Consider the following 57,671-nt stretch of genomic DNA (forward strand, 5'->3'; position numbering starts at 1 on the left):
ATCGCCGCCAGATAGACCCAGCCTTCGAAGGTCCACAGCGCCGTGATATCGGCCACCCAGACTTCGTTGGGCCTCTCGGCCCGGAACTGGCGCCGCAGGACGTTCGGGGCCACCGGCAGGCGGTGCTGACTGTCCGTCGTCGAGATCCACCGCCGACGGCGCTGCTGACACTCGATACCAGCTTCCCGCATCAGGCTGCGGGCCCGGTGTCGTCCCACGGCAAAGTCCCGTTGGCGCAGCTCATATGCCATCCGACGGCTCCCCGCCCGGTGGCGTAAGTGCTGGTCCACCGAACGCACATGCCACAGCAGCTCGGCCTGTACCGGATCGGCCGCGTCCCCGCGCTGGCGCCATTGGTAGAACCCACTCCGGGAGACCCGCAGCGTCCGACACAGCAGGGTCACCGCATGGTTCGCCTTCTCCGCCTCGATGAACCGATATCTCAGCCCGACTCGTTGGCGAAGAAGGCCGCCGCCTTTTTTAGGATGGCGCGCTCTTCCCGAAGCCGCCGATTCTCCTCGCGCAGCCGCCGCAGCTCCTGTTCCTGACCGTTCGAGGCCGGCTCAGTAACGGCTTCGCCGGCCGCCTTGCGCCGCGCCTCACGCTGCCAGCGGGACAGCATGCTCCGGTTGATCCCGAGCCGCCGGGCCGCCTCCGTACAGCCATAGTCCTGGCTCTCGACCATCGCAATCGCGTTGGCCTTGAACTCCCGGCTGTATCGCGCTCGTCTCTGCTTGCTCACATTCACCTCCAGTTACCCATCTAGTGTGGCTTAACTGGGGTGTCCGCTGTCATTGGACCACTTCACACCGGGGCCGCACGGCATTCAACATTGCGTCTGGCAAAGCCTTGTCATTCGTTGCGCACGGAAAGCACGCCATACTGCTGCGCGGAACGCCGGAAGACCGTGTTGCCAGTGGCGCGCTCGTATACCGTAAGCGTGAGCAGCAGGCTGGGGCTGCTGTTTTGCGCCTGAATACGAAACGTCTCGCGCAAGGGGATATTCAGCCCGGCACGGCCTTCTCTTCCCGCCCGATTCAATTCATGAACGGCATACATCCGGTAATCGTCACCATTCTCGAGCTCGAGCGTGGTCGTGGACGCCATCCGCCCTCCGTTGAAACATGCCGCAATCGCCGTGTGCGCCCCCTGCAACCCACATGACAAAACGGCATAGAACGGATACTCGCGTTGCAGTCGCGTCTGCGCCGCCTCCCTTCGGCGGGCCTCCTGCTCCGCTCGGCGTTGCGCTTCCAGGCGCCGCTGTTCTCGCGCCTGTAACACCGTGACCCCCTGGTCCCGAGCTTCGTCGCGATCCTTGAGGTACTGGATCGCGCCCGCCACCGACAGGTCCGCCTCCGTCAAATAGCCGGATTGGAGGATTTCTTCCCGCAGCTGCGAGTAGGCGGGTTCTCGGTTGTACCCGCGATCTCGCAAAATCGCCAGCTGCCCATGCGAGATCTCCTCGGGCCAGTCCAGGACGAACTCGAGCTCCGCATAGGATTCGTAGCCTGACCGGGTCGCATACCGCTCCCACAGTTCCTCCACTTCGACCAGCTGCCCCAAGTGGACTTCTGGCCGGGGGATCTCACGATAGTGACCACGCTGTTCCAGCGCCGTCTGGAGTTTCACGATATCGGCTGAAAAGCCCACAAAGATGTTGCAGGACCCCTCGCTCCGCCAGCCCCTCTCGCGGAGTGCCGCGAGTTGCGCATCCGCGTCCTTGTAAAGGTCATCCAGCGAGTCATACACCCTCTCGAACCCCATGATGTCTTCTGGCTCAAGCAGCAGATGCGCAGGCGAATACCGCTCCCACTCAGAAAATTCGCTCGCCAGGGCTTCGCTGAGCATATCCTCGCCCAGGCTGCGATAGCCCCGGACCGCCATTGCATCATGCCCGCTCGTGGACAGCGCGCACACGTTCTGGCGATAGAAGCCATCGCCGGTCCGACGCCGATCATCCGCGGCGAAGCTCTTGTGCCGCTGGTTCCAGGAGAAGAACAGCGAACCTACGGTCTCGCGGGCATTTTCCGCAGCCAGCAGGGTGTAACGCGCCGAGCGGGCCTCAGCCCGAGCGACACGATCCGCGCGGCGCTCGTCGATGGCCATCGAGGCATCGCGCAGCCTCGAGAAGGACCAGGAGGCCAGAATTTCGTATCGCGCCGATCTCTTGTACGCGGGGAGTTCCAGAATCGGTTCGTACAGATAGCGGGGAGCCACCATCAATTCGGATTGGGTGCCACTGCAATCATGTCGCAGCCGGACCTCCCGATCTTTCGGATTCAAAAAATCGTCCAGGGCCTCAAAGACGGCGCTATCAAGATGGTTGACCCCATTGGCCCGATAGACCGAACGAACGGCCAGTGGGGGATGCGTACGACCCCATTGGTCGAATACTTCATGAAGTACGTATGGATCGGCGCCACCGGAACGCGAAACATGCGCAGGAAGATCCGTTAGATCATGCAGATACAAATCACAGTATTCGAGCCATTCCTCTCCGTCCCGGGGAGTGTTCCTCACCAGGTTGCCCTCGATATCCCGACGAAACGGGGCGGGCCTCTGCCTGCTGTAATCGATGTCGCGGGTGGTTCGGGCGAGGATCATGATGTCCAGGGCTCGCCAATCTTCTTCCGCCAAGATCAGCGAATCGGATCGCTCCGCGGAGGCCGATTCCCCGGGCTGGTGGTCCGTCGTTGCCAGGCAGCCACTCAGCATTACCAGCGGTAGCAAAAGCGCTAGGTAAACACGGAACCGATTCGCAGTCATCATCAGCCACACTTGAACACTACCCCGCCGTGCTCATAGAAAAAACGGATCCTGATCAGCAGCGAGCGTGAGCCGTGCTCAAGGCCGTGCGGGCCCGGGGCGCCAGCCTCCCGCGGCTCCGTCATCCCGGAAACTGCGCAACGGTTATCCGGGATCTCCACGGTATGGAGCACCCGTGCGTTGGGGCTGGACCAGCGTGTGGCGAACCCGGCTCTTCGCTGCGCTACAGCCGGGATGACGCTCGTTGCTAATCGGGAAACGGACCCAGACCCATACATGCGTCCATACACGCGCTCGTACCCCGTGTTTCGCCAAACCCGACGCGACATGCAGCGGCTCGAGGTCCTGATCGCTCGATTCCGAAGGATTCGGAGTGTGGCAACACGACCGTCCGCCTGGGCAGACCGGCGTCTCGCCCTTCCATACCGGGGTACCCGGACCATGACGAGCATGACGAGCCGGTCGCTCGAAATCGGCTAGCCAGCCACCCGGGCAGCAGCCTGCTGCGAATGCTGAGCGTGTGCCTCAAGCAAAACCACGCGGTACAGTTCACGCGTGAACGCATAACGCGTCACACCCAGGCGCACGGTCTCGCGCACAATCCCCATCTCCATCAGCCGCGCGAGGTGCGCCAGGACTCCCTCGACACCGGCTTGGTCGCAATCCGCCTGCTCGCGAAGCTCGTCCAGGGTCGCGAAGCCCTCAATCTGCGCTAACACAACGGCCGTCGAAAACGCGTCCCCTACGCCATCGACGTGTTCGGCCAGCAAGTCATGTACGCCAGGCGGAATGGTCAAGCGCGTCGACAACTCCCCGGGGGGATTCGACAAGGCCAGCTGTTCAAGAATCAACGGGCTCCCGCCGGCCAGATCCAGGCAACGCCGGACATTACGGCCCGGGTCGCCCCACTCCTCGGCGATCCAGGGCAGGATGTCTTCCATCTGGCCAAGGGTGAGCTCGGGCAACTGAAGTGGGTGACAGGACGCCAGAAGCTCCGGATCGATGTCTTCCTTGCGCGCGGTCGTCAGGATCAGGCGCGGCGGTTGCCCTCGCAGTCGGGAGGCCAGCCGTGCCAACCACTGCATCGTCTGCGCGTCCACTCGCTCGACATCCTCCACGACGATCACCCCGCCGCGATACAGAAACAGGTCCAGCAAGGTTTTCGCGGCATGCTCGAGGCGTTCCCTGGGCGACAGGTTCCGGGGCAGATTGTCGCTGGGCTCCCCGGATGGTTCGAACAGATCAGCGACTAGCGCCAGATCCGAATTTGGCACGTACACCTTGGCCCCCATTTGCCGCCGTAGCCAGATCCGCAGTCGCCCTAGCACCTCCGACCAGTCGGCATCCTCGTCGATCGCCGCCTGCTGCCGTATCGCCGTCACAAACGGGTGGAAGGGCAGATTGCCGGCACCCGGCTCACCGCGAAGCTCGAACCAGTCGCCGGCATGCCCGTCCATCTGGTTCCAGAGCTCCGTCAACAAGCGCGTCTTGCCGGCACCGCGAGGCCCTTCTACCAGCATGGCACCTCCGAGGGGCTCGACGCCTCGCGCATAGCCCCGCAGTTGTCGGAACTCGCGTTCCCGACCCACCAGGGGGTATATCGCCGCATGAGCCACCAACCCCCGCCGGGGCGCGCCAAGCCGCGTGAGGCGCGCACCCGGAACCGAAGACACCCCGACCGCGGGCTCGACCTCCACCAGCGTCATCTCAAAGGCGCGAAACTGATCCCCCGCGACACGCGGCCCCACCAACACCTCGCCTGGACCCGCCTCGTGCGCCAGACCACGCGCGACCATGGCCGCCAGCCCCTCGACCTCCGTTGCCGCGAACGACTGAAGCGTCACTTGCCCGTGTTCCACCCCGATACCGGAGTGCGGCAGCCAGTCATCCAACTCACGGGCTGCATGCAAGGCCTCTCCCAGCGCCTCGGCGTTAGCCCTCGGATACCCGAACAACAAGGTCGCCGAGGACGCCCGTTCACCGATCACCGGATAGGCGCCGTACCGGTCACCAAGCACCCCAATCATCTCTCGCCGCGACTGCTCGTCGAAGGAATGCGATGTCGTGTCGCTGAGGTCGACGTGTACCACGGTAACCGGCCATCGACTAGACCAACCGCCGGCCTTCCCGAAGGCAGCTCCATCAACCGCGGCCATGCCTTCGGCGGCGATTGCGTCTCCTTCGTTTCGATCCGACGCCTTTGCGGCATCGCAGCCAGAGCAGAGACTCAACAGACGCCGGACGGCCGCGCTCGCCGAACCTCCCGGTCGCGCCTGCATCCGCTCCGAGTATTTCGAGGCATCCAGCAAGGCCAACGCCTCTTCCGAGCGGGCGAGGCGCACTTTTATAAGGCGCCGCCACGCCGACTCGGCATCGGGATCAATCTCGGTCGCGCGCTGCGCAAGCTCCAGCGCGCGCGCCAGCGCCCCTTCTGCTTCCAGGACCCGGCTCGCACGCAAGGCCATCTGGAGCGCCTGTTCCCGGTATCGATCACGCAAGCGCACCAGTCCATCGCGCAATTCCGGCTCGCGGGGTGCGGGCAGGTCGCTGAGGAACGGGCCGCGATAAAGGGATACCGCCTCGCACAGAGCTTCCGCATCCGGGTTACCCGAACAAACAAAACGCGCGAATCGATCGACATCGACTTGGACGTACCGGTCACGCCGAAGCCGGATATGCTCGGATCCAACCTCGAAGGCGGCATCCGTTAGCACTCGCTTGAGTAACGTGAGCGACTGGCCCAGCGAGGACAGCGCATGATTCCGCCCGGCACGCGGCCACAGACTTACTGCCAGATCGTCGCGAGGCAAACCCTCGCGCGGCGCGGTGCAGATCCAGCCAAGCAGAAGCCGTGTCTTGACCGGACCGATTTCCTGCGCCAAGTCCACGCCGTCGACACGAACCGCAAGCTCACCCAGAAGCTGGAATTCAAGCTGCACCGTCATCGTATTTCAGATCCGTTACGCGCTGGCGCCATATCTCGCCTAGTCATCGCACGGCACGCCCCGACGTCGTTCCACGCATGGGACGCAGAAAAACAACATGACCGCGCTCCAGAACGGCCCTTGGGTTGCTTGGCATGATCCCGACCGAACGTCTCCGGAGTGAACGAACCGCAATCCGGGATGGACGGTACCTCGCCACGGGTCACTCAGCTCTTGCTGCGCTGGCGCTCGGCGCTTTGCTTCAATTGCGTGACGTTATCCGGCGTGCGCCGCTTGCTGTCGCCCTCGAACGTGCCACCGTTCTCGATCACCAGCGTGTCCGCGATGACCGTACCGGTGAATACGCCCGACGATCCGACCGTGAAACGCCCACACTCCACGGTTCCGTCGCAGCGACCTTCGATCCGGATCTCGGATGCCACCAATTCGCCCTCCGCCCGACCAGATGCCTCGATCGTCAGCAGCGAATCGCAACGGATGTTGCCCTCCACCACGCCACAAACGAACAGCTCGCCGGTAACCTCCTGGATCCCGCGAAAAACGGTACCCTCCCCGACCACCGTACAATTGCGGGGGAGCTGCTGGCGGGCAAGCGCCTCGCCGTCCGCGGTCAGCGCGGGAACCCCGCCACTCACCTGACTCATTGCCAGAAATTCATCGTCCTGATCGGCGCTCACGTCACGATCACCATTCGACCAAAAACCTCGTTTGAACATCTGCGAAACCTCCCCAGCGCAAGAGGTCTCAATCTCACACTCACTCGCCTTGCGGTCCAGCGAAAGTGGAACCGTATCGGAAACAATTCTTTTCATAATGGCCTGGTTTCGCGTTGCTGAGGTTTCCGCTTCACGACTCCGATCCAAATCGAACACACTCGTAGAACTTCTCTTACGCAGACGCGTATTTAAGGAGACGCTGATTGAATCGCGCGTCCGCGTTGGTGCCCCCCGGTTCTTCGAGACAAAGCGTTCCGAGACAAGGCGCGTCGTGCAGCGGGTAGTGGTTCTACCCGCAAGCGGCGCAACGCAGGATCGGGGAACAGGGGGCACCAGCCCCACAAGCTATTGAAAGCGGGTGCTCGGCCGCCCGTTGTTGATCAAAAACGGGCGCGCGCTCGGCATTGCAGTTCCCTTGTGCAGAGTGACTGCACGGCAGTCACCGCGCATTAAACGGACGCAAAAGCGACTCGAGCGCGGACGCACGATTAAATCAGCGTCTCCCTAGGTGTTAGGTAACGGATGATTCAATATCGCACGAGCAGGTTCCCCTGTTTCGTGCCCGGGAGTAGCTGAATACCGTGTACGGTGGCCCCACGCAGGACGAATAGCATGGCGAGTACGATCCATTCGAACGCGTGCACCACACCCCAGATCCAGCGAGCGCTGCAGAAGCGCGGCCGAGCGTGAACGATCCCGAACTGGCCCGGGGCTACGGGATTACCCGCATAACCGAGCGTAAGCGGCGCTACCGCCGGGACGTGGAAGCCGGTCCCATTGCCCGAAGCGACTGCATACCACTCTGATGATCCGGCCCAAACGGCCCCAGACCAACGGTATGGCCGAACGCTCCAACGGGCGCACCGCCGACCTGCTGCGCACCCGCCACTATCGACTTCGGTCTGCACCTGGACGACCCCCTGCGGCACTACCAGAGGCTGTACAACCATCACATCGGGTAGAAGGCGCTTGGGCATCGGACACCGGTGGAAACCCTCAAGGCCTGGCAGCATGAACGTCCCGGTTTATTTCCAATAACGAGTATATGACCACGCGAGACCTGAAACTTACTCCTCCCCAACAGCAAATTGCACTCCGAAAATGCCGAGGGAATGATCGAAGCACCGAGGCATGAACCGATGGTCGTTCCGCTTGCGCACGACGCGCTCCAGCCTTCGAAATCTCATTCCACTCCCGCGCCTAAAACGACATGTGACATCCAAGTCCCGATCCGCTAACGTCCGCCAGTGAGCAATGCATGGAATCCCGAAGGCTCGATATCATCGTGCCCCAAGCCATCCCGTAACAGAGAGGACGCATGGACGCGCCTTTTCCTAGCAGCGACTTTAGGCCACTCACTCATCGAGCCTATCTTGGGGCGTACCTACCCGGCACAGGAGGCAATCACACCATCCCGGGAGGGTCCCGTTGATTTCGTCTCCAGACCCGTGGGCTCAGTACCGAGCCATCGAATCGCCCCCCGAGCACATCGACGGCAGGGCCCAGTTGGCCGGGTATGTACTCTTCCCAATCCCAGCCACCGCCACCGGGCAAGTCGCTCACGGGGCGATTGTCGCTCGAACCATCGAGCGCATACTCCAGCAATACGGGCATCGTTTCACGGTCGAACACACGCACCTATTGACCTGTTTGTGCGATGAAATTCGTCAACTCCATGAGCACTACGTCGCTCATGATCCGCACCGGCCCTACTACGGTCTGGGTACATCGGGGAACATATTCTCTGCTCTCCATGATCACGACGCTCAACATCGCGACGTGGATGCCCTGAGATGCTGGCTCCTATCAGCGCTCTACACCTATGGTGCATCACCGGAACAGCGCGGCGTCCCGCAGTTCATCAAGCGTCTGGCAGCACACATATCCGCTACCAAGGAATCTACATCCACTACTCGCAAACTCCACGCTGCACTCGCAGCACACGGTGCGATTCCGCGAGCCGATGCCAACATCTTGGCCGATACGTTGAGTTTCCAAAAGAATCCTGCCCGAACCCTTGCCTTGCAGTCCCTGGAGGCCATCCCGTCAAGAACTCCCATCGAGCCACAGGCTCTTCGTTCGATCGAAGCCGTGCAGACGCCGGACCATGCCCGACAGGATCAACCCAACGACTTGGCGCATTCTGCTGAACGGCTGGAAGACAACATACTGCAGGAGTTGCCCGCCCCCGACAGTCGTCTGCGTTTTGGCGCGCACTTGATACCCGACACAGACGCCAGCCTCTCCGCCGAGGAGGCTAGGCTGCTCTACCACGCCCTCACCCAAGGACTCAAACGTCGATTGCATACCCGCGAAGGGGTCATCGACTTCGTTCTCGCCCTGATGCTGACCACCTCGCGCTGTGCGTCAACGGTCATCGGCGCACTGAAAGCGTTCCAGGCAGACCCTCTGGACGGAACACCGGCCCCCGGCATAACCCTTCACCTCACGGACACATACTGGGCATCGCTACGAGATAGTGAAATTGTCTACCCAAACGTCGAAAGCGTTGTCGAGTGGCAGGCAGACCACTACCCCAATCTGCGGCTTCCATACTCCAGCGACATATCTCGCTTCTTTTCGCTATTTTTTAGGTCGGACTACGACCTCGACAAAATTAGAAAACCTGCTCTCGAATCCCGAATTCGGGAACACTCCTCAACCGTACCCAGAATTAGCCAAGTCCGAATCCGGAGAACGCTCCCTGTGCTTCTCTATCAAGCCTGCGGCCACCCACGAACCAGCCAACTGGTTGCAGGGACGAATGGTTTTATTTCCGCGGCACCACTTAGCTACTATGCCCCTTTGCATGAGACCATCGTAAAACAGTACGCGGCCGCTCTGGACTTTGCAGATATAACGGTTCACACAAACGTAAACTATGCTGCGTTCCGCACCGGAGCTCCCCGTGCGGCCATCAATATCGATTTTCTCCGTGATCGATTGCATCAGACGCAAAAACGCGTCCAGGAAAGCCGTCCAAAACGCCGTACCCTCGCGAGCGCTATTACGTGGCTAACTGAACTGATGCGCCATACAGCTCTGATGTTCGCAGCCGCCACAGCCCATCGAGTGGGGTTCGGCTTGTCCCAATTCCGGATCAGCCATATCGTGGCATATTCCGATCAATCACCCGGGATTGCCTATATCGCCGACAAGCGCACTAAGGGTGATGACCGAATCGCAGTGCTCCCTCGACCTGTTCTCCACCAGATCGATCACTTGGTCTCATTGCTCGAATGGATTCGAGACGAACTCCGGATTTTCGGCACTGAACGGGAAAAACAGGCCGCACACTTCATCGACCAATCACTCAGCGGCAAATCCCCCCTGTTTTTTTCCCTCGACCCCAACGATCTTAGCCCACGGCTTCTACGCGCAGGAGATCTAGAACAACACACACAAATCCCCATAGAGATCGGGCGACTTCGTCATCTATTCGCCACTCGGATGGAAGAACTTGACGCCCCGCCTTGTGACATACAACAGCACATGGGACACCGCCACCTCGGTGAACCCTATGATGTAATCGACCCCGACGCACCTTACTCGTTCGCGGTGCGATTCGCGCCGTTCATCGAACGCTACTTGACAGACCTTCGGCTCGAGGTCGTGTCGACCAGCCACACATTGGAGGAAACCCGATCGACGTGTGACAACCTTACGGTCAGGGAGTTCTTTCAGACGTCGAACCTTGGTCGATCAGGGTCCGCATCGCCCGGCCCCAAAGCCGATGACGATGACGATGACGATGACGATGACGATGAGAATAATTTCCCCATCTCGAACATCCAGCCAGACCACTTACGTGCATACCGGATCACACGGGCGCTTGAAATGGTGCTCATTGGACTGCTCGAAAGCAGCGATCCGGAGCAGTTGGAGTCGCCCCAGGCCCAACAAGCTGCGGTCTTGCTCTGCGTCATTTGGGGGCTCACCACGGACCCCGAAATGCTCATCCGATTGCTTGATGAGGGCCATTTACGGCGGATACCAGGGGCGCCGCACGTCGCAGCTCTGATGCTTCCCCGTCTCGATGCAATCCAGGGGGTCCAGCTGCTTTCCGCGAAGCAGGCAACCGTATTTCGACTCGCCCAGACCGGAGACCACAGGCACTTAGCGAGTGATACCGGTCTCAAGGCCCTCCTCAGCCACGCGCCCGCTCGTGAAATACTCGGGCGAGGGGTCCGCCTGAAACAGATATGCTGGACCGCGAGCATGGCGCGCAGACTTACGGCTCCCGGAAATCGTGCCGCTTGGGAACGCGGAGCTCTGAAGGTGACCGGCCCACGAAGCGACCGACTCCTCGCCATGATCACGGGCCTACGAGTCACCCCTCCGGTCGAACCAGATCTGCCAACCGCCGGGCGCACGCCCTCCCGGGTCCGGACGGGCGCGGGTCCATTCGATGACTTCGTCTCCATGCGCATAGCCATCCGTCGATGGCGCGACGACCAAGTACCCCACCGCGTCCAAGCCGTGATCAAAGCCGCGGACCGACTGACCTCAATATCGCCCGCCGGCTCTATTCCGCTGCTCCTGGCCCGGGCAATCCGTCATCACATGACGACCGCAAAGCGTGCTCGAAAAATTCGCGCCTCTACCACCTATCAGTATGTCACCCAACTCAGTAACGCCGTCGAACTCGCGTTTTTTAGCGACCCGAGTGAAGATCCCCGGGACTCTACCGAGCTGATCCTCACTCACGTCTGCAGCGACTTGCGGAAGATGAAACCGGTCGCTTGGGTCCTGCGCCATAACCGCGATCACCCAGAGGACATCCCACGCGAAGTCCAGGCACTCCTGGCGGACGCTGGGGAGCTTGGGATAACCAATGCTCGCGCCGGCGATCCCATCACAGGGCCGGAGTCGGAGTGGATACTCGAGTTTCTAACTCCCGCGCCCTCACTGCAGTTGCCGGAGCGAATGAATCCCGCTCCACGGGTCATCCACTATGCAGCAACGCTACAGGCTACGTATATGCTCCGCACCGGCGAGATAACAACTCTAACCACTGACGCCCATCTCATCACTCCCCATCGGTCTTGCTTATGGGTCCATCCACGTCGCCATCAAAAACTCAAATCCGTCGCATCGAAACGCCTTGTTACAAACTCTTTAGACATCGAAAAACGACGGGAAATGGACGATTTGTATACCCGCCTGACAGGGCCAGAAGCGAAACCCAGGGCTGCACGCGATTTGCTCCCAATCCCTCAGAATCGCACGCCGCTAGACTGGCAACGGCACTACCATTCGACGTTCTCACACGTCGGAGCTCAGCTGTTCGAATCTGATGGACCGCCACCCTTTCGCTGCCACAGCTATCGACATTCGTATGCGACCCACGCCGGATACGCGATCCTACCTTCACATTTTCCGGGGCTCGAGCTACATCTACCGCGCGACTCCTCTCCCACGGCCACCGTCTCTCGACTATCACTGCGCGCACAATATCGATACATCTCGCGGCAGTTGGGTCACGGGCATCCTTGCACAACCCTCGAACACTACGATCACTCCATCCCTCTGATGACAGATGTATCCCATGGCTGGTCCGAGCCCAGCAACCGATTACTCGCAGCGTTGGTAGGGAGAAGCCCCGGGGCCTTATCGCAGGCCATGTTGCGCAAGACGCGCGCCAAGCAGCCTGAACATGCTGCAGTCATTGACGCACTCCTCCTAGATTCCCTCAATTCCGACTGGACCGTCCGTGACTTTCCGCTAGTGGCAGGCCATGAACTTCAGGCCGCCAACGACTATTACCCACCTTCGCCCATGGGCAATAGCGCCAGGCACCGCCTGACGCAATTTCTTTACACAGCCATCAGCCTACGGGAGGGCCGCTCGGATGTCGAAATCGCCAGCGCTCAGGACAGGACGGTCGGCCAAGTCTCGGCGGACCGGTCCACCCTACATTCGATCGATCAAACCCTGCGCCTCAATGTGCTTAGCGGTAGCGTTCCTGAAAGGCGGAAAAGCCGCACAGAATCCCTCACTACGCTTTTTCCGGACCTATGCCAATTGCCACGAGACAAGCTCGCCTCGCTGAGCTTGGAACTCATGACTTCAAAGCCGAACGCGGACCATATCGTTAGACGATTCCTTCCACAGACTTCAGTGATCCCAAAAATTGGACAAGTCCGCCGCAATCTTCTTATCCTAGCGACACAGTCGTATCTCACCACCACCCCATAATCCGGAGGAAAAAGTACATGGATGTACGAGAAAACCGAAATTCGATCGAAGTAAGGATTGAAGCAATCGAACGTCGAACTGCCCACTCCCTTGCCGTGCAATTTCTGCATGATATTCAGCCTATGCGCCTGAGTGCCGACGAAGAGCCACAGGAGACATTAATCAGGCGAGATGATGTGCACGTGACCCTCATATTCGTGTTCCGGGATCGCGCTCATATAGAGCCTTTTCGGAATGCGCTATCCGCGCAAGTCGGAATGCTGCGGAATAAGCTTGCATCGGCGAGCGCACGCGACAAGAAACAGCTCCGAAGATCGATAGAGAAAATGACGGTCGATGGTCTGCCCGCGAACGATAATTACGTCCTAGAGCGACCATTCATACCGAAGCCCGAGGGAGAACCCGCCACTCTAAAGGTTGAGGAACCGAAAGTACGATTCAAGATCACTGCTAATCTTTTCCCCAGGCGAGCACTCCCCCTCCCAAATACTCGCAGGATCGACACAGAAGTAAAAGGATGGGCGGCAGAACTACCTCTCGGATTTACACACGGTGGAGGAAAAAAGCTGGATTGGCTACAGCCGAGAGATGAGGTGCAGGTGCTAGAGGCTCTTTTGGCGGCGCTTGAGCTGCGTCTGCAGGAACTTAGGCGTGATCTCGCAACAGCTGATTTTGAAGACGACGGATAACCATGTAGGGATCGGCGATTACGTCATTCTTGCGGGAGACGGGTGGACCTTCATCAAAATGGTTTACCGCGATGCCGTGGTTGAGAGCGGACAGCATTGCTTAACAGATCGGCGCCCTGATCGGGGTCATGCAAGCGTTTCTGGCAAAGAGTAACTCGTGCTGCGTCCACCGCCCGGGTTCTTCTTCAACGCGCCCCGGCCCACCAGGTCCGCAATATCCCGCTGTGCCGTGTCCTGCGAACACTTGGCCATCAGGGCCCAACGCGAAGAGGTCATCCCGCCTTCGAACCCATCCAGCAAGCGATTGAGTACCTTGATCTGTCGGGCATTGAGCGGCTCGGTGGCGAACCGCTCCCAGAATTGTGCCTTGAACAGCACGTGCTCGAGTGCATCCTGAGCGCTGTCCAGCGAACGCTGCAGGCAGCCCAGGAACCATTCCAGCCACAGGGTGATATCTAGGTCTTCCTGTTTCTGGGTCCGCTCCAGGATCGCGTAATAGTCGCTGCGTTCCCGAAGGATCTGCCCGGACATGCTGTAGAAACGTTCCGCCGAACCATCCGCTCGTGCCAGCGCCATATCGGCGATCGCCCGCGCGATACGCCCGTTTCCATCCTCGAACGGGTGAATCGTCACGAACCAGAGGTGAGCCAGCCCCGCCACCAATAGCGGATCCAGCGGTCCAGGTGTCTTGAACCAGGAGAGGAAAGCGTCGACCTCCCCCGGGATTCGTTCGGCCGGTGGCGCGGAGAAGTGCACCGTCTCCCGGCCAGCGGGACCCGACACCACATCCATCGGCCCTTCTTCGTCATCCCGCCAGCGCGCGACCGGAATCCGCGTCATTCCGCTACGTCCCGTCGGAAACAGGGCCGCGTGCCAGTCGAACAGTCGATCCACTGTCAGTTCACGGTCAAAGGCCTTCGTGGCATCCAGCATCAGTTCGACCATGCCGTCGACATCCCGCCCTGAAGCGACCAGTCCCCCGGCCTCCAGCCCGAGGCGACGTGCCAGGGAAGAGCGCACCTGATCGAGGGGGAGCCGTTCGCCCTCGATCGCGCCGGAATCCACGATATCCTCCGACAGCATCCGAAGCGACGCTTCCTCGCGCAGCGCGAAACCCAACCCCTGCATCCGCCCGAGCAACCGACCCTGCTCGCGCGCGGCCGCGGCCAGCATCGGCGCGATATGTTCCGCGTCCCACTGCCAGTGGGGCCAACCGGTCAACTCCCAGATATATAGCACGCCAATCTCCGCATAATATGCGGAGATTATGCGGATCTTTCTCCGCATTTCCAAGCGTATGCGGAGTGCGGCGGATGCCGAGCGCATCTGACGCTGTAGGTCTTCTCGGACGGCCAGAGTAATTGTCGTTAGATGGATGCCCGCGTCCAATGGGCACCGCCCGGCGAGTGATCAGGGCACAACGAGTGCCATGCGCCTTTGCAGCTCGAGGGCGTTTTCGGATGCAATCCAGCGAAACGTGGAACGGATGCGGGTGTCATCCGACACGGTTTGCCAGTACCCGATCGCGGCGTGACAAGTGGCGACCCACGCACCATGTTCACGGGGCAATGGCAGGGCGGGCTCGAACGTCACGCGCGGCAACTCGCCACCCGGGAGCGGCGCGTAGGCCATCGGGAGCATGTCGTAGACCGGGCACAGGACAAGCCGACCGCCCTCCGGTCGAAAGGCGAGATTGCCCAGGTGCATGTCGTTATTGGCAATCAGTCTTCCGAACCAGGTGATGTGACGGATGGCTGCAACCGCCTCCGGCGCCAGCAGACGCTTGTCGGCGAGCCCCTGGGCGAGGGCGTCCCATGCCGAAGGCGCATGGCCAAGCAAGGCCGCGTTCACGGTCTCCAGCGTCACCACCGGGCTGCGGCCGAACAGTCCGTTACGATCGAAGCGCTCGATCTCCAGGAACGTGCGACCCTGTTGCTGGAGGATTCGGCTGGGCGGACTCTGCACGCCGGGGAGCGCCGCGACCGCCTCCAGAGCCAGATGCTCCGCCACCAGCAGATCGGACCAGCGCTGCACGGTCGCGGACTCGTCCGCACCCGAAAACTTCACGATGACGTGCGGACTATGACTGCCCTGCAGGTCCCGAAGGGCGGTGAACTTCGGGAACTCACCCGCAGCACTGGAGCCCGCAAGACCCAGCGAGATGGCCTCCTCCGCCGCCTTCACATACATCCCTTCGATTTCATCCGCCCCGAGAATCGGAGGGGGATCCAGGCGGGCCTTCTGCCAGCCCTTGAATGCGACATCACCAACGACCAGGTTGCCCGGGAGATCGGACCCCACACGACTCAGAACCCAGAGGATATCGTCGTCACTCCAGGCATCTGGATTGGGTGACACCCCGAGCGTGTCTTGCAAGCGATGCGCCAGCTGGCGCCCGAGGTAGCCCTGGGGGCGCATATCGTACAAAGGGTATGGCAGACCGGCCCACCATCCTTCGGGGGTCTCGTCGTCATCTTCCAAAGGCCAATCCGAGCCACCAAAATCGGCATGGCAGCCCTGTGGCTGGATGGGCGAGAGCTCCGTGAGCTCGTGCGGCTGGCCGGCTTCATCAATCACACGGATGGGAGTAGGCGCGAAGTCGCCTCGCAGCGCTCTGCGCAGAGCGTAGCGAGTGCGCCGGGCCCGCCCGGCCGCAAGCACGGGCTCGGGCGTCTCCTGCAGCAGTCGGTGAAGGGTGGGGACCGACAGCCCCAGTTCGCGGGCAAGATCGGCTGCGCGCGCCGGGGCGAGCCTGGCAAGCGCCTGGCCGAGCCGCTGATGCGCTGCCTCTCGCTTGCTCCTCATCCGAACCTGCCTATTGAAATGATTATTGAGAAGATACTACCTCATTAAGGGTTTGATATATAACCCTTCAATTTCTCTCCCAAGCATTTAGTGAAACGATCCTATGGACGAACCAGATCCTGGACGGGACAGGTCTCGGCTCGCCCAGTTTGTGACCGGATTTGTGACAAACACGGGGCGATACAATCTCGGGACTCAAGACTCGATGCCGGAAACGCACCATGACCGACTCCCCCACCCTGTCGATGGACTCCGCCCTGCACCGGGCCTTCGATCATTTCAACGAACAGCTGTTCGACAACGAACTGCCGCCCTGCCTGATCACGCTGCGCAGCTCCCGTCGGCAGCGAGGCTACCACCACGCCGAGCGCTTCATCTCCCGTGACGGCACGATCACCCACGAGCTGGGTGTTCATCCGGGGTACTTCACCCTGAATCCGCTGGAGGTCGCGCTGTCCACGCTGGTGCACGAGATGGTGCATCACTGGCAGGAATGCTTTGGCCGACCGAGCCGCTCGAACCACCACAACCGGGAGTGGGTCGGCAAGATGGAAGCGATCGGTCTGGTGCCGAGCGATACCGGCCTGCCGGATGGCAAACAGACCGGACGCCGGGTCACGCACTATATCCAGCCCGACGGTCCGTTCGCCCGAGCCTGTGGGGACCTGCGGGCCACCGGGTTCAAACTGCCCTGGTTCGACCGGCATGCCCCACCGATCCGGAATCGCTTGCCCAAGTGCAGGAGATGCTGGCCCACCAGGGTCTGGCCGTCGCCAGCGCCCCCGCGCCGGCCGAGACGATCGCAATGCGCGACGATGCCGACAAACCGGCGGTGTTCGCGCCGCCCACGCCACGCCCGGATCCCCGTCTGCGCATGAACTGCCCGACCTGCGAGGCGCGCGTCTGGGCGGGACCGGAAACCGAAGTCGTCTGTGGATAGCGCATGGAGCCCATGAGGCCTCTCTGGGTGACCTCACCAAGGTCAAACCGACACGCGGACATGCCGAAGTGAGCCTGACGCATCCCGCAAGCATCAGGCGTGAGCCAGAAGGTCAATCTGAGGCCGAATTCCTGTGCCACCTTCCGTGACAACCCAACCCCAAGCTCTACCTGTGTGTGACACATCTGAGCGATATGGATCGGTCTTTATCGTCATTCCCACTATGACGTTTTTCGCTTTTACTCCAGATGGTTGGGGAGTTTGTGCTACGTTTTATGTCGCCTTACAACTCTCTTAGCCGATCTTGATTACGTAGGCTTATTCTGGCTACGAACCAGGTCGGAGGTTCGAATCCTTCCGGGCGCGCCATATTCCTGAGAGAGGGCACCCACATTCGGGTGCCCTTTTTCGTTTGGACCAGCACAAAGGATTCGAACCTCCGTTCAACAATACGGTTCGACCCCGAGCGCAGCGAGGAACGTGTCAGCCCACAGCCGGCAGCCGGGAGGTCAACACGTACCGCGTCGCCGCCATCCTTTCGGGCGCGCCAGATTTCGGAGAAAGGGATCCGTGACTTACAGTCGCTGGTCCCTTTTTCGTTCTGGCTCAGGGCTCGTGCCACTCCTGTGACAAACCCGAATTACGCCAATTGGGCTCCTCGTGCCCGATTAGTAGCTGGCTTCGCGAGTCATTCCGTTCCTTGTGTTCGTAGGAACGCCTTCGATCGTGCCCCTACAGCCAGCCCTCAGGTGCGGCGCAACGCATCTCCTTCTATATTTTCCACGGGCCAGCTCCCGGGAATGCGCCGTTTGCGCAATCATGCCCCCGACCCGTACTTTTAGCGTAGCAACCGGGTTTCGATGACGCCTCGGTAGTGCTCCCGGCGTTTTTCCAAGCTGGGCGCCGTGCAGGCCTCGGGCAGGACGCGATCGGAGGTGGACGACCCGCAACACGCGGGGCGTTACCCGAAAGAGCGGGGTGGGACGATGATGGAACTGCAGTGGCTGATCGCCCTGCTGCCCTTTCTGGCAGCACTGCTGGTGCACCTCCTTGCGGGCCGGCTGGGCCACCGGGTCACGCGCCTGAGCGTGGGGATCAACGTCATCGTCGTAGGGATCGCCGCGTTCCAGCTGGCGCTCTACATCACCGGCGACACCGGGCCGCAGTGGATGGGCCTGGCCAACGGCTGGGGCAGCCTGCAGCTGGACCCGCTCAGCGCCATCATGGCGCTGGTCGTTGCCGGGATCAGCCTGGTGGTGCACGTCTACTCGATCCGCTACATGTTCGAGGAGCCCGGGTACGCCCGCTTCTTCATGCTGCTGGACCTGATGACCGGATCCATCCTCCTGATGGTGATGGCCGGCGACCTGATCACCCTCCTGATCGGCTGGCACCTGATCGGGGTAGTCCTCTACTTCCTGCTTACGCACAACACCGAACCGCCGCGCGCGCAGCGCTACGCCTTCTGGACGTTCATCACCTACCGTCTGGGGGACCTGCCGCTGGTGCTGGCCACCGTGATCCTGTTCCAGGCCTACGGCGTACTCGACCTCCCCACCCTCTTCGACCGCATCGCCGAAAGCCCCGATGCCCGCACCGTCATGGGGCTGCCCGTCACCGGGACGGTGGCCTTCCTGGTGGCGCTGGCCGCCTTCGCCAAGTCGGCCCAGTTCCCGCTGCACACCTGGCTGCCCTACACCATGGAGGGGCCCACGCCCGTGTCGGCCCTGATGCATGCGGGGATCGTCAACGCCGGCGGCATCATCATCAACCGCTTCGCCCCGGTGTTCGTCCACAGTAGCGAGGTCCTCCATCTGCTCTTCATCGTGGGCCTGCTGACCGCCGTGATCGGCTCGCTGATGATGCTTTCGCAGAACGACATCAAGAAGTCGCTGGGCTACTCCACCATGGGGCAGATGGGCTTCATGGTGATGGAAACCGGTGCCGGCGCCTTCGCGCTGTCGATCTTTCATCTGATCGCCCACGGCCTGTTCAAGGGCACCCTGTTCCTCGGAGCCGGCAACGTGATCGGGGCCGCGCGCCGCCATGACGGGGTTCCCAACGAGCCTCTCTACGACTTCCTCGTGGAGCGCAAATCGGCCCCCGCACGCGTGCCCTGGTTCATCATCGGGGCGGTCACGCTGATCGTGCCGCTGGTGATCCTGGTCGGCGCACATGCCTGGGTTGCGGAGCGCTTCTTCCAGCAACAGGGCGCGATCGTGCTGTTGTTCTTCGGCTGGATCACCGGGGTCCAGGTGCTCTTCACCGCCCAGCGGCTCGATACCGAGAATCCGCTGCGCATGATGGCCCTGATCATCCTGTCCTTCGCCGTGATCGTGATCGGCTACGTCCTCGTGGGCCACAGCTTCGAGGCCTTCCTCTATCCGGATGCCGCATTCCGTGACGCACTCTACTCGGCGGCGGGTATCGACAAGCTCACCTTCGATGTCCTGGTCGTCCTGCTGGCCGTGGTGTTCGTCCTCGGCTGGATCGGGGCCTACCTGAGCCGGACGCGCCAGCGCCCGATGGACAAGCTGCCGGCCGGCGCGCGGCTGATGCTGTACTCGCTTCTGTCGCGCGAGCTTTATGTAGCCGACGTCCACGAACGTGTCACGGACCGGCTGCTGGCCCTGTCCAGACGCCTCAATATCTGGCTGAGGTGGCGCTGACATGTCAGTGTTTCTATTGATACTCGCCGCGTTCTTCCTGCCGCTCTTCCCGGCCACGATGCTGTTCACGCGGCTCGCCGTCAGCACCCAGCCTCTGCCGGTACGGCTCGCACTCGTCGTCTTCTGGCCCCAGATCGGGGTCGTCCTGATCCTCTGGGGCGAACTGGAGCCAGGTCCGATTCTCGCGACCTGGGCCGTGATGAGTGCGCTGTTCTACGCCTTCCGGATGCTGACCGTGCGCGAGGTCGGGCGCTGGAACGCCATGCTGGCCGTATCCGCCTGGCCCCTGGTCTGGCTCTACGCCCTGCAAACACCCGCGCCGGTTGATCTCGTCGCCGTGACGCTGGCACTGACCACCGCCCCGGTCCTGATGCTGGTGGTGCACGAAGCCCTCGTCGGACGCCTGGGAGCCGCCTACACGGGGCTCCACGGCGGTCTGGCACGCGATCTGCCGCGCCTCTCGGGGATCATTGTGGTGGCAACGCTCGCGGCAATGGCCCTGCCCTTGTTCCCCGGCTTCTTCGCCCTGCTGACCCTGCTGGGCAGTGCGCCCGTCGGCTTCGCCATTGGCATCCTGCTGATCTGGCTGCTATGGAGCTGGGCGGGGGCCCGTCTGCTGCAGGGCACGGTATTCGGTCCGCGCAGCGGACCCGTGGCTGCCGATCTGACCGCCCCCCGCGCATGGGGCTTCGCCGGTCTCGTCGTGGCCCTGACAGGCGCCGGGCTCATCTGGACCGGAGGTGCGCTGTGACCCTTTCCCTCGGCCGCCAGCTGAAGATCCGCTCGATGGTGCACATGGCCGCCGAGCCGATCCCCAACTTCTGGCCCATGCGCACCTTCATCCACCACAACCCGTTGCACGGGCTGGAGGACCACCCCTTCCCCGAGGCGATCGAGCGTGGCCGGGCCCTGTTCCACGGGCGCGGCTTCCTGGCCCGCGCCGACTACCAGTGGCTGCTCGCCGATGGCCGCATCGACCCGGATGCGCTGGACACAGCGATCGACCGGGCGCTTGGTGGCTATCCAGCCCTGCAGGCCACCGGTGGCCACGCGCTGATCCATACCCTGCTCACGCGGTGTCGCGAACCGGCCCGTCGACCGTGCGTGCTGGCCGCGGCGGAGGACGTGGCGGCCATCCTCGCCGGCGGTGTTCCATCCGCGGGGGACGGCGTGGATGTGGAACGCATCGAGGACATCCTGCGCCGAGCGTTCCCGCCGGAGCGGCCACTCTACGAGGCGCTGGACCACCTCTACGACACCCGCATCGGCGAGACCCTGGACGAGCTCCTGATCAAGACCTGCCTCGACTTCTTCGACGAGGGCCAGTCCGCCTGGCCCATGCCCGGGCGCGAACAGGGCCTGTTCGCCGCCTGGAGCCAGCTTGCACAGCGCAACCTGCGGCTGTTCCTGCGCGGCCTGCACATCAAGAACATCCTGGATCAGAGCGACACCCCGGAGGGCATCATCGCCTTCGTCCTCGACGAACTCGGCATCCCCGAGTCGTCCTGGCCCGGGCTGATCGTGCGCGAACTCACCCATCTGCACGGCTGGGCCGGCTTTATCCGCTGGCGCGAACGGGCGCCTCGCTATCACTGGGCCCGCGAATATCCAGCGGACCTGGTCGACTTCCTGGCGATTCGCCTGGTGCTGGCACTGTCCCTGGTCCGCGAACACGCGCGGCGCCGTCGGATGCCACGCAACCGGTTCGAACTCGAGGCCCGGATTACCGAGCGCCCGGCGGAATCCTTCCTGCGCCACGAACTGTTCACCGGCGCCGTGCTGCCCACTCGGGCCGAGTCCGTCGAGGACGCAGTGGCGCGCGGTCGGCCGGCCGAAATCGCCCGGCTCATCGGGGCTTACATCCCCGAAAAGCGCCAGGCTGAAGCCGGGACCCAGTCACGTGCCCTCGAAGAACTGGCACAGCGCGCCGGCACACCGAATGCCTTCCGCGAGCTCTCGCCGGGATGCCTGGCCGAGGTGCTGTCGGAACTGGAGGCATTCGAACGGCGCGAGGGCATGATCTGGCTGGAGGCCATGGAGACAACCTACCGCCGCGCGCTGCTGTCACGCCTTCACCCGACTCCCGCGCCACCCCGCGAAAAGCGCCCCTTTGCGCAGATGCTGTTTTGTATCGATGTGCGCTCGGAACGCATTCGCCGCCAGCTCGAGACGCTTGGCGACTACCAGACCTACGGGATCGCCGGATTCTTCGGTGTCCCGGTCAGCTTCATCGCGCTGGGCAAGGGTAGCGAGGATCACCTGTGTCCCGTACTGCTGACCCCGAAGAACCTGGTCCTCGAGGTGACGACCGGCGCCGAGAAACTGGAGACGGATCTGTATTCCTCGGCGGAACACCTGCTGCACGACCTGAAGCATTCGGTCCTGTCGCCCTACTTCACGGTCGAGGCCATTGGCCTGCTCTTCGGTTTCGACATGGTCGGCAAGACCCTCGCGCCGCGGCTCTACAATCGCTGGCGCCACCGCATCGAATCGGACAAGCCGTCCACCCGTTTGCTGGTCGACAAGCTCACCCGCGAACAGGCGGACTCGGTCGTTCGTGCGCTGCAGCGGGTCATCATCGTGGAGGCGATTCACAAGGAGTTCGGCATCGAGCGCGAATCGATCACCGACGCGATCATCCGCGAACTGCGCGAGGCGGCCCTGGGGCGCCACACGGGCCAGACCCACTTCGCGCAGGCTTTCGCCCTTGGCAAACGCGCCGAGGCGGATTTTATCCAGACCCTGCAACAGCGCTACCGCATCAATCGCTCGTATGCGCAGATGCAGCTCGAACGCCTCGGGCGCATCGGCTTCTCCCTCGACGAGCAGACCTACTTCGTCGCCCAGGCGCTGCGCTCCATCGGGCTCACTGAACACTTCTCCCGCTTCATCATCCTGACCGGGCACGGCAGCCAGTCGCACAACAATCCCTACGAGTCCGCCCTCGACTGCGGTGCCTGCGGCGGGAGTCACGGCCTCGTCAGTGCCCGCGTCCTGGCGCATATGGGCAACAAGCCGGAGGTTCGCCGGCGCCTGCGGCACGAGGGCATCCACATCCCGGACGATGCCTGGTTCCTGCCGGCATTCCACAACACGACCAGCGACGCGATCGAGTTGCACGACCTGGATCTGCTCCCGGCCAGTCATCTCGTCTACCTCGAGCGCCTGCGCAACGGGTTGCAGGCAGCGCGGCGCCGCACCGCCGCGGAGCGGCTGCAGACCCTGCCGCCGGAGGGCGGGCCGGAACTCGAGCCCATCCAGGCCGCGCGGATGGCCCAGCGCAACACGGTGGACTGGACCCAGGTGCGGCCCGAATGGGGCCTGGCGCGCAACGCGGGCTTCATCATCGGGCGCCGCCACCTGACCGAGGGCAGCGACCTCGAGGGCCGTACCTTCCTGCACTCCTACGACTATCGCCTCGACCCGCGCGGGCGTCTGCTCGCGAATATCCTGACCGGCCCACTGGTGGTCGCCCAGTGGATCAACATGGAGCACTACTTCTCCACGGTCGACAACGAACACTATGGCAGCGGCAGCAAGGTCTACCACAACGTGGCGTGCCGCCTCGGTGTCATCACCGGCAACCTCAGTGACCTGCGAACCGGCCTCCCCGCCCAGACCGTACTGCGCGACGGCCGGCCCTACCATGACCCGATCCGCCTGTTGGCGGTCATCGAGGCGCCCTTTGAACACGCCCAGGCGGCGATCGACGGCGTCGCCAAGGTCCGGAGCCTGGTCACCAACGGATGGATCCTGGTAGTGATCCTCGACCCCGAGACCCACCGGATCCATCGCTTCGCGGACGGCCAGTGGCTGGAAGAGCCGCTGCCCGGGGCCGCTCATGGGCAAACCGATCCAACGGCTGCGGAGGAGACCCGCGCATGAACGACGTGAACCTGAATCCCCTCAAGAAGCTGGAGATCATTCTCGAGGGCGAACACCAGGCCTTTGCCACCGATCTGCTCGACCGGGCCGGCGTCAAGGGCTACACCATCATGGGCAACCTCTCGGGAAAGGGCAGCCAGGGCTTCCACGAAGGCCATCTGATGTTCAACGAGGACGACGTGCTGATCATGATCATCGCCGCCGTACCCGAGGAACTGGTCGAGCCGATCCTCGAGGGCTTCACCCCCTTCTTCAACCAGCACAGTGGCGTGATCTTCATCTCCGACATCCAGGTCAGTCGTCTGGTCAAATTCAAGGGCTGAAATCCACCCCCGGGCGGCTGCGGCGCTCCCGGGAACACCTGCTATTCGACAGCCGGGCTTGGCCGGTTCACAGGCAACATGCCAATCCCTGGCGTGCATCCCGCCTCTTGCAATGCGCCACTCCCGAGGCCAGCCTGAGTCACTCCCCAGTCACGGTTCACCACCATGCGCCAGATGTCCCCCCGGGAATTGCACGACTATCTCTCGCAGGCAAAGAACCCGCCGAAGCTGCTGGATGTGCGCGAGCCCTGGGAATTCCGGCACTGCCACATCGAGGGCTCGCAACTGCTCCCGATGGGCCAGATCCCGACGGCGTACCAGGACCTGAATCCGGAGGACGAGATCGTGGTGATCTGTCACCACGGCGTCCGCAGCCAGCAAGTCTGCGGCTTTCTGCAGCGGGTCGGGTTCAACAACGTGATCAACCTGTCCGGCGGCATTGATGCCTGGGCACGCGAGGTCGATCCCCACATGGCGACCTATTGATCAGAGCTCCCCTGGCCGCTGCGTGAGACGCGCACCCACCCTGTCGGTCATCATCCCGGCCTGGAACGAGGCCGAATGGCTGCCACGAACCCTGGCGGCCGTTCAGGACGCCCTCTCGGCCGTCGATCGCCCCAGCGAGATCATCGTGGTGGACAACGCCTCCACGGACGCGACCCCGCAGATCGCGCAGCGCGCCGGCTGTCGTGTCGTGTTCGAGCCGGAACGCAGGATCAGCCGCGCCCGCAATGCCGGCGCCGAGGCGGCCACCGGGGACGACCTACTGTTCGTGGACGCCGACACCTGGCCGGATCGCGACCTGCTGCAGGCCACCCTGAAGGCACTGGACAGCGGCCGCGTCTGCGGCGGCGGTGCCCGGGTAGATTTCGACCACCTGAATCACCGCATCTACCGCTGGGGTGCCGGCGCCTGGAACGCGCTGGCGGCGCGCCTGAAGCTGGCCGCCGGCTGTTACGTCTTCTGTACCCGCGAGGCCTTCACCGCCGTCGGCGGCTTCAGCGAAACTGTGTACGCCGGGGAAGAGGTCTTCCTGTCGCGCGCCCTGCGCCGCTGGGGCCGGGCACACGGCCAGCGCGTGGAGGTCCTGGACACCCCCGTGTTGACCTCCGGGCGCAAGGCGGACTGGTTTCACCCCGGCCGACACATCCTGGTGGTGCTGCAGGTCCTGCTGCTCCCCTGGAGCCTGCGCTCCCGCCGCCTCAGCTGGTTCTGGTATACCCGTCCAGGCAGTCGCGACTGAACGATCGCGGTGCCGTCGCCCCGCCGGGTTCGGTATACTGCGCGGTCTTTCGGTTCGCGCCCTGCACAGGAATCCCCGGACGCCATGAATCCCCGCCTCGACCGGCTCCAGCCTTACCCGTTCGAACGCCTGCTGGCCCTGTTCACGGACCTGCGCCAGCCGGAGGGGCTGGAGCCCATCGCGCTGTCGATCGGCGAACCACGCCATGCGCTTCCGGGTTTCGTCGAACCCGCCCTGCGCGACGCCGTACAGGGTTACAACCACTACCCCACCACACGCGGTGAACCCGCCCTGCGCGAGACCATCGCCGCCTGGCTGCAACGCCGGTTCCACCTCGATACCGTGAACCCCGAGCGCCAAGTGCTGCCGGTCAGCGGCACCCGCGAGGCCCTGTTCGCGATCGCCCAGGCCGTCGTCGCCGAGAAGCCCGGGGCGCGCGTGCTGATGCCAAATCCCTTCTACCAGATCTACGAAGGCGCGGCCCTGCTGGCCGGTGCGGAACCGGCCTTCTACGACCTGGCCCCGGAGAACGGCTATCTACCCGACTTCTCCACGATCGACGCCGCCACCTGGGATGCGGTGCAGCTCGTCTACATCTGCAACCCGGGCAACCCGGCCGGCGCCTGCATGTCCGAGGCGGCGATGCAGGACCTGATCCGTCTGGCCGAACGCCATGACTTCGTGATTGCGGCCGACGAGTGCTACTCCGAGATCTATCACCCGGAGGCCACCCCGCCCGCCGGCCTGCTGGGTGCCGCGGCGCGCATGGGCAATACCGGCTTCGAGCGCTGCATCGTGTTCCACAGCCTGTCCAAGCGTTCGAACTTGCCGGGGCTGCGCTCCGGCTTCGTGGCGGGCGATGCCGAGCTGCTGGACCGCTTTGCGCTGTACCGTACCTACCATGGCTGCACCCTGCCACCGCCCACCCAGGCCATCAGTCGCGTGGCCTGGGCGGACGAGGCCCATGTGGAGCACAATCGCGCCCTGTACGCGCAGAAGTTCGCGGCGGTCGTCCCACGGCTACAGGCCATACTCGACGTCACCACACCGGCCGCCGGCTTTTACCTCTGGCCACGGGTTCCCGATGGCGACGACGAGGGCTTTGCCCGCCGCCTGTACGCCGAGGCCGGGGTGACCGTGCTGCCCGGGCGCTACCTCTCGCGCAGCGACCCGAACTCCGGGCACAACCCCGGTGCCGGGCATGTCCGCATGGCCCTGGTCGCCGAGCCGGCCGCCTGTGTCGAGGCCGCCGAGCGCATCGCCGGCCTGTATGAATCCATTACCTATTAATACGTTGCAAGGAAAACCTCATGTCCGATATCCAGAGTACCATCGAAACCGCCTTTGAACGCCGCGCCGAGATTAACCCGCGCAACGTGGAGACCAATGTCCGCGATGCGGTGAACGAGGCGCTGGAGATGCTGGACACCGGCCGTGCCCGAGTCGCCGAGAAGAAGGGCGGCGAATGGGTGGTGAACGAATGGCTGAAGAAGGCCGTACTGCTGTCGTTCCGCATCTCGGAAAACGAGTTCATCAAGGGGGGCTTCACCAACTACTACGACAAGGTCCCGTCCAAGTACGCCGACACCTCCAGCCGTGACTTCCGCGAGGCCGGCGTGCGCGTCGTGCCGCCGGCCACCGCGCGCCGCGGGAGCTTCATCGCCCGCAACACGGTGCTGATGCCGTCCTACGTGAACATCGGTGCCTATGTGGATGAAGGCACGATGGTCGATACCTGGGCCACGGTCGGCTCCTGCGCCCAGATCGGCAAGAACGTGCACCTCTCCGGCGGCGTCGGGATCGGCGGCGTGCTGGAGCCGCTGCAGGCGGCCCCGACCATCATCGAGGACAACTGCTTCATCGGTGCCCGCTCCGAGGTGGTCGAGGGCGTGATCGTCGAGGAAGGCGCGGTCATCTCCATGGGCGTGTATCTCGGCCAGTCCACCCGGATCTACGATCGCGAGAACGACGAGATCCTCTACGGCCGCGTACCGGCCGGCTCCGTGGTGGTCTCCGGCACCCTGCCCTCCAAGGACGGCAAGTACTCGCTGTACTGCGCGGTGATTGTGAAGCGCGTGGACGAGAAGACCAAGGCCAAGGTCGGCCTGAACGCCCTGCTGCGCGATGTCTGACATCGCGCTCTTCGGGATCGCCAACTGCGATACCGTCCGCAAGGCCCGCCGGGCGCTGGATGCGGCCGGCGTGGATGTTCGCTTCGTCGACGTTCGCAAGGACGGGCTGGAGGAGGCCCGGCTGCGCAACTGGGTCGAGGCGCTTGGCTGGGAGGCCCTGGTCAACCGGCGCGGCACGACCTGGCGCCAGCTTCCCGCCGAACAGCGCGACGGGCTGGACCGCGAACGCGCGATCGCCCTGATGCTCGAACACTCAGCCCTGATCAAGCGGCCGGTGATCGAACAGGGGGACGCGATCACGGTCGGCTGGACCCCCGACATCGCGGCCCGCTGGGGGGCTGCCTGAGGCCCTCGGCGGCATGCTGAGGCGGGCCGGCATTCGCTGGCGGGCGTTGCGCTGGCGCGCCCACCACTGGCTGGCCCGTCATCCCCGCCTGCACACGGGCCTGCATGCCGCCGGGAGCATGAAGAGCGGCCCGGAGGCCATGGCCCGCGGGGTTGCCATCGGGCTGTTCATTGGCCTGACGCCCACGGTCGGCTTTCAGACCGTATTGATGATCATCCTCTGCATCGCGCTGGCCGGGAATTTCCCGACGGCCTTCGTGGCCTCGTTCGTCAGCAACCCCCTGACCACCGCCCCCCCTGTACTGGGGCTACCACTCCCTGGGCGAGGCGGTCTTTCGCTACATGCCCCTTCTCGCCCACGACCCGGACGCCTGGTACCTGCAGGGGATCGGCGACGAGATCACCTTCACGTTGCTGGGCAGCCTGCTGATCGCGAGCCCCACCGCTATGGCCGGCTACTGGATCTCCCATCAACTGTCCGCCGCCTGGCAGCGCCACCGGGACCGGCGGCGCGCCGAGCGGGCCCGGCGCCGCGGCCACTAAGCCTCGTCACTCGGTCGCCTCCTCGGCGACCCCTTCCCCTGCCGGCGCGCCACTGGGTTCCGGCCATTCCAGCCGGACATCCAGCAACTCCACCGTGCCCCGGTCGCGCTCCAGGGGCGGTACGTCGGCGTAGGGGTCCGGATCCAGCCGGCCGTCGTGCCACACCCACACGAAGTACCCCAGGTTCAGCAGCGCGAGCGCCAGGATTAGCCAGCGCATCCGGCGTCCTCCGCGCGCGACAGTGCCCATAGGCCGTCCAGCACCAGGTTGGGGATGATCCGCGCGTCCTCGCGCAACAGCGGTGCCAGCCAGTAGGCATCGCCCCCGGTCAGCCAGCAGGGGGCTTCCTCGCCCAGCACGTCGCGGGAGCGCGCGATCAGTCCGTCCAGCGCCCCGGCCAGCCCCAGACCCCAACCACGCTCCAGCGCATCCGCACTGTTCAGCCCGGGCGACGGGTCAAGGTCCTCGGGCCACTGCGTCGCCTCGCGCGGCGCGATACGATCGGCCAGACGGGGCTGCAGCGCCTCCCAGCCGAGCTGGCGCCCCGGCAGTATGTAGCCGCCTGCATGACACCCGTCCGCCTGCAACACGTCGACGGTGACCGCGGTTCCGGCATCCACCAGGATGACCGGCATATCGCCAACGGCCCGCGCCGCGACCAGCGCGCAGTACCGGTCCACCCCCAGCTCGCCGGCTGCGTAGTCGGTCCGCAGGCCGTTCGGCCCGGCAGCCGCAACCCGGACCGCGTGGACCGAGGCCGCCAGCCCGGCGCTGTCCAATTCCTCGGCGAACGCCGCCCCGCGATCACCCGCCACCCGCGAGACCCATACGGCGTCGATGGTCGAGTCCTGCGTCATGGATGCAAGGGCGCGGGCGCAGCCCGCGGGCTCCGGGGCCGCGCCGGAGCCCAGCACATCGCCATCCCGACTGCGCACCTGCCATTTCACCCGGCTACTGCCGATATCCACCAGCGCGATGTCAGACATGTTCAAGACTCCGTACCGAAACCTCGCTCGAGTGCAGATGACGCACCGATCCGTCCGCGAATGCCGCCACCAGACAGCCGCTGGCCGGGTCGATCCCCAGCGCCCGCGCCTGCGCTCCATCGTCCAGCAGCTCGATGGCTTGCCCGCGCAACAGATCGAGCCGCTCCAGCTCGGACTCCAGCGGGGTCACGCCCTCGCGCACCATAACGGGATGCAGGCGGCAAAGCCGGTCGACCACCCGCGCGGCCAGTTCCAGGTCGTCTGGCGCCCCACCCGGACAATGACTGGCGAGATCGGTGACCGCGCGGTCCAGTTCCAGTGTATCTGCGGCCTCGCGATTCATCCCGATCCCGGCGACCAGCCGGCCCGGCCGCTCCCGGCCCGGCGCCCGCTGCTCCATCAGGATCCCGCCGAGCTTGGCGCCCTGGATCATCAGGTCATTGGGCCACTTGAGCCGCACGGACTCCAGACCCAGCCCCTCCAGGGCCTGGATTACCCCGATCCCCACACCCACCGGATAGGCGGGCGGCACCGGGCCCCGCGCGATGGGCCACGCCAGCGACAGAGCGAGGCTCGCCCCGGGCCGCGACTGCCAGATCCGGCCCCGCCGGCCGCGGCCCGCGGTCTGGGTATGTGCCACGCAGACACGCGGTCGCTCATCGTCCGTGGCAGCCGCCTCCAGGAGATAGCGGTTGGTCGAATCGACCGATTCCAGGACCTCGACCCAAGGTGCGTCGACGTCGCTGCCCGCCAGCAGGCCGTCGACGCGCTCTTTCAGCCATGCACTTTCCGGCGCCATAATGCAGACTGTGAATGAAGTCTCGGTCATCGGGATCGGTACTCGGCCAGGGGGCACAGGGGTTGGATACCAGGGATACGCGGAGGAAAGCCAGGCACCATGGTAAGCATTCCGCCCGGCCGGCGCTGCTACTGCTGGTCCTGGCGGCGGGCCTGCTCGCGGGCGGGACCAGCGCGGCCGAGCTGTACAGCTACCGCGATGCCTCCGGTGCCCGCGTCCTGACCGACGAACGGCCCCAGGGTGTGCCGTACGAAACCATCCGCTCGCCCGCGAGCACGGGTACGGCCACGCCGCCTGCCGGCGGCGACTGGTCTCCCAGCCAGATCTTCGTGTTCGAGGGCCCGGGCGGTGAACGCCTGGTCACCAACCAGCACCGCCAGGACAACGGCATGGAACTGGTCGCCACCTACGGCCGCCCCACCGCACGGGCCCGCTGCGGCGAGCGCGCCCGCCATGCGCTGGCCACCGGCGGCGGCGAGTTCGCGGACCTCATTCGTACGGCCGCCACCCGCAAGGGCCTCGACCCTGCGCTGGTCCAGTCGGTCATTCACGTGGAATCCTGCTTCGATCCGCAGGCGGTCTCGCGGGTGGGCGCCCACGGCCTGATGCAGCTGATGCCCGCGACCGCGGCCGATCTCGGGGTCACCGACCGCTTCGATCCGGCCCAGAACATCAACGGCGGCACACGCTATCTGGCCGCCATGCTCGAGCGTTTCGAGGGCAACCTGGATCTCGCCCTGGCCGCCTACAACGCCGGCCCCGGCGCGGTGGAGCGCCACGGCGGCGTCCCGCCATTCCGCGAGACGCAAACCTACATCCAGCGCATCCGCTCGCAGTACACCGGCAACGGACGGCCGAACTGACTCAGACTTTGGGCTTGTCGCGCCCGCAGTTCCAGCACTGGGTGAACTGCGGCTCGATCACCTCGCCGCAGCGCGGGCACTTCCAGTCCCGGCCGTCGTGTTCCGGCTCGCCCTCCAGATACTCCAGGATCAGGGCTCGCGCCTCCTCGGCCTGCTCCTCGTGCACCACCATGATGCGCGCCCAGGTCTCGGTTGGCGGGACCTCCCCCGCCGCGCCCATGAGCCCGGCCTGGTTCACGTACGCCGGGATCCCGGCCTCTTTCAGCAGGTCCTCGATGAACCCGGCCATCACGGGGTCGGCGGCGGAATAGACAGTCCTCATGACCGCGACCGTAGCACGCGCGGCAAATCCGACGCAGCGGGCCTACCCCTACTGCACAGTGCCTTGATTGGCCGCCTGGAAGTATTCCATCGCCTTCTGGATTGCGAAGAACGGGGCTTCCTCGAGCGCAGTGCGGGTATGCGGCAGGTTGATGTCCGCGTGGTACTTGCGCATGGCCAGGACATGGATCGGCAGCTCGCGCGCGAACATCGGGTTTTCGAAGTTGAAGTACTGGCCCAGCCCCAGCACCAGATCCTGGCGCTCGTCGGCCGTCAGGCTCTCCGGGGACACCCGGACATCCGGGAGCTGCCCGGCCTGGCCGTCGACCGATACCACCACCTGGCGATCCCCGTCGGCCGCGGCCGGCACGGAATCTCCGTTCACCAGCTGCAGGTTCTCCGACAGGTCCAGGTACCCCTTGGACAGGATATGCCCATGCGGCTGGAACACCTTGCTGGACATGTTGACCGCCCAGAGTTCCATGGTCTCCTTGAGGTCCTGGGCCGCCTGCACCTCGCCCAGGGCGAACAGCTGCTGGGCGTAGACGATATCCCACACCCAGACCTGGCCGTACTCGGGCAACTCGCCCTCGGCGGTCACCGAGACCTTGTGCAGCTCCGGCTGCGATTCGTCGCGCGCATGCAGTGTCAGGGTAAATTCGGCCAACGGACTTCTCCTTACGGCAGCGGATATCGCGCTGCATGATCAAGCCCTAAATTATAGCCGTCCGTCGACCCGTACCGCAGTTCAGGCACGTCGCCCGGGGACTTCGGCCACGCCTGCCCCCCATTCACGGAACTGACATAATGTCGTCATAGACTCGCGGGTCCATTCCTGCCGCGAGTCGTGCATGCCGGATGCCGACGTGACCCAGACTGATCTGTTCCTCAATCGCGAGCTGTCCCTGCTGGAATTCAACCGCCGGGTCCTCGCGATCGCCCAGGACCCCGCCTTCCCGCTGCTCGAACGCCTGCGCTATCTGAGCATCTCCTCCACCAACCTGGACGAGTTCTTCGAGGTCCGCGTGGGCTCGCTGCGCCAGCAGGTCGAACTGAACGTGCAGGCCCCCGGTCCGGATGGTCTGTCCGCTGCCGAGCAGCTGCGCCAGATCGCCCCGCGTGCGCACGACCTGGTAGAGGAGCAGTACCGCACCCTGAACGATGAACTGATCCCGGCACTGGCGGCCGAGGGCATCCACTTCGTGCGCCGCACCCACTGGAGCTCCGCGCAGCAGGAATGGGTGCTGCAGTATTTCCGCGAACAGCTGCAACCGGTCCTGACCCCGATCGGCCTGGACCCGGCGCATCCCTTTCCGCGCATCCTGAACAAGAGCCTGAACTTCATCGTCACGCTCAAGGGCAAGGACGCCTTCGGCCGCGAGTCCGGCCGCGCCGTGGTACAGGCACCGCGTTCTCTCCCGCGTCTGGTGCGCCTCCCGAGGGAGGTCGCCAGCGGCGACAACGATTTCGTCCTGCTGTCGTCCATCCTGCACGCCCATGTTGACGAGCTGTTCCGCGGGATGAAGGTGACCGGCTGCTACCAGTTCCGGCTGACCCGCAACTCCGACCTGTTCGTGCAGGAAGAGGAGATCGACGACCTCCTGAACGCCCTGGAGGGCGAACTGCCCCAGCGCAACTACGGCGCCGGCGTGCGGCTGGAGGTCGCGGACAACTGCCCGCAGGAGGTCGCCGATTTCCTCCTGCAGCAGTTCCATCTGGACCCCGACGACCTGTATCAGGTCACCGGCCTCGTGAACCTGAACCGGCTGATGGCGGTGCACGAACTGGTCGACCGCCCGGACCTCAAGTTCCCGCCCCTGGTCCCGGCCCTGCCTCGCGTGGACGCCAGCGGCAGCGGCATCTTCGCCTGCATCCGCGAGCAGGAGCTATTGCTGCATCATCCGTACCAGTCGTTCATGCCGGTGGTGGATTTCCTGCGCCAGGCCGCGGCCGACCCGCGGGTACTGGCCATCAAGCAGACCCTGTACCGCACGGGCACCCGCTCGCCCCTGGTCGAGACCCTGATCGAGGCGGCGCAGGCCGGCAAGGAGGTCACCGTCGTGATCGAGCTGCGGGCGCGCTTCGACGAGGCCGACAACATCGAGCTGGCCAACCGCATGCAGGATGCCGGGGTGCATGTGACCTACGGCGTGGTCGGCTACAAGACCCACGCCAAGCTGGCCCTGGTGGTACGCCGGGATGGCGACCAGATTACCCGCTACGCCCACCTCGGCACCGGCAACTATCACTCGGGCACTGCCAAGGCCTACACCGATTTCGGCCTGCTGACGGCCGACCCCGTGCTGACCGAGGACGTCCACCGCGTGTTTCTCCAGCTGACCGGGCTCGGCAAGGTGACCCGCCTGCGCCAGCTCATCCAGGCCCCCTTCCGCCTGCACGACGCGATGCAGGAGAAGATCGAGCGCGAGATCGAGAACCACCGGGCCGGCAAACCGGCGCGCATCGTCGCGCGCATGAACTCCCTGAACGAGGCCACCATCATCCAGGCCCTGTACCAGGCCTCGCAGGCCGGAGTACCCATCCAGCTGATCGTGCGCGGCATCTGCAGCCTGCGCCCCGGGGTCCCCGGCATATCGGAAACCATCGAGGTGCACTCGGTACTGGGCCGCTTCCTCGAACACTCGCGGGTGTTCTACTTCGAGAACGCCGGCAACCCCGAGGTGTTCCTTTCCAGCGCCGACTGGATGCCGCGCAACTTCTTCCGCCGCGTCGAGGTGGCTTTCCCGGTGCGCGACCCGGAGCTGCGCGACCGCGTGGCCGAGGAATCCCTGTTCAACTACCTGCGCGACACCGCCACCGCCTGGTCCCTGCAACCGGACGGCAGCTACACCCGCATTCGGCCCGCCGACGACCAGGCCCCCTACTCCGCACAGGAGGTCCTGGCGGCCCGGCTGGCGGGGTCTACCGCCGGCTGACGCGACACCCATGGCCGGCGCGGGGCACCCGGTCGTGGGACTTCGCCGGTCCCCGCTTGACCCCATCCTTCGGACAACCGAACCTGAAGGTCACAACCTCCCTGTGGGCGCGAGCATCCGGACCCCCTATGAAGATCCTGATACTGGAAGACGAAGATCTCATGGCGGATCTCCTGAAGACGCTCGTTCGCGGCCTTTATCCCGATTCCGACATCTTCCACGCGCGCTCCATTACCGAGGCCCTGCGACGTTGGCGCGAGACACACCACGACCTCGTGCTGTCGGACCTGTCGCTGCCCGACGGGAACGGGCTGGACTTCCTGCGACGGGCGTCCATCGATGGCCGCGTCACGCCCATCGTCATCATCACCGCGAACCCGGACCGTAAGAGTGTCCAGCGCGCCGCTCGCTACGGCGTCCGGGGTTTTATCTCCAAGCCCTTCGAGGCGGAACTGGTGCATGACCGTCTGCAAGCGATACTGGCTACGGGAGCGACTACCGCCGAGTCCCGCGAAGAAGCCGAGGGCGAGCCGGAGGCGCCCGCCCTGGAAAACGCCCTGCAACAGGCCGAATCCGGTGAGCTGAGACTGCCTACACCGATCGATCTTGACGCACTGCGGGAATTGAGGGCGCGGGCCGACACACTCTCGCTGTCCGAACTGGAGAAGGCCTGGCAGGACATTCCATCCCTGGTCACGCGCCTGATCGATGCATCCAACGGCAGTGCTCTGAGGCGCACCGACACCCCCAATACCTCGCTACGCGACGCCCTGCAGGTTCTGGGCATCCCCACCGCCCTGAATCTGGCAATGGCCATGGCCCTCGATCTCACCACCACACTTCAGGAGCCCAACCTCCAGACCCGCGCCCGGCATTACCAGGAACAGAGCGAGCGCATGGCCCACCAGGCCGCGGCCCTGGGTCGCAGCCTGCGGGCGGACGCCAGCCTTTGCTTTACCGCCGGACTGATGCATCGCCTGGGCGAGCTCGCGGTCATCGCCACGGCACAGCGCTGCGTCCTTCAGGGCTGCACCCTCGACCCAGCCGCCCTGGATACGGCGCTTGCGGGGGACTGGCCCGCTCGAATGGCCGTAGCGCTGAAGTCGCGTCTACGCCTTTCTCTCCCGTTAAAGCAGATGATTGGGGCCGCCCACGGCTTCGGTCTGGGCAGCGGCCACATTCATCTCCCCATCATGCGCACCGCCTTCTTGCTGACCAATGGGGCGGCGGACTCCGCCGAATGCCAGAAGCTACTGGGGCGCCTTGGTCTGTCGGACCAGGACACAACAGGCGGCATACCCGCTCAGCAGGTCTCGCTCCAGAGAAATGCTGATGGGTGAACACGCTCGCGTGGGCACCCCGAGCCCCCGAGGCAGGGGTCACACAGCCGTTAGCGCCTCCACCCCCGTTCTATAAACCCTCGGGGCGCAATGCAGGGTCGGGGAACCTGGAGTACAAGCCCCAAACGTGAGTGAATACAGGGGCACATGCGCCGCACACCATCGGGCCGCACACGCGTGCGGCACCCTCCCGGAACCGAGGCGCTCCTGAACCCAATCCTCTTGTTCCCGATGCAGAGGGTCGCTGGGTTCCCTACCCGTTCACAACACACCTGGTAAGCGCCTCAGCTCCCGCGGTTTTTTGTATCCGCTTCACTTTGACGCTCGGAGCGCGGCACATCATGCAGTCCGCCCAGCAGGGTGACCTCGGCGTCGCCATGACGCAGCAGGTCCTGCAACAGCACCACGATCCCGGCCACGCAGAGGAACAGCCCGAAGTTCAGTCCGATCGACTGCACATGGCGGAGCACAAAGAAGAACTCCGCCTCCTGCGCCGGAATCCACAGGATCGGCGCCATCACCCCCAGCAACGCCACGAATGCATACACCATGAAACGGATAAAGTGCACCGGTACCCGCCGTATGCTCAGGCCGTACACAATGGTGGCCACGATCAGCACACTCGCCGTCGCCTGAACCGCGATCATGGCCCGGTCGGTGATGAACACGTACCGGCCCTCCTCGTAGGTGGCTTCGCTGAGCCCGCCGAACATGGCCACCAGCAGGGCGTTTCCGACCACATACACCAGACTGAGCAGGAAGGGCAGTGCCAGCAACCGGTTGTGCCGCATCAACCGGAACCCCGTAGCCGACCACCAGATGCCGATCCACAACGGCACCGACAGTACATAGATCCAGACCACCAGCGTCAGCATTGCATCCATCCTTTCCGAATCCGCCGTCAGGCGTACTCGAGTTGCAGTGCGTGGCGGGCCCATTCCTCGCGCTCGGCGTCGAGGTCGGCCCGTGTCAGGGGATGGGCATCCAGCCATCCCGTCGCAAAGCTCAGTGCGAGGCCGTCCGTCGTCGCCTCGATACGCTCCAGCGGCACCGGATCGGGTGCCCGCGAGCGATGCAGCAGCACGGCCAGGCGCAACAGCACCGCCATATACCGGAAGGCGCCCGCACGATCCTCACGCACATCGCCCAGAAGCTTGGGTTTCAGGCTCCGCCGGTGCAGGCGCACCAGCAGTGCAAGCTCCGCCTGCTCCGGCTGCGAGAACCCGGGCAGGTCGGCCCATGTGAGGATGTATTCACCGTGCTTGTGGTATTTGCTGTGGGCCAGGGCGAGGCCGATCTCGTGCAGCTCGGCAGCCCAGTCCAGACGCTCGGCGTCGTCCCCGTCCAGCCCCCAGGCCGCGCGCACCGCAGTGACCAGGCGTGCCACCGTGGCCTGGACGCGCTCGGCCTGGGCCGGGTCCACCGCAAAGCGCCGGCGCAGATGATGAATGGTGCGCCCGCGCACGTCCTCGTGCCGGAAGCGACCCAGCAGGTCATGCACCACTCCCTCGCGCAGCGCCCCGTCGGAGGGATGCAGGCGTTCGATGCCCAGCGCCTCGAACGCGCCCAGCAGGACCGCCAGTCCGCCGGCGATGACCGGCGCCCGCTCTGCCGCCAGGCCGGGGAACTCCAGCCCGTCGATCGAGCCCTGCTCGATCAGTGCGTCCCGCAGACGCTCGAGGGCCTGCCGGTCCATGCCCGGCGCCGGGTCCAGGCCCGACTCCTGCACCATGCGATCCAGCGCGAGGATCGTGCCCGAGGCCCCGAGTGCCTGATCCCATCCCTCGGCCCGGTAGGCGCTGGCAATCGGCTGCAGTTCCTGCTCCGCTCGCAGCCGGGCGGCATCGAAGGCCTTGCGACTCAGCTTGCCGTCGGCGAAGAAGCGCCGGGTAAAGGTCACACACCCCATCTCGAGGCTCTCGGCCAGGAGCGGCTCGAAGCGTTCCCCGATAATGAACTCGGTGCTGCCGCCGCCGATATCCATCACCAGGCGCCGGCCACTGTCATCCGCCAGCGTGTGGGCCACGCCGAGGTAGATCAGCCGTGCCTCCTCGCGCCCGGCGATGATCTCCACCGGATGTCCGAGGGCCTGCTCCGCCGACCGCAGAAAGGCCCGGCTGTCATGCATCTGGCGCAGCGTGTTGGTCCCAACGACCCGCACATGACCGCGCGGCAGCTGACGCAGCCGCTGGCCGAAACGATCCAGGCAGTCCAAAGCCCGCTGGGCGACCTCCGGATCCAGCTGTCCCTGATCGTCGAGGCCGCTGGCAAGCCGCACCATCTCCTTGAGCCGGTCCACCTTCAGGACCTCGCCATCCTGGCGCCGAGCCACAATCATGTGAAAGCTGTTGGATCCCAGATCGACGGCCGCAACCGTCTCCGTATGGTGAGCCTCCTGCATGCCTAATGCGCCTCCCCATCGGCCAGCCGTTCGAGGACCCGCCGCGGGAGGTGCCAGACAAGGCGCATCGGTCCCGGCAGCGAACCCGCCAGCCCGCAGGCATCGCCCTTGCCCATATGCACCAGACTCCGCCCTCCGGGCGCGCCCAGCAAGCAGCTGACCAGAAGCGACAGGTCGGGCTCGTGGCCCACCAGCACCAACCCGCCGTTCGTCGGCAGGTTCCGGGCCAGGGCTTCGACCTCCAGCCCGGCGGGTTGTCCCGGAGCCAGCCATTTCCTCTGTCGCACCGGTACATCCAGCGCCTGGGAAAGGGGGATCGCCGTCTGTCGGGCGCGCAGATAGGGGCTGCACAGGAGCTCCACGGAAGCCGGTAGCAGATCGCCCAGCGCCTGGGCCATGCGCACCGCGCTGACCTGCCCCTTTGCGGTCAGCGGCCGGTCACGATCGGCCCCGTCCCAGTCGCCGGGATTACCGGCCTGGGCATGCCGCACCAGCACCAGCCGCGGTTCCCGCATGCCGATCAGGCCGCCCCGGGCCGCAGCAGAAACAGGGAGTACCACGCCTCGGGCGCCGACCACTCGGCCTCGTGTTCCATCCCCGCCGCCGCCACCAGACCATCGACCGCCTCGCGGCTGAACTTGCGCGATATCTCGGTGCGGATAATCTCGCCTGCCGCGATCTCCAGGCGAGCCTCGGGCTCCGAGACCTGCACGACCTGGTCGCGACGCGCCACCAGGTGCATCTCGATCCGCGAATGCTCTTCCACGAAGGGCGCGCGGTGATCGAACCCCTCGGGGTCGAAATCCGCCCCCAGCTCGGTATTCAGCACCGACAGCAGATTCAGATTGAACGCCGCGGTGACCCCCGCCGCATCGTTGTAGGCCGCCTCCAGCACCGGACGCGGCTTGACCCGGTCCAGCCCCAGCAACAGGCGATCCTCCGCATTCATGGTCGCGCGGATCCGGGTCAGCAGGGCGGCGGCCTCTGGGTCCTCGAAATTCCCCAGACTGCTGCCGAGAAAGGCGAACAGTCGGGGACCGTCGCCGCGCGCGCCGGAGACCTCGCCCAGGTGGCCCAGGGCCGCCGCATAGTCGCCGCACAGACTGTCCACCCGCAGTTGATCGAAGCGCTGCAAGAGCCGCTCGCCCGCCTCGTCCAGGATCTCGCCACACACGTCATTGGCGACGTAATGGGGCGCCGCCACGCGCCGCTCCAGGGCGGCCAGCAGGTATTCGGTCTTGCGCGAGGTCCCGCTGCCCAGCTCGAACAGCGTCCGGGCGCCGGATGCCTCCACGATCGCATCGGCATGGTGCTCCAGGAGCTCGGCCTCCAGGCGGGTCGGGTAGTATTCCGGCGTGTCGCAAATCGCATCGAACAGCTGCGAACCCCGCGCATCGTAGAAGTACTTCGGCGGCAGGGATCGCGGCGGCTCGAGCATCCCCGCGCGGAAATCGGCCAGTAACTCGGCGTGGGCATCGCGTTCTTCCACCACCCGGCGGCTGTAGCGGGAGGAAACGGGTACAGCGCAGGCGTCGGCGGACATGCGGGCTTCCGTATCAAGAGGGTTTGCGGCACGCTAGCATGAAACCACCGACGTCCCAACTGCCCCCAGGGAAGCCCGGATCAATGTGCCGACACCTCGCTTATCTGGGTCCTCCGATCACGCTGCGCAGCCTGATCCTGGATCCCCCCCACAACCTGATCGAACAGGCCATGGCGCCCCAGGAACTGGTTTACGCGCGGGTCAATGCCGATGGCTTCGGCTTCGGCTGGTTCGGGGCCGGGGGCATGGCGCGCCATTACCGCCGAGCCGACCCGCTCTGGCAGGATCCCAATCTGGAAGATCTGGCCAGCGACATGACCCAGCCCCTCTGGATCGCGGCCATCCGCAGCGCAACCCCCGGCTTCGGGGGCGACTCGGTCAATGCCCAGCCGTTCGCCCGGGACGGCCTGCTGTACAGCCACAACGGCCTGATCAGCCGCTTCCGGCCGGATGTGCGGCGCCAGATCCAGAACATCCTCAGCCACGAGATCGAAGCCAGCATCGAGGGCACAACCGACTCGGAACACCTGTTCGCGCTGGTGCGGCAGTACCTGGCCGATGACGAGAACGCCACGCTGGAAGGCGCCCTCGGCGAGGCGTTCTCGACCATCGAGGCCTGGCTGGGCACGGATACCGCCCTGCTGAACGTGATCCTGTCCGACGGGCGCCGCATCATCGCCAGCCGCCACGCGATCAACGCGCCCTGCCCCAGCCTCTACTACACCACCGATGACGAGACATTCCCCGAGGACAGCGTAGTCGTGGCATCGGAACCGCTGACGGATCGCGAGCGCTGGCGCCCGGTGCCATCCGGCCACCTGCTGATCCTGGATCCCGACGAACCGCCGGAACTCCTGGCCTTGTAACGCGCTCCACCGGATATGAACGCCGTCCATCCGCTGTCGAACGCCTCCGAACCGGGCCTCATGGAGTGCCTGTCCGTCCAGCACGAGCGCCTGAACGCGGCGCTTCTCGCCACCCCGGAACACGAGTGGCGCAATCAGTACCACCCGGACCTCAGCCCCATGGGATGGCATTACGCCCATTGCCATTTCATCGAGGCAGTCTGGCTGCACGAACGGATTTTGGGTGAGCCGCCGCTCGCACGGCGGGATTGGCACGACCTGTATTTCCCGGAGCAAAGCCCGAAATGGCGCCGCGGCGGGCGGCTCCCGCCCCGCCACTCGCTGCTCGAGTGGGGCCGGGCGTGTCAGCAGCACCACCTGGAGCTTTTGCGCGCCCACCCGGAGGTGCGCCGCCATCCCCTGCTTGAAAACGACTACCTGACCGGTTTCCTCGCGCAGCACCACGCGATGCATCTGGAAAGTCTCGAACAGGTGCGCTGGTTTGCCCGCCTGCAACACCCCGAAGCCGGCCCTGTACAAACCTCCGAGACCGCGCACCGGCCTTGCAACGACTGGATCGAGTGCCCGGGGGGCGAACACATCGCCGGCAGCGATTCCATCACCGCCTTCGACAACGAGCGCGGCCGACACACCGTGCGGCTCGCGCCCCACGCCATCCGTGCACACCCCGTCACCAACGCCGAGGTCGCGGCCTTCATCGAGGCCGACGGGTATCACCCCGGCCCTCACTGGGACGAATCCGGCCGGGCGTGGCTGGAACAGACGGGGGTCACCGCCCCGCTGGGCTGGGGGCGCCGGCCCGACGGCACACGAGTCCAGACCCTGCCGGGCGGCACCCAGCGGCTCGAGCCACGGGCACCCGCCGTCGGCCTCTCCTGGTTCGAGGCCACGGCCTACGCGCGCTGGGTTGGCGCCCGCCTGCCCCACGAACACGAGTGGGAGCATGCCGCGCAGGCCGGTTGCCTAGCCGGTACAGGGCAGGTCTGGGAATGGTGTGCGACCCCCTTTCAACCCTACCCGGGTTTCCGGCCCTACCCCTATGATGAATACTCCCTGCCTTGGTTCGACGGGAAGCACTACGTCCTGCGCGGCGGTAGTGCCTGGAGCGACCCGCTGCTCACCCGGACGACCCTGCGCAATTTCTTCACTCCCGATAAACGCCACGTATTCGCCGGCATCCGCCTGGCCCGCGACCTCTAAGGAAACACCCATGCGACCGAACCACATCCCGCTTGCCCACCGGACATCCTGGCTCGTCGCCGGCCTCGCCGTACTTGCACTGGCGATCCCCGGGGCCGCTGTTGGCAGCGATGGCGCCACGACGCTTTCCCTGACCGGCAAAACCGAACGCCAGGTCGCGAACGATCACATGACCGTGCAGATGCAGACCGAGGCGCGCGCCCCGGAGGCTGCCACAGCCGCGGCTACCGTCAACCGGAACATGGAGGCGGCCCTGGAACGCGCAGGCGAACACAATACCGTCGAGGCCCGCACCATTGGCTATTCGACCCGCCCCATCTACGACGCCGACGACCGCAGCCGCATCAACGCCTGGCAGATCCAGCAGAACCTGGAACTGACCAGCGGCGACTTCGACCGCCTGGGCGAACTGGTAGGCACCCTCCAGCGGCACGACCTCACGGTGAGTCAGATCCGTTTTTCCCTGAGCCCCGAGGCCCGCGAGGAACACCGCGAGGCCATGATCGAAGAGGCCATGGACGACCTGAAGGATCAGGCGCGCGTCATCGCCCGCTCACTGGGCGCCACGCACCTGCGTGTTCTGGAAGTGGAACTGCCGGATGATTCCCACGGCGGCCCGCAGCCGATGATGGCCATGCGGGCGATGGACGAATCCGCCAGCCAGCCGGTGCTGGAGGCCGGGCACTCCACCCTGAGCCTCAGCATACGCGGCCGCCTGCAGGCTCTGGGCGCCGAAACCCTGCGCGTCGGCCCCGCCCGGTAACCCACCGCACCAGGGAAGCCCCCTCCCCCCAGAACATCATCCCGGCCGGAACGCAGCGCAGAGCCGGGATCTGCAACCGTAGCGGTGCGGTCTCGTGGCACAGGTGCCACAAGTGGCACCAAGCGCCCTGCCTCAGCGGGCGAGCTCCAGGGCCAGCTCGCCGTCGCGCACCTCGATGGACTCGATACCGGCGCGCAATTGCTGGAAGGGCTCCAGCCCCAGCAGATCCTCGTCCTTGAGCCCGCCAAGCCAGGCATCCGGCAGCGGGATCCCGGCAACGCTGACGCCCACCAGGCGCGCGTGCACCTGGCCCTCTTCCGTACCAAAGCGAACGCCCGAGCGCACATTCAGGACGCGTCCGCCCAGAAGGGGGATATCCGGCGGCACATCGATGCGCACCCGCGTGCTCACCTGTCCCGGCGTCAGGCGGATCGCCACCCGCCCGGCCAGGTCCGGGTCCTGCGCGATCAGCGCATTCAGCTCGCGTTCGCTGAATTGCACCACCCGGGCCTCGGCGCGTTCCTCGTAGAGTTCGGGGACCAGCGGCTCGGCTTCGGCGTCGAGATCGATGATCGGATCGCCTGGTGCGCTATCGGGGCGGGGCTCCGCATCGCGCGGACCCAACGCCCGCAGCTTGGCTTCCAGCTCCGCCTGCTCCTGGACATTCAGGGTCACCGGCTCGGGTTCGCCCGACTGCAGGTGGATTACGCCCCAGAACCCCGCCCACAGCGCGGCCAGGATCAGCAGGACGATCAGATAGCGCGGGGGCCGCCCGGTGGAACGGTACTGGATGGGCGCGGAGGGTTCGTTGTTCTTGGCCATGCCGGAGTCTCGCAGATCACAATGGCGTCATGGTCGCACAAAGGCGCGCCCACGATCCGCACGGCCGGGGCATGGATCAGAGGAAGTCGAACAGCGACAGGCGGTTCACCTGGGTATAGGTCTGCTGCGCGGCCTGCAGGGCCACCTGCTGCTGGTTGAAGCGGCTGATGGCCTCGGCATAGTCCAGATCGCGGATCTCGGAGACCGCGCTGTTCAGGTCCACCAGGCGGTCCTCGTTCAGGTCCTTCTGCTGATCGAAGCTCTTCAGGCGCGAACCGACCTCGGCCCGGATGTCGCTGAAGTTGCCCAGCACCGCATCCAGGTCGGCCAATGCGGTGTTGCTGGCCGTCGCCAGGTTGGCCCGGCTGGTACCACTGGCGCCGCCCTCTTCCAGCGCCGCGATGATCGCGTCCAGCGTCTCGAACACGCTCTTGTTTTCGGCGGCGCGGGACAAGACCTGATCCCCAGCCTGGGGTCTGCCACTCAGGGTGATACTCCGCCCCTCAAAAAGGACCGCCTCACCGGCCACAAAAGGCCGATCCTCCATCGCATTCCCGGAATTGTCTTCGGCGAACTGGGTATCTCCATTCTCGTCCACATAGGTTATGGAAAACTGGACGTTCCCGTCGGCGTCCTCAGAGAATTCAATCGTGTAGTCGCGCTCATCCAGTCCACCAACGTCGCTTACGCCGGTTTGTTCCACAACAAGGGTGCTGCCCGGTGCGCGATCGAGCACCTCGGCCCCGACCCGCCCGTCGTTCTCCGGAATGTCCATGAACACCCGCGCACCGGTATCGCCCACCGGCACCTTGCGGTTGGCCGAGATTGCGACCTCGCGGACGCTGCCCGTTCCCTCGGCCCCCTCATAGCGCACCGCGCCCGTGCCATCCTGCTGGAAGGGCTGCTGCAAGGACTTCGTCCCGGCGAAGAGGTATTCGCCGTTGGGATCCTTGGTGTTGGCGATGTCGAACAGGCCCTCACGCAACTGACGCAGTTCCCCGGCCAGATAGCTGCGGGTCTCGTTGGTCTGGGAATCGTTGTTGCCGGCCACCACCAGTTCGCGCGCCCGCTGCAGCAGATCCGTCCCGCTTTGCAGGGCCGATTCCTCCTGCTGCAGGCGTGGTTGGGTGTTGTCGATATTGCGCTGGTACTGTTTGGTGGCCTGGATGATGCGTTCGAACTGGTTGACCTGGGTGGCCCCGCTCGGGTCATCGGAGGGGCTCAGGATGCGCTCGCCGCGACCCATCTGCAGCGAGGTCCGGTTCAGCTCCGTCTGGCCCCGCTGGATCTGGTCGATCCCGGTCTGGAAGATCTGGGTGGTCGAGATGCGCATGTCCGTGTCTCCCGGTGGGCGCTAGCGGCGGAACGCGCCGAGCAATGAATCGAACAGCGAGTTGCTGACCGAGATGACCTGGGCCGCCGCCTGGTAGGCCTGCTGGTAGCGGATCAGATCCGCCGCCTCTTCGTCCAGATTGACGCCGGACACTGCCTCACGCTGCGCCCGCGCCTGTGCCAGCTGCGCATCGGCGGACTCCTGCGCGACCTGGGCCTGCCGGGTGCGCGTGCCGACATTCGCCAGCAGGCTGTTGTAGCCGTCCCCGAAGGTCCGGTCACCGCCCACCAGGCGCTGATCCGACAGCTCGTTCATCGCCAGCATGTTGCGATTGTCGCCGGGATACCCCTCGTTGCTGCTGACCTTGAAGATATCCCCGTCCGCAGGCGCACCACGGACCTCCATTTCCCATCCATTGAACTCAATGGTTGTCACACCATCCTCACTGAGCTCAAATTCTTCTCCATCGATCACGAAAGCGCCCCGGTCCCCGATGTCAGCATCGAACACAACCTCATCGGGGTCGTCCGCGGGTAGAGCTTCCAAATCGATGGTCGGGTCTGCTGCTCGCACAGACGCGATCGCGGCATCCCCGGCGTTGTCATCGCCAAGGTCGGCCCGCACGGCGCTGGCTGCAGCGATCCGACTAGGGTCGGTCATCTCCACCGACAGGTCGCGCGACCCATTGCGGGTCGGCTGGATCAGCCAGCCATCCCCTTCCACCTGTCCGCCAATCGTAGCCGTATCCACAATGATCCCATCCGCCTCAAGGACTCCATTGCCACTCGCTACGACCTCACCATCCGACAGCTTCCGTAGTTCATAGTCCGTACCGTTATAACTCAGGCGGTAATCGGACGTGGTCAGGTCGCGCACGTCTCCGAATTCGACAGACGGAACATCATCAGACTCATTGCCGGGGAATCCACGTACCGCCGGATCACCAATCCCGAAGATATCCGCGCCCAGATTGCCCTCCAGGTCCAGCCCGAGGTTGTTCTGCTGGTTGTATTCCGCCCCGATGCTCACCGCGAGCCGGCCCAGGGTGTTCTGGGCCTCGTCGATGATCCCGGTTCGGGTCTCCAGCAATGCACCCAGCTCGCCGCCCTGGATGAAGCGGGAGATGTTGACCGGATCACCACTGGTCTTCAGCCCGATGTCCGGGGAGCGCGGGTCGCCCGTGAGCGACTCGGCGACCAGCTCGCGGTTGTTGCCGCCCAGCACCAGGGCCTGGCCGTTGCCGACGAAGACGTTGACCGCTCCGTCATCCTGTTCGGTGATGCGGACGTTCACCTTCTCCGCCAGCTGGTTGAGCACCCGGTCGCGCTGGTCCAACAGGTCGTTGGGCGTCCCCTGTGTCGACTTCGACACGATCTCGCGGTTGAGCCCGGCGATCGCTTCGGTCAGGGAGTTGATCTCCTCGACGTTGGTGCGGATCTGGCCATTAATGATGTCGCGCTGCTCCTCGATGCGCCGGTCGATCGAGGCAAAACGCTCGGCCAGGGATTCCGCCTCGGTCAGGAAGACCGTGCGCGCGGCACTGGACGTCGGGTCGTTGGCCAGATCCTGGCCGGCGTCGAAAAAGTCCTGCAGTACCGGCGTCAGACCGGAACTGGAACTGCCCAGCAGGTCGTCGATGCGCCCGGCCAGCGAGGCCTTCAGCTCGGCATTCGACTGATCCGAGATGGAGTTGCGCAGCTGGGTGTTCACGAAGTCGTCGGAGATGCGCCGAACCGTGTCCACCTGCACGCCCTGGCCCTGGAAGCTGCCCCCCAGGAACTGCGGCGTCAGGTTGGACAGCTCGGTGCGCTGCCGACTGTAGCCCTCGGTCGCGGAGTTCGCGATGTTGTTGCTGGTGGTGCCAATCGCGCGCTGGAAGGCCAGCAGCGCCGAGGTGCCAATCCCGGACGCGCTCATACCCGCGCCTCCCGCGAAACCGCTCGTTCAACCACCGGATTGGGCCATTTCTGCTTCATGCTCTACCCCTCGGTACGGGTAACGGCCGCATCGGCCGCGACTTGAGTCGATCCACTGCCCTGGTGCGCGGCCAACTGATCGCGCAGGCGCAGGACCTTGTCCCCATAGGCCGGATCCGTCGCGTAACCGGCGTCCTGCAGCTCGCGAATGTACTGTGCGTCATCCCCGGCCTGCAGGGCCCGGTGGTAACGCGGATTGTTACGAATGAACTCGACGTAATCGGAGAACGACTCTGACGGATCGGCATAGGCACGGAAACGCGCCTGCTCCCTTTGCGCAACCCCCTCACGGAACTCGAGGGTGCCCACGGAGACCTGATCCCCGTTCCAGCGGCTGTCCGCCTTGATCCCGAACAGGTTAAAGCTCGGCTGGCCGTCGGCGCGCGACGGCACGTGCTGTCCCCAGCCGGTCTCCAGGGCACTCTGCGCCAGCAGGATGCCGGGTTCGACCCCGAGCTCCGCGGCCGCATCCCGCGCCAGGGGCTCCAGGCTCTGCACAAACTCGGCGGCGTCCCGCGGGGGCCAGGCGATGGGTGATGGCGCCGCCGCCCCCGCGCTCGGTTGCGGGGCCACAGCATCGGGGCGCTGCGGCCCCACCGGCTGCAACTCGGGCTCCACATCGCCCTGCAGTACGCGCAGGGTATCCAGTCCCGACCGCCGCTGCGGCAGTTCGAGTGCCGCCTGGCGATCCGGGTCATTCAAGGCCTCGGGATCGGCGGGTTGCTGCGCGGAGAGCTGGCGCATCAGGGCATCCCGCAGGCCGATGCCATCGCCCTGGCTCATGGCCTTGGCGAATTCCTGGTCCTGCATCTCCAGGTACATCTTGCTCTGGTCGTTGTCGAACAGGCCATCGCCCAGCGAGGCCTCGCGCATCTGCTTGAGCATCTGGCCGATCAGCATCGCCTCGAACTCGCGGGCGACGGCCTCCAGGCCCTGTTGATCGCCCGAACGCGCACCCCGGGCCAGGTCCTGCAGACCACTGGGGTCAGAGGCCAGGGCCGCGCGGGCCTGCATCTGGGTATCGACGCCCGGGGTAATCATCAGATCACCACCAACTCCGCGCGTAGCGCGCCGGCTTCGCGAAGGGCCTCCAGGATCGCGACCAGGTCGCCGGGGGCGGCCCCCACGTTATTCACCGCGCGCACGATCTCGTCCAGCGAGGTGCCCGGATCGAACAGGAACATGGTGTTGTCGCCCTCCTCGATCGCGATGTCGGTATCCGGCTGGATCGCCGTTTCGCCCGCGCCGAAGGGCGCCGGCTGGACGACCTGAGGGGCCTCACTGATCGTCACCGTCAGGCTGCCGTGCGAGACGGCGGCCGGGGTCACCTGCACGCTGGAGCCGATCACCACCGTCCCGGTGCGCGAGTTGACGATCACCCGCGCCGGTGGCGCACCACGTTCAATCGGCAGGCGCTCCAGCTCCGCGACAAAGCCGACCCGGTGATCCGGGTTGGACGGCGCGCGCACGCGCACCGACGATCCATCCAGGGCATGGGCGACCCCCTGGCCGAAGGTATCGTTCACCGTCTGTACCAGGCGGTTGGCCGTAGTGAAGTCCGGGCGGTGCAGATTCAGGGTGACATGATCCCCCTGGGCAAACGCGGTCGGGACCTCGCGTTCCACTGTGGCACCATTGGGGATCCGGCCGACACTCGGCACGTTCACGGTGATGCGCGAACCATCGGTCCCCTCGGCCCCGAAGCCCCCGACCACCAGATTGCCCTGGGCGATGCTGTAGGTCTGCCCGTCCGCCCCCTTGAGCGGCGTCATCAGCAGCGTGCCACCGCGCAGGCTGGTCGCGTTGCCCATCGACGAGACGGTCACGTCGATGCGCTGGCCGGACTTGGCGAATGGCGGCAGTTCGGCCGTCACCATCACGGCGGCGACGTTGCGCAGCTGCGGGTTGCCGGCATCCGGCGTCAGCCCGAGCTGGCCGAGCATATTGTTCAGGCTCTGCACGGTGAATGGCGTTTGGGTGGTCTGATCCCCCGTGCCGTCCAGGCCCACCACCAGGCCGTACCCGACCAGCTGGTTCTCGCGCACGCCGGAGACACTGGCCACGTCCTTGACTCGCTCCATGTAGCTGCGCTCCTGCATCGCCGCCTGCTGCTGGATGGCGGTCTGCGCCGCCACCGAAGCGCTCCCCGGACCGGCCACCAGCAGCGCTACCAGAACCAGCAGGGCCAAGCGCCGCCAGTCGCCGAGCGCCACGATCCGGCGGTCGTTCGCGGGTTGTTTGAGGGATATCGAGTCCATGTCGTACCTCGCCGCGCGCACGCTGCGTCAGAAGGGCCAGATCGGGCTGTTAAAGAAGCGCGTGATCCAGCCGGGGGTGTTGCTGTCCGCCAGCACGCCGGAACCGCCGTAATAGACACGAGCGTTGGCGACCTGCGTGGAGAGCACGGTGTTGTTGGTGGTCACGTCCACCGGGCGCACGATGCCGCGAAAGCGCACGTATTCTTCGCCCTGGTTGATCCCCAGCCACTTCTCGCCCTGCACGACCAGGTTGCCGTTGGGCAGGACCTCGGCCACGGTCACGGTAATCTCGCCGTCGAGCTGGTTGCTCTGCGAGGAATCCCCCGAGCCGTCGAAGTCACGCGAGCTCGAATTGCTCGCGCCAAAAAGGGGGCGCCCGTTGAAGGTGGCATCGCGGCCGAAGGCCGACAGGTTCCCCAGGTCGAGATTGGAATCCTTGCCCGTGGAGGTCGACGCCGACTTCTGCGCGTTGGTGCTCTCCGCCAGGATCACGGTGAGGATGTCGCCCACGTTGCGCGCCTTGTAGTCCTCGAAGAGGCCCTGGGAATGCGCCGCCTGGTAGATCCCGCCATTGTTCTGCGACTGCGGGACCGGCTGGGCAGGCATCACCGGGCGATATTCCGGGTTGTCGTCCGGCTTGGTTGTTTGCGTGGCGGCGCAGGCGGACAGCAGCAGTGCGGCGGTCACGGCCAGGGCCGGGCGGAGAACGGTTCCGAGGCGCGTCATCACATCACCCGATGGTCTGGTTGACGAACTGCAGCGATTGGTCAGCCGCGGAGATCGCCTTGGAGTTCACCTCGTAGGCGCGCTGGGTCTCGATCATGTTCACCAGCTCCTCGGCGATGTTCACGTTCGAGGTCTCCAGCGAGCCCTGCACCACGGTGCCGGTCCCGTTCAGGCCCGGCAGGGACTGCTGTGCCACGCCGGACGCGGCGGTCTCGCGGAACAGGTTCTCGCCCACCGCCTGCAGGCCCGCCGGGTTCACGAAGTCCGCCAGCTGGATGTTGCCCAGCTCCACCGGCGCCGCCTGACCCGGGATCTGCGCGGTCACCGTGCCATCCTTGCCGATGGCCAGGGACTGCGTGTCCTCCGGTACGAACAGACCCGGCTGCAGCGGGTAGCCGTTGGACATCACGACCTGGCCGTCCGAATTCAGCTGGAAGCTGCCGTCGCGGGTATAGCCGACGTTGCCGTCGGGCAGCAGGATCTGGAAGAACCCGCGCCCCTCGATGGCGATGTCCAGCGAGTTGTCCGTCTGCTGCAGATTTCCCTGCTCGAACATCTTCTCGGTGGAGACGGCGCGCACGCCGGTGCCGATCTGCAGGCCCGAAGGCAGCTGCTGATCCTGGGTGGCCTGGGCGCCCGGCTGGCGCACGGTCTGGTAGATCAGGTCCTCGAATACCGCCCGGTCCTTCTTGAAGCCCGTGGTATTCACGTTGGCCAGGTTGTTCGAGACCGTCGACATGCGCGTGTGCTGCGCGTCGAGGCCGGTCTTGGCGATCCACAGTGCCTGGTTCATGGTGTTCTCCTGTTTTCTCTCAAGTGCCGCGCGAGTCCCGGGAAATTACCCGAGGCCCAGCAAGCGGTTACTGCTCTGTTCCAGCGTGTTGGCGCTGTCCATCATCTTCACCTGCATCTCGAAGTGACGGGACAGCTCGATCATTCGGGTCAGGGCCTCCACCGTGTTCACGTTGCTGCCCTCCAGCATCCCGGAGACGACGCGCACCTCGGCATCCGCCGGCGCCTCGCCGCCATCCGCCAGGCGGAACAGACCGTCATCACCCCGCTGGAGCTCGTCCGTATCCGGGTTGACCAGGCGGATGCGTTCCACCGCCGCCAGGGCCTCCGGACCCACACCCAGCGGGCGCACGCTGATCGTCCCGTCGGTGCCGATCTCGATCTGCTCCGCCGGCGGGATGGCAATCGGCCCGCCATCCCCCAGGACCTGGTGGCCCTGCGCGGTGCGCAGCAGGCCGAAGGCATCCACATGCAGCGAACCGGCCCGGGTATAGCCCTCCTCCCCTTCCGGTCCCTGCACCGCGATGAACCCCTCGCCCTCGATGGCGATGTCCAGATCACGGCCGGTGCTCTGCATCTTGCCCTTGCTGAAATCCACCGCCTCGTTACCCACCTGGGTGTAGTCCCGCGAGGCATAGCCCGGGCCGCGTACCGGCACCGTATCCGCGGTGGCCAGGGCCTGGCGGAAGCCGTCGGTATTGGCGTTGGCGAGGTTGTGATTGTTGATGGCCTGTGCGTGCATCGTCTCCTTCGCACCGGACATCGCGATGTACAGAAATCGATCCATGCTCAAGCCCTCTTTACCAACTTATCCGATACTTAGCGGATATTGATGATCGTCTGGGTAACCTGGTCGGCCGTGGAGATCGTCTGCGCATTCGCCTGGAAGTTGCGCTGCGCGGTGATCAGGTTCACCAGCTCCTGGGCGATATCCACGTTCGAGGCCTCCAGCGCCCCAGCCTGCACCGACCCCAAGTTGCTGGATCCGGGCCGATCCAGGCGCACATCACCTGCTGCAAAGGTTTCGGCCCAGTTGTTGTCACCCAGCTGTTCCAGGCCCTGCGGATTGGGGAAATTCGCCAGCGCAAGCTGACCCAGCTCCGTCGACTGCCCATTGGTGAAACGAGCGAACACCACGCCGGTTTGATCGATGTCGATACCGGTGAGCTGTCCAGAGGCAAAACCGTCCTGGTTCAGGTCATTGACGGAAAAATCTCCGCCGAACTGGGTCGTACCGTCGAAGTCGATATCGAAGACCAAATCATCCGCCCCATCCAAGGTCGCTCCTGGAACGGTCAAACCATCGGGGTCCGGAACCACAGCGGCCAACGCGCCGTCCGATCCAAACTGCAAAGCCAGGGCGTCTACCCCGCCGGGATAATCGACCTCCTGCAGCGAACCGTCCTCCCTGCGTACCGCCACATGGGCATTCCACTCGTTCTGCCCCGTCTTGACGAAGTAGATGTTGGCGTCCCGCGCAATGCCCAGAGAGTCATACATCGTGAGCGAGGTCGAGAAGTTGTAGGTCTCCGGATCCTCGAGATCGAAATCCGCCGGATCGGCGCTCAAGGCCGGCGCATCCGAACGCAAATTGATCAGTGCCTCGAGATTCTCGGTGGCCTGGGGCGCGGCCGTATCGGTTTGCAGACGCAAGTCCCCGAGATTCGTACCACCCGCCTCGTCATAGCCCTGCAGGCGCAGGCCCTGGTTGTTCACCAGGTACCCGTCGCGGTCGACCTGGAAGGCCCCCGCCCGGCTGTACACCGTGCTGCCCTGGTCGTTCAGGACGAAGAAGCCCTCGCCGTTGATCGCCAGGTCCAGGCCGTTCTCGGTGAACTCGGTCCGTCCCTGCGAGAACTGCTGGGTGACCGCCTGCAGTCGTGTGCCGGAGCCGATGGCTGTCTGGCTGATCCCGCCGAAGCTCTGGGCGAACACATCGCCGAACTCGGCACGGGAACGTTTAAACCCCGTGGTCCCCGAGTTGGACACATTGTTACCGGTGGTCTGCAGATCGGCCTGGGCCGCGTTGAGTCCGCTCAATCCGATATTGAAGGGCATGGGGTGTTTCCTCCGTCAGGGTTCTTGTTGCGGGGCGTCAGCCGCCAATCCGCCGTACATCCGAAAAGCTGATCTCGCCCAGGCCCTGCACGGTCAGTGCCAGCCCGGAGTCACTGCCCACCGCGACGCTTTCCACGCGGGCATCCAGAAAGGTATCCACGGCCTCCGACTGGGTCCCGGAGCGGGCCGTGGCCTTGAATTCGTAGACGCCCGGTGGCGCGAAGGTGCCGTCGTCGCGCATGCCGTCCCAGGTGAACTCCTGCAGGCCGCTGCCGGCAGCGCCCATATTCATGCGGCGAATGCGCTCGCCATTCGGGCTGTACACGTCGATCTGCAGCTCTTCGGTGGCGCGCTCCAGATCGACCGCGCCGTTCACCCGCCCGTCGGGCCCCAGTTCGCCAAACTCGACGGGCACCAGTACATCCTTGCCAACCAGCGAAGCCGCCTGCAGCGTCTGGTTCTGCCCCAGGGACTGCGCCAGCTTCTCGAAGGACTTGGACAGCTGCTCGATGCCGGTCACGGTGGAGAACTGCGCCATCTGGCCGAGGAAATCACCGTTATCCATCGGCTCCATCGGGTCCTGGTTCTCCAGCTGGGTGGTCATCAGCTTGAGGAAGTCGGACTGCCCGAGGCGGTCCATCTCGCCTTCCGGCTTCTTCTCCGGGCGCGACAGGCCGAGGCGATCCAGCAATTCGGGGGAAATCTGTGTCATGGCGGGCTCCTCTAGCCTTGGCCGATCTGCAATGTGCGCTGGAGCAGCTGACGCGAGGTCTCCATCACCTCGACGTTCGCTTCGTAGTTGCGCGAGGCGGACATCATGTTGGCCATCTCCTCGACCACGCTGATCGCCGGGCGGAAGATGTAGCCCTCCTCGTTCGCCTGCGGATGGTGCGGCTCGTAGTGGGCCTGTGGCGGGGCCTGCGACTCGGTCACGCCGGCCACCCGCACGGACGTCGCCGCACCATTCGGGTTGGCCTGATCCATCACGCTCTGGAACAGCACCTGCTTGGCGCGATACGCTTCGTCCGGGTTGGTGGCGGCGGTGTTCGCGTTGGCCAGATTCGAGGCGACGGTATTCAGGCGCACCGACTGCGCCGACAGCGCCGAAGCCGAGGTATTGAACAGACTGAACATGTTGCTCACGACATCGATCTCCCGATCAGGCCCGCGTTAACGGTCGCCCCTCAGGGCTTCGCGGATGCCGGAGACCCGGCGATTAAGGAATTCCAGACTGCTCTGGTACTGGATCGCGTTCTCGGCAAAGGCGGCACGTTCCATCTGCGGATCCACCGTGTTGCCATCCAGGGACGCCTGCGACGGGACGCGATAAAGCGCCTCGGCCTGCCCGTTCATCGCCCCGGCATTGGGGTCGATATGCGCCGCCTGGCTACGCGCCATGGGCAAGTGATTGCCGCTCCCCGCCGCGGACTCGAGCACCGCGCGAAAGTCGATATCGCGCGCCTTGTAGTTCGGGGTGTCCGCATTGGCGATGTTGGAGGCCAGCAGCTCCATGCGCTGGGCGCGCACGTTGACCGCCTGCGGCAGGATGCCCATCGCCTTGTCGAGAGAGAGACTCATCGTTTCCGTCCTGTCCGCCCGTGGCGGACCCTCGCTACCAGAACCGGGACGCAGCCATTGCGGCCCTTTGCGAGGAGACCGATGCAATCGCTATGCCAGCGACGGGAATCCGTCTCGGCTGGGGACGCCCTTAGCGGGAAACGTGGGAAGGGGGCAATTCGAGTCGCGGCCGCATTGCGCGGGCGTTTCGGACCTGGCGGCCCTGCGACGGAGGGGCGTCAGGATTTGAGCCGGAGGACCGAGCCGTAGTCGGTGCGAACCGTCTCGAAGGCCTTGGTGTACGGGCCGGCCGTCTCCGAAGCGCCAAGAAACAGATAGCCGCCCGGATTCATCTGCCGGGCAATACCGTCAAGAACCTGTCGCTTGGTCTCGCCGGAGAAATAGATCAGCACGTTGCGGCAGAACACCAGGTCGAACTTGCCCAGTGCCGCGTAGCTGTCGATCAGGTTGAGCTTCTGAAAACGACAGCGCCGCTGCACCTCGGGAACGACCTTGTGGCCGTCCGTCACGGTCTCGAAGAAGCGCGCGCGGCGGCTCTCGCTCAACCCGCGCACAATACTCAGGCCGTCGTAGACCGCCCGCCGGGCGTCATCCAGGATCTTCTCCGACAGGTCCGTCCCCAGGATGGATACCGGCACCTTGCGCGGGGGGCGGGATTCCTCCCACTCGGAGACGACCATGGAGATGCTGTAGGCCTCCTGGCCACTGGAACAGCCGGAAGACCAGACCTTGATGCTGCTTCCCTTCGCAGCCAGCTCCGGCAACAACACATGCCGGAGGATCTCGAACGGAAAGCCATCGCGAAACCACGAGGTTTCGTTGGTCGTCATCGCGTCGATCACACGGGTGCGCAGCCGCGGATTCGGGGCTTGCCGCATCGCGTGCAGGAGCTCCGGCACGCTCTTGAAGTCGAACTCGTCGAGCAGCCGGGACAGTCGGCTCGACACCAGATACTGACGGCTGTCACCCAGCACCAGGCCGCAGCAGTCCTGCAGGAAGCGGGAAAACTCCTCGTAATCGCGGGAATCGATCACCGGTTCATCCCCGAGCACAGTCCATGGTGATTAGCATCCTGATGACGAGTCCTTGACAGCGGCGCCCGCGCCACGAAACGCAGGGGGAATCCCCGGTAGCGGGTTTCAGTATACGGTGTCGCAGGCGGGACACGACACTGGGCCCTTGTCGGCCATGTGACGCCGCCCCGGCCTTGCCGGGCGGCAACCCCGTTCCCCCCGGCGGTCATTCGACCTGTTGATCCTCGCGCCCGGTCTGGTCGAGCACCGCGTTGGCCAGTTCGTCGGGGTTGAATTTCGAGAGAAACGCATCGGCCCCGGCGCGCTTGACCATGTCGGTATTGAACTCGCCGCTCAACGAGGAATGCAGCAGCACCTTCAGATCTTTCAGGGCGGGATTGTCCCGGATCCGCGCCGTCAGCGTATAGCCGTCCATGCGTGGCATCTCGATGTCCGAGATCACCAGCTCGATCTGGTCGCGAACCGGGCCCTCCCCGGCCTTCTGCTCCAGGAAGTCGAGCGCCTCCTGACCATCCTTGAAAACCTCGTATTCGAACCCGAGACCGCGAATCGCCCCCTCGATCTGCTTGCGCGCCACGACCGAGTCGTCAACGATCACGACCTTGCTCCCCCCCGCTGGCGTGGCGTCCGCTCGGATGGACTCGGAGACCTCGGTCGGCAGAGGATTGACGATCGAAAGCACCCGTTCCACGTCGATGATCTCGACCAGCTTGTTGTCGATCTCGGTGACCGCGACCAGGAAGGACTCGCGCCCCGTACCACGCGGAGGGGACTTCACGTCCTGCCAGTTCACATTCACGATCCGGTCCACGGCCGACACCCAGAACCCCTGAACCGAACGGTTGAACTCGGTGACCACCACCTTCTGGTCGCCGCTGTCGCTGGCACCGGCCGCGCTGCGCAGGCCCATGGCGCGCGCCAGATCGATAATCGGCACCGTGCCGCCCCGCAGCGTAGCCACACCGCGCACCACACTCATCGACCCCGGGATCTGGCGCAGCGGCGGCGACGGGATCACCTCGCGCACCTTGAACACGTTGATTCCGAAGGTCTGTGATCCACCCAGTTGGAACAGCAGCAGTTCCATCCGGTTCTGACCCACCAGCTGCGTTCGCTGGTTCACATCGTCAATGAATTGACTCATGGTGCTGCTCTCCTTGTCCCGCGCCCATCTGCCGCGAGCCGCTCCCGGGAGCTCAGTGTGCACCGCGCACCCCCGGGCTGTCATTTGCAATCGCCTGTATGCGCCTTCTGGCGCCGCTTCCCAGGGATAACGGCATTGAACGCCGGGCCTTGAGTCGGGCACCGCCCGGACAACTGGCATCAAACCTGCATAGCTTCGGGTCCGCGAACGGACGCGGCAGACCCGGGGTATTCCCTCGGGCGGCGAGGACCGGCATATGCATCCACATACAACCTGTACATCACGCTGCATCCCCATGGGGCTCATGGCTCTCGTGGCGTGGTTCGCGCTCTCCGTGCCGGCCCACGCCGAGATCCACCCCGTTGCGGAGATCCGCGCGGCCGCGGAACAGTTTCTGTTGCAGGAGCTGGACGCCGAACATAGCGACGACATCAATATCGAGATCGGCCAGCTCGACAACCGGCTCCGGCTGGCCTACTGCCATGACGGACTCAACGCCCGTTTCCCGCCCGGCGGCCGCCGCGACGGCAATACCGCGATCCACCTTCAGTGTGCGGGCCCGGTCACCTGGCAGCTGTATGTCCCGGCCACGGTGGAACGTTACGCTCAGGTGCTGGTGGCCAGTCGCAACCTCCCTCGCCAGCACACGCTGACCAGCGGCGATCTGCGCTTCCAGCGCATCGAGACGTCACGCCACGCGGGCAGTTATCATGAAGACAAGTCGGCCCTCATCGGTCAGCAGACCCGGCGCAGCATTCGTCCGGGCCAGATCATCGGCACACAGCACGTCACCCAGCGCGAGATCGTCAGCCGCGGCCAGCGGGTCACGATCCTTGCCGAAAACGGCTCGATCGCCATCCGCATGCAGGGCGAGGCCCTGGAAAACGGCAGCCTCGGGGACCGCATCCGGGTCAAGAACACCTCGTCCGGGCGCGTGGTCGAGGGCGAAATCCAGCCCTCCGGGCACGTCCGGGTGACACTTTGATGCCGACTCTGTGATCGGTGTTACAAAAACCACCGCCACAGGGCTACAGTTTCAGCACACGCGGCCGTAAACACTTGCAGCACAGTTACAACGACAGGACGGCACAATGGATATCAAGGGCCTCAATACGAACAGTCTGCGCCCCGACGGCCAGAGCTCCACGGTCAAGGGCCGCGAGGACTCCAGCGGCGCGCCCAACCGGGCGCAAGGGTCGGATAGCGCCGCGACCACCGGTAACGATTCGCTTACCCTGACCGGCGCCGCCCAGGCGATGAGTTCGGCCGCCAGCGCCGGCGAGAACGCCCCGTTCGACGCGGCGCGTGTGGCCGAGCTGCGCGAGGCGATCGCCAGCGGCAACTACCCGGTGGACAACGAACAGCTGGCCGACCGCATGATCGACCTCGAGCGCCTGCTGCGCTAATCACGGACCTCACCGATGAACACCGACACGCGCCATCGCCTGCTGCGCTCCCTGGAAACCTCGATCCGGCTGGCCCACCAACTGGAAGAGGCCCTGATCCAGGAGACCCGCGCGGTCGAGGCGCGCACCCCGGAGACCCTGCAGGAGGTCGTGGCAACCAAGCAGGGGCTGCTGCAGGAACTCGAGACCGAGACCCGCCAGCAGCGCGCTATCGCCGAGGCCGCGAGCGAGTCATTCACACCCGAGGGCATGGCCCGCCTGCTCTCGCGCATGGACGACGGTGCCGTCCTCAACGATCACTGGCAGGCCCTGCGCCAGTCCATC

48 protein-coding genes and 4 pseudogenes (2 of these 52 running past the window's edge) are annotated in these 57,671 nt (G+C 64.9%); 22 read left to right on the forward strand and 30 right to left on the reverse strand.

Translation table 11 applies throughout. The annotated features are described in order from the left end of the window. From D105_RS0105610 to D105_RS0105640, 5 genes and pseudogenes are all read right to left on the reverse strand, one after another. Positions 1 to 532, reverse strand: a pseudogene (locus tag D105_RS0105610) (IS3 family transposase); its annotated part reaches 412 nt to the left of the window's first position; the annotation flags it as partial. After that, positions 506 to 748, reverse strand: a pseudogene (locus D105_RS15370) (transposase); the annotation flags it as partial. The pseudogenes D105_RS0105610 and D105_RS15370, both read right to left, overlap by 27 nt. A 104-nt stretch (positions 749 to 852) precedes the next feature. Further along, positions 853 to 2,640: a hypothetical protein gene (locus tag D105_RS0105620; protein ID WP_231366844.1), complete on the reverse strand. Its 1,788-nt coding sequence runs from the start codon at positions 2,638 to 2,640 to the stop codon at positions 853 to 855. 605 nt (positions 2,641 to 3,245) lie between these two features. Then, positions 3,246 to 5,714, reverse strand: a complete 2,469-nt coding sequence (locus tag D105_RS0105635; protein ID WP_018877796.1) for an AAA family ATPase — start codon at positions 5,712 to 5,714, stop codon at positions 3,246 to 3,248. 206 nt (positions 5,715 to 5,920) lie between these two features. Further along, on the reverse strand, positions 5,921 to 6,430 hold the full coding sequence (locus tag D105_RS0105640; RefSeq protein ID WP_081619278.1) for a polymer-forming cytoskeletal protein: 510 nt from the start codon (positions 6,428 to 6,430) through the stop codon (positions 5,921 to 5,923). Positions 6,431 to 7,936: 1,506 nt separating this feature from the next. Here D105_RS0105640 and D105_RS15185 point away from each other — a divergent pair. Together D105_RS15185 and D105_RS15060 are read left to right on the forward strand one after the other, a co-directional pair. Beyond that, on the forward strand, positions 7,937 to 12,628 hold the full coding sequence (locus D105_RS15185) for a hypothetical protein (protein ID WP_196801062.1): 4,692 nt from the start codon (positions 7,937 to 7,939) through the stop codon (positions 12,626 to 12,628). Positions 12,629 to 12,645: 17 nt separating this feature from the next. Continuing rightward, positions 12,646 to 13,317, forward strand: a complete 672-nt coding sequence (locus tag D105_RS15060) for a hypothetical protein (protein WP_155987697.1) — start codon at positions 12,646 to 12,648, stop codon at positions 13,315 to 13,317. Between the two features lie 126 nt (positions 13,318 to 13,443). Here the strand turns inward: D105_RS15060 and D105_RS0105655 are convergent, their stop codons facing one another. Continuing rightward, on the reverse strand, positions 13,444 to 14,556 hold the full coding sequence (locus tag D105_RS0105655; RefSeq protein WP_018877799.1) for a Fic family protein: 1,113 nt from the start codon (positions 14,554 to 14,556) through the stop codon (positions 13,444 to 13,446). Positions 14,557 to 14,727: 171 nt separating this feature from the next. Then, positions 14,728 to 16,122 (reverse strand): type II toxin-antitoxin system HipA family toxin YjjJ, encoded by a 1,395-nt coding sequence (gene yjjJ / locus D105_RS14145; RefSeq protein ID WP_081619280.1) that lies wholly within the window; start codon positions 16,120 to 16,122, stop codon positions 14,728 to 14,730. Between the two features lie 221 nt (positions 16,123 to 16,343). Here yjjJ and D105_RS14150 point away from each other — a divergent pair. The 11 genes and pseudogenes from D105_RS14150 (at position 16,344) to D105_RS14155 (ending at position 28,202) form a co-directional block, all read left to right on the forward strand. After that, positions 16,344 to 17,062: pseudogene (locus tag D105_RS14150) on the forward strand (SprT-like domain-containing protein). A 986-nt stretch (positions 17,063 to 18,048) separates the two neighbouring features. After that, positions 18,049 to 19,731 carry an NADH-quinone oxidoreductase subunit L gene (locus D105_RS0105685; protein ID WP_018877802.1) on the forward strand — a complete coding sequence of 561 codons (1,683 nt, stop codon included), beginning with the start codon at positions 18,049 to 18,051 and terminating at the stop codon, positions 19,729 to 19,731. Between the two features lies 1 nt (position 19,732). Next, positions 19,733 to 20,482 (forward strand): hypothetical protein, encoded by a 750-nt coding sequence (locus D105_RS0105690; RefSeq protein ID WP_026280431.1) that lies wholly within the window; start codon positions 19,733 to 19,735, stop codon positions 20,480 to 20,482. Beyond that, a complete protein-coding gene (locus D105_RS0105695; RefSeq protein WP_018877804.1) occupies positions 20,479 to 23,616 on the forward strand; it encodes a DUF2309 domain-containing protein in 3,138 nt (1,045 codons plus the stop codon). Before D105_RS0105690 ends, D105_RS0105695 begins: the two co-directional genes overlap by 4 nt. Then, positions 23,613 to 23,939, forward strand: coding sequence for a P-II family nitrogen regulator (locus D105_RS0105700; RefSeq protein ID WP_018867364.1), 327 nt, complete (start codon positions 23,613 to 23,615; stop codon positions 23,937 to 23,939). Before D105_RS0105695 ends, D105_RS0105700 begins: the two co-directional genes overlap by 4 nt. Before the next feature lie 165 nt (positions 23,940 to 24,104). Further along, positions 24,105 to 24,425, forward strand: a complete 321-nt coding sequence (locus tag D105_RS0105705; RefSeq protein ID WP_018877805.1) for a rhodanese-like domain-containing protein — start codon at positions 24,105 to 24,107, stop codon at positions 24,423 to 24,425. 22 nt (positions 24,426 to 24,447) lie between these two features. Next, positions 24,448 to 25,182, forward strand: a complete 735-nt coding sequence (locus D105_RS0105710; protein ID WP_018877806.1) for a glycosyltransferase — start codon at positions 24,448 to 24,450, stop codon at positions 25,180 to 25,182. An 84-nt stretch (positions 25,183 to 25,266) separates the two neighbouring features. Beyond that, positions 25,267 to 26,472: a succinyldiaminopimelate transaminase gene (dapC, locus tag D105_RS0105715; protein ID WP_018877807.1), complete on the forward strand. Its 1,206-nt coding sequence runs from the start codon at positions 25,267 to 25,269 to the stop codon at positions 26,470 to 26,472. Positions 26,473 to 26,492: 20 nt separating this feature from the next. Continuing rightward, the gene (gene dapD / locus D105_RS0105720) at positions 26,493 to 27,314 is read left to right on the forward strand and encodes a 2,3,4,5-tetrahydropyridine-2,6-dicarboxylate N-succinyltransferase (RefSeq protein WP_018877808.1); all 822 of its coding nucleotides are present in this window, start codon (positions 26,493 to 26,495) and stop codon (positions 27,312 to 27,314) included. After that, positions 27,307 to 27,660: an arsenate reductase gene (locus tag D105_RS0105725; protein WP_018877809.1), complete on the forward strand. Its 354-nt coding sequence runs from the start codon at positions 27,307 to 27,309 to the stop codon at positions 27,658 to 27,660. The genes dapD and D105_RS0105725 overlap by 8 nt, the downstream gene beginning before the upstream one ends. Positions 27,661 to 27,673: 13 nt before the next feature. Further along, positions 27,674 to 28,202 (forward strand): annotated as a pseudogene (locus tag D105_RS14155) (DUF2062 domain-containing protein). Positions 28,203 to 28,208: 6 nt separating this feature from the next. Here D105_RS14155 and D105_RS0105735 read toward each other — a convergent pair. The 3 genes from D105_RS0105735 to D105_RS0105745 are packed head-to-tail and all read right to left on the reverse strand — an operon-like array spanning position 28,209 to position 29,987. Further along, complete coding sequence (locus D105_RS0105735) at positions 28,209 to 28,421, reverse strand: hypothetical protein (RefSeq protein ID WP_018867357.1); 213 nt, start codon at positions 28,419 to 28,421, stop codon at positions 28,209 to 28,211. Then, on the reverse strand, positions 28,409 to 29,188 hold the full coding sequence (locus D105_RS0105740; RefSeq protein WP_018877812.1) for a type III pantothenate kinase: 780 nt from the start codon (positions 29,186 to 29,188) through the stop codon (positions 28,409 to 28,411). Before D105_RS0105740 ends, D105_RS0105735 begins: the two co-directional genes overlap by 13 nt. Next, positions 29,181 to 29,987: a biotin--[acetyl-CoA-carboxylase] ligase gene (locus D105_RS0105745; protein WP_018877813.1), complete on the reverse strand. Its 807-nt coding sequence runs from the start codon at positions 29,985 to 29,987 to the stop codon at positions 29,181 to 29,183. Before D105_RS0105745 ends, D105_RS0105740 begins: the two co-directional genes overlap by 8 nt. Positions 29,988 to 30,049: 62 nt before the next feature. Here D105_RS0105745 and D105_RS0105750 point away from each other — a divergent pair, with 62 nt between their 5' ends. Beyond that, entirely contained in the window at positions 30,050 to 30,850 is an 801-nt protein-coding gene (locus D105_RS0105750; RefSeq protein ID WP_018877814.1) for a lytic transglycosylase domain-containing protein, read from the forward strand. Position 30,851: 1 nt separating this feature from the next. Here D105_RS0105750 and D105_RS0105755 read toward each other — a convergent pair whose 3' ends face one another. Together D105_RS0105755 and D105_RS0105760 are read right to left on the reverse strand one after the other, a co-directional pair. Beyond that, complete coding sequence (locus D105_RS0105755; protein ID WP_081618691.1) at positions 30,852 to 31,172, reverse strand: DUF2007 domain-containing protein; 321 nt, start codon at positions 31,170 to 31,172, stop codon at positions 30,852 to 30,854. A gap of 48 nt (positions 31,173 to 31,220) precedes the next feature. Then, positions 31,221 to 31,838, reverse strand: a complete 618-nt coding sequence (locus tag D105_RS0105760; RefSeq protein WP_018877815.1) for a hypothetical protein — start codon at positions 31,836 to 31,838, stop codon at positions 31,221 to 31,223. Positions 31,839 to 32,022: 184 nt separating this feature from the next. Here D105_RS0105760 and ppk1 point away from each other — a divergent pair, with 184 nt between their 5' ends. After that, positions 32,023 to 34,107: a polyphosphate kinase 1 gene (gene ppk1, locus D105_RS0105765; RefSeq protein ID WP_018877816.1), complete on the forward strand. Its 2,085-nt coding sequence runs from the start codon at positions 32,023 to 32,025 to the stop codon at positions 34,105 to 34,107. A gap of 128 nt (positions 34,108 to 34,235) precedes the next feature. Then, complete coding sequence (locus tag D105_RS0105770) at positions 34,236 to 35,447, forward strand: response regulator (RefSeq protein ID WP_018877817.1); 1,212 nt, start codon at positions 34,236 to 34,238, stop codon at positions 35,445 to 35,447. Positions 35,448 to 35,731: 284 nt separating this feature from the next. Here D105_RS0105770 and D105_RS0105775 read toward each other — a convergent pair whose 3' ends face one another. Genes D105_RS0105775 through egtD form a run of 4 tightly spaced genes read right to left on the reverse strand, consistent with a single transcriptional unit; the run spans position 35,732 to position 39,391 of the window. Next, positions 35,732 to 36,322, reverse strand: a complete 591-nt coding sequence (locus D105_RS0105775; RefSeq protein ID WP_018867349.1) for a hypothetical protein — start codon at positions 36,320 to 36,322, stop codon at positions 35,732 to 35,734. Positions 36,323 to 36,348: 26 nt separating this feature from the next. After that, positions 36,349 to 37,848, reverse strand: a complete 1,500-nt coding sequence (gene ppx, locus D105_RS0105780) for an exopolyphosphatase (RefSeq protein ID WP_018877818.1) — start codon at positions 37,846 to 37,848, stop codon at positions 36,349 to 36,351. 2 nt (positions 37,849 to 37,850) lie between these two features. Then, positions 37,851 to 38,363 carry a histidine phosphatase family protein gene (locus tag D105_RS0105785; protein WP_018877819.1) on the reverse strand — a complete coding sequence of 171 codons (513 nt, stop codon included), beginning with the start codon at positions 38,361 to 38,363 and terminating at the stop codon, positions 37,851 to 37,853. A 5-nt stretch (positions 38,364 to 38,368) separates the two neighbouring features. After that, a complete protein-coding gene (gene egtD, locus D105_RS0105790) occupies positions 38,369 to 39,391 on the reverse strand; it encodes an L-histidine N(alpha)-methyltransferase (RefSeq protein ID WP_018877820.1) in 1,023 nt (340 codons plus the stop codon). An 83-nt stretch (positions 39,392 to 39,474) separates the two neighbouring features. Between egtD and egtC the strand changes: the two genes are divergently transcribed. The 3 genes from egtC to D105_RS0105805 are packed head-to-tail and all read left to right on the forward strand — an operon-like array spanning position 39,475 to position 42,220. Further along, on the forward strand, positions 39,475 to 40,257 hold the full coding sequence (gene egtC / locus D105_RS0105795) for an ergothioneine biosynthesis protein EgtC (protein ID WP_018867345.1): 783 nt from the start codon (positions 39,475 to 39,477) through the stop codon (positions 40,255 to 40,257). 15 nt (positions 40,258 to 40,272) lie between these two features. Continuing rightward, the gene (locus D105_RS0105800; RefSeq protein WP_018877821.1) at positions 40,273 to 41,457 is read left to right on the forward strand and encodes an SUMF1/EgtB/PvdO family nonheme iron enzyme; all 1,185 of its coding nucleotides are present in this window, start codon (positions 40,273 to 40,275) and stop codon (positions 41,455 to 41,457) included. Between the two features lie 10 nt (positions 41,458 to 41,467). After that, positions 41,468 to 42,220: an SIMPL domain-containing protein gene (locus D105_RS0105805; protein WP_018877822.1), complete on the forward strand. Its 753-nt coding sequence runs from the start codon at positions 41,468 to 41,470 to the stop codon at positions 42,218 to 42,220. 132 nt (positions 42,221 to 42,352) lie between these two features. Here the strand turns inward: D105_RS0105805 and D105_RS0105810 are convergent, their stop codons facing one another. From D105_RS0105810 to D105_RS0105875, 14 genes are all read right to left on the reverse strand, one after another. Further along, positions 42,353 to 43,042: a hypothetical protein gene (locus D105_RS0105810; protein WP_018877823.1), complete on the reverse strand. Its 690-nt coding sequence runs from the start codon at positions 43,040 to 43,042 to the stop codon at positions 42,353 to 42,355. Positions 43,043 to 43,118: 76 nt separating this feature from the next. Then, entirely contained in the window at positions 43,119 to 44,375 is a 1,257-nt protein-coding gene (gene flgL, locus D105_RS0105815; protein WP_018877824.1) for a flagellar hook-associated protein FlgL, read from the reverse strand. A 21-nt stretch (positions 44,376 to 44,396) separates the two neighbouring features. Further along, positions 44,397 to 46,292: a flagellar hook-associated protein FlgK gene (gene flgK, locus D105_RS0105820; protein ID WP_018867340.1), complete on the reverse strand. Its 1,896-nt coding sequence runs from the start codon at positions 46,290 to 46,292 to the stop codon at positions 44,397 to 44,399. Positions 46,293 to 46,354: 62 nt separating this feature from the next. Beyond that, a complete protein-coding gene (gene flgJ, locus D105_RS0105825; protein ID WP_018877825.1) occupies positions 46,355 to 47,392 on the reverse strand; it encodes a flagellar assembly peptidoglycan hydrolase FlgJ in 1,038 nt (345 codons plus the stop codon). Beyond that, entirely contained in the window at positions 47,392 to 48,609 is a 1,218-nt protein-coding gene (locus tag D105_RS0105830) for a flagellar basal body P-ring protein FlgI (RefSeq protein WP_018867338.1), read from the reverse strand. Before D105_RS0105830 ends, flgJ begins: the two co-directional genes overlap by 1 nt. 27 nt (positions 48,610 to 48,636) lie before the next feature. Further along, positions 48,637 to 49,335 carry a flagellar basal body L-ring protein FlgH gene (flgH, locus tag D105_RS0105835; protein ID WP_018867337.1) on the reverse strand — a complete coding sequence of 233 codons (699 nt, stop codon included), beginning with the start codon at positions 49,333 to 49,335 and terminating at the stop codon, positions 48,637 to 48,639. Between the two features lie 4 nt (positions 49,336 to 49,339). Further along, the gene (flgG, locus tag D105_RS0105840; protein ID WP_018867336.1) at positions 49,340 to 50,128 is read right to left on the reverse strand and encodes a flagellar basal-body rod protein FlgG; all 789 of its coding nucleotides are present in this window, start codon (positions 50,126 to 50,128) and stop codon (positions 49,340 to 49,342) included. Positions 50,129 to 50,173: 45 nt separating this feature from the next. Then, a complete protein-coding gene (flgF, locus tag D105_RS0105845) occupies positions 50,174 to 50,914 on the reverse strand; it encodes a flagellar basal-body rod protein FlgF (protein WP_018877826.1) in 741 nt (246 codons plus the stop codon). 32 nt (positions 50,915 to 50,946) lie between these two features. Next, positions 50,947 to 52,185 (reverse strand): flagellar hook protein FlgE, encoded by a 1,239-nt coding sequence (gene flgE / locus D105_RS0105850; RefSeq protein WP_018877827.1) that lies wholly within the window; start codon positions 52,183 to 52,185, stop codon positions 50,947 to 50,949. A gap of 37 nt (positions 52,186 to 52,222) precedes the next feature. Continuing rightward, positions 52,223 to 52,897 carry a flagellar hook assembly protein FlgD gene (locus D105_RS0105855; protein WP_018867333.1) on the reverse strand — a complete coding sequence of 225 codons (675 nt, stop codon included), beginning with the start codon at positions 52,895 to 52,897 and terminating at the stop codon, positions 52,223 to 52,225. 11 nt (positions 52,898 to 52,908) lie between these two features. Then, the gene (flgC, locus tag D105_RS0105860; protein ID WP_018876821.1) at positions 52,909 to 53,328 is read right to left on the reverse strand and encodes a flagellar basal body rod protein FlgC; all 420 of its coding nucleotides are present in this window, start codon (positions 53,326 to 53,328) and stop codon (positions 52,909 to 52,911) included. Between the two features lie 27 nt (positions 53,329 to 53,355). Further along, complete coding sequence (gene flgB, locus D105_RS0105865; RefSeq protein ID WP_038028802.1) at positions 53,356 to 53,763, reverse strand: flagellar basal body rod protein FlgB; 408 nt, start codon at positions 53,761 to 53,763, stop codon at positions 53,356 to 53,358. A gap of 218 nt (positions 53,764 to 53,981) precedes the next feature. After that, complete coding sequence (locus D105_RS0105870) at positions 53,982 to 54,797, reverse strand: protein-glutamate O-methyltransferase CheR (RefSeq protein WP_026279283.1); 816 nt, start codon at positions 54,795 to 54,797, stop codon at positions 53,982 to 53,984. 205 nt (positions 54,798 to 55,002) lie between these two features. Then, positions 55,003 to 55,941, reverse strand: coding sequence for a chemotaxis protein CheV (locus D105_RS0105875; protein WP_018877829.1), 939 nt, complete (start codon positions 55,939 to 55,941; stop codon positions 55,003 to 55,005). Positions 55,942 to 56,236: 295 nt separating this feature from the next. Here D105_RS0105875 and flgA point away from each other — a divergent pair, with 295 nt between their 5' ends. From flgA to D105_RS0105890, 3 genes are all read left to right on the forward strand, one after another. After that, positions 56,237 to 56,926, forward strand: a complete 690-nt coding sequence (gene flgA / locus D105_RS0105880) for a flagellar basal body P-ring formation chaperone FlgA (protein WP_018877830.1) — start codon at positions 56,237 to 56,239, stop codon at positions 56,924 to 56,926. Between the two features lie 106 nt (positions 56,927 to 57,032). Next, positions 57,033 to 57,347, forward strand: coding sequence for a flagellar biosynthesis anti-sigma factor FlgM (flgM, locus tag D105_RS0105885; protein WP_018877831.1), 315 nt, complete (start codon positions 57,033 to 57,035; stop codon positions 57,345 to 57,347). Between the two features lie 15 nt (positions 57,348 to 57,362). Further along, positions 57,363 to 57,671: the 5' portion of a flagella synthesis protein FlgN gene (locus D105_RS0105890; protein ID WP_018867326.1), read on the forward strand. Its footprint extends 177 nt past the window's final position; the window shows 309 of its 486 coding nt (coding positions 1-309); the start codon lies at positions 57,363 to 57,365; the stop codon falls past the right edge of the window.

The sequence above is a fragment of the Thioalkalivibrio sp. ALE28 genome, from assembly GCF_000377425.1.
GTDB lineage: Bacteria > Pseudomonadota > Gammaproteobacteria > Ectothiorhodospirales > Ectothiorhodospiraceae > Thioalkalivibrio.

Coding starts and splice junctions, on each gene's coding strand:
- D105_RS0105690 (WP_026280431.1), top strand. CDS start 19,733: ATGTCAGTGTTTCTATTGATACTCGCCGCGTTCTTCCTGCCGCTCTTC.
- flgK (WP_018867340.1), bottom strand. CDS start 46,292: ATGAGCGCGTCCGGGATTGGCACCTCGGCGCTGCTGGCCTTCCAGCGC.
- flgG (WP_018867336.1), bottom strand. CDS start 50,128: ATGAACCAGGCACTGTGGATCGCCAAGACCGGCCTCGACGCGCAGCAC.
- D105_RS0105635 (WP_018877796.1), bottom strand. CDS start 5,714: ATGACGGTGCAGCTTGAATTCCAGCTTCTGGGTGAGCTTGCGGTTCGT.
- flgH (WP_018867337.1), bottom strand. CDS start 49,335: ATGACGCGCCTCGGAACCGTTCTCCGCCCGGCCCTGGCCGTGACCGCC.
- D105_RS0105700 (WP_018867364.1), top strand. CDS start 23,613: ATGAACGACGTGAACCTGAATCCCCTCAAGAAGCTGGAGATCATTCTC.
- D105_RS0105735 (WP_018867357.1), bottom strand. CDS start 28,421: ATGCGCTGGCTAATCCTGGCGCTCGCGCTGCTGAACCTGGGGTACTTC.
- dapC (WP_018877807.1), top strand. CDS start 25,267: ATGAATCCCCGCCTCGACCGGCTCCAGCCTTACCCGTTCGAACGCCTG.
- ppx (WP_018877818.1), bottom strand. CDS start 37,848: ATGCAGGAGGCTCACCATACGGAGACGGTTGCGGCCGTCGATCTGGGA.
- D105_RS0105785 (WP_018877819.1), bottom strand. CDS start 38,363: ATGCGGGAACCGCGGCTGGTGCTGGTGCGGCATGCCCAGGCCGGTAAT.
- D105_RS0105800 (WP_018877821.1), top strand. CDS start 40,273: ATGAACGCCGTCCATCCGCTGTCGAACGCCTCCGAACCGGGCCTCATG.
- D105_RS0105725 (WP_018877809.1), top strand. CDS start 27,307: ATGTCTGACATCGCGCTCTTCGGGATCGCCAACTGCGATACCGTCCGC.
- D105_RS0105830 (WP_018867338.1), bottom strand. CDS start 48,609: ATGGACTCGATATCCCTCAAACAACCCGCGAACGACCGCCGGATCGTG.
- flgE (WP_018877827.1), bottom strand. CDS start 52,185: ATGCCCTTCAATATCGGATTGAGCGGACTCAACGCGGCCCAGGCCGAT.
- D105_RS0105810 (WP_018877823.1), bottom strand. CDS start 43,042: ATGGCCAAGAACAACGAACCCTCCGCGCCCATCCAGTACCGTTCCACC.
- flgJ (WP_018877825.1), bottom strand. CDS start 47,392: ATGATTACCCCGGGCGTCGATACCCAGATGCAGGCCCGCGCGGCCCTG.
- flgB (WP_038028802.1), bottom strand. CDS start 53,763: ATGAGTCTCTCTCTCGACAAGGCGATGGGCATCCTGCCGCAGGCGGTC.
- D105_RS0105740 (WP_018877812.1), bottom strand. CDS start 29,188: ATGTCTGACATCGCGCTGGTGGATATCGGCAGTAGCCGGGTGAAATGG.
- dapD (WP_018877808.1), top strand. CDS start 26,493: ATGTCCGATATCCAGAGTACCATCGAAACCGCCTTTGAACGCCGCGCC.
- D105_RS0105875 (WP_018877829.1), bottom strand. CDS start 55,941: ATGAGTCAATTCATTGACGATGTGAACCAGCGAACGCAGCTGGTGGGT.
- flgL (WP_018877824.1), bottom strand. CDS start 44,375: ATGCGCATCTCGACCACCCAGATCTTCCAGACCGGGATCGACCAGATC.
- flgF (WP_018877826.1), bottom strand. CDS start 50,914: ATGGATCGATTTCTGTACATCGCGATGTCCGGTGCGAAGGAGACGATG.
- D105_RS0105855 (WP_018867333.1), bottom strand. CDS start 52,897: ATGACACAGATTTCCCCCGAATTGCTGGATCGCCTCGGCCTGTCGCGC.
- yjjJ (WP_081619280.1), bottom strand. CDS start 16,122: ATGAGGAGCAAGCGAGAGGCAGCGCATCAGCGGCTCGGCCAGGCGCTT.
- D105_RS0105685 (WP_018877802.1), top strand. CDS start 18,049: ATGATGGAACTGCAGTGGCTGATCGCCCTGCTGCCCTTTCTGGCAGCA.
- D105_RS0105745 (WP_018877813.1), bottom strand. CDS start 29,987: ATGGCGCCGGAAAGTGCATGGCTGAAAGAGCGCGTCGACGGCCTGCTG.
- D105_RS0105640 (WP_081619278.1), bottom strand. CDS start 6,430: ATGTTCAAACGAGGTTTTTGGTCGAATGGTGATCGTGACGTGAGCGCC.
- flgA (WP_018877830.1), top strand. CDS start 56,237: ATGGGGCTCATGGCTCTCGTGGCGTGGTTCGCGCTCTCCGTGCCGGCC.
- flgM (WP_018877831.1), top strand. CDS start 57,033: ATGGATATCAAGGGCCTCAATACGAACAGTCTGCGCCCCGACGGCCAG.
- D105_RS0105770 (WP_018877817.1), top strand. CDS start 34,236: ATGAAGATCCTGATACTGGAAGACGAAGATCTCATGGCGGATCTCCTG.
- D105_RS0105805 (WP_018877822.1), top strand. CDS start 41,468: ATGCGACCGAACCACATCCCGCTTGCCCACCGGACATCCTGGCTCGTC.
- D105_RS0105775 (WP_018867349.1), bottom strand. CDS start 36,322: ATGCTGACGCTGGTGGTCTGGATCTATGTACTGTCGGTGCCGTTGTGG.
- D105_RS15060 (WP_155987697.1), top strand. CDS start 12,646: ATGGATGTACGAGAAAACCGAAATTCGATCGAAGTAAGGATTGAAGCA.
- egtD (WP_018877820.1), bottom strand. CDS start 39,391: ATGTCCGCCGACGCCTGCGCTGTACCCGTTTCCTCCCGCTACAGCCGC.
- D105_RS0105705 (WP_018877805.1), top strand. CDS start 24,105: ATGCGCCAGATGTCCCCCCGGGAATTGCACGACTATCTCTCGCAGGCA.
- egtC (WP_018867345.1), top strand. CDS start 39,475: ATGTGCCGACACCTCGCTTATCTGGGTCCTCCGATCACGCTGCGCAGC.
- D105_RS0105755 (WP_081618691.1), bottom strand. CDS start 31,172: ATGAGGACTGTCTATTCCGCCGCCGACCCCGTGATGGCCGGGTTCATC.
- ppk1 (WP_018877816.1), top strand. CDS start 32,023: ATGCCGGATGCCGACGTGACCCAGACTGATCTGTTCCTCAATCGCGAG.